This is a genomic window from Bacillus sp. RO1 (assembly GCF_012524115.1).
Taxonomy (GTDB): domain Bacteria; phylum Bacillota; class Bacilli; order Bacillales; family Bacillaceae_I; genus Sutcliffiella_A.
The window spans coordinates 1-57,671 of the sequence record NZ_JAAZWB010000052.1 but is presented as its reverse complement, the minus strand read 5'-3'; the positions used below and the strand labels follow the sequence as shown (position 1 = coordinate 57,671).

At 38.4% G+C, this 57,671-nt stretch carries 57 protein-coding genes, 1 tRNA gene, 1 pseudogene and 1 riboswitch (1 of these 60 running past the window's edge); of the genes and pseudogenes, 10 read left to right on the top strand and 49 right to left on the bottom strand.

From position 1 onward, the window contains the following. The 5 genes in view from hemB to hemA are tightly spaced (at most 31 nt apart) and all read right to left on the bottom strand, a layout consistent with a single transcriptional unit that may run on beyond the window. On the bottom strand, positions 1-376 hold the 5' portion of the coding sequence (gene hemB / locus HC179_RS06185; RefSeq protein WP_168863548.1) for a porphobilinogen synthase. The gene continues 608 nt to the left of window position 1, outside the view; 376 of the gene's 984 nt are visible here — the first part of the coding sequence; the start codon lies at positions 374-376; its stop codon lies off the left edge, out of view. Position 377: 1 nt separating this feature from the next. Then, positions 378-1,124 carry a uroporphyrinogen-III synthase gene (locus tag HC179_RS06180; protein ID WP_168863547.1) on the bottom strand — a complete coding sequence of 249 codons (747 nt, stop codon included), beginning with the start codon at positions 1,122-1,124 and terminating at the stop codon, positions 378-380. Further along, positions 1,124-2,056: a hydroxymethylbilane synthase gene (gene hemC / locus HC179_RS06175; protein WP_168863546.1), complete on the bottom strand. Its 933-nt coding sequence runs from the start codon at positions 2,054-2,056 to the stop codon at positions 1,124-1,126. Before hemC ends, HC179_RS06180 begins: the two co-directional genes overlap by 1 nt. Before the next feature lie 31 nt (positions 2,057-2,087). Next, positions 2,088-2,921 (bottom strand): cytochrome C assembly family protein, encoded by an 834-nt coding sequence (locus HC179_RS06170; protein WP_168863545.1) that lies wholly within the window; start codon positions 2,919-2,921, stop codon positions 2,088-2,090. Positions 2,922-2,936: 15 nt separating this feature from the next. Then, entirely contained in the window at positions 2,937-4,307 is a 1,371-nt protein-coding gene (gene hemA / locus HC179_RS06165; protein WP_168863544.1) for a glutamyl-tRNA reductase, read from the bottom strand. Between the two features lie 251 nt (positions 4,308-4,558). On the opposite strand from hemA, the gene HC179_RS06160 reads away from it, so the two are divergent. Then, on the top strand, positions 4,559-5,041 hold the full coding sequence (locus HC179_RS06160; RefSeq protein WP_168863543.1) for a LiaF transmembrane domain-containing protein: 483 nt from the start codon (positions 4,559-4,561) through the stop codon (positions 5,039-5,041). A 371-nt stretch (positions 5,042-5,412) separates the two neighbouring features. Here the strand turns inward: HC179_RS06160 and HC179_RS06155 are convergent, their stop codons facing one another. From HC179_RS06155 to HC179_RS06060, 20 genes and pseudogenes are all read right to left on the bottom strand, one after another. Then, on the bottom strand, positions 5,413-6,144 hold the full coding sequence (locus HC179_RS06155; RefSeq protein ID WP_168863542.1) for an amino acid ABC transporter ATP-binding protein: 732 nt from the start codon (positions 6,142-6,144) through the stop codon (positions 5,413-5,415). A 10-nt stretch (positions 6,145-6,154) separates the two neighbouring features. Next, positions 6,155-6,817, bottom strand: a complete 663-nt coding sequence (locus HC179_RS06150) for an amino acid ABC transporter permease (RefSeq protein ID WP_168863541.1) — start codon at positions 6,815-6,817, stop codon at positions 6,155-6,157. Positions 6,818-7,084: 267 nt separating this feature from the next. Continuing rightward, positions 7,085-7,870 (bottom strand): transporter substrate-binding domain-containing protein, encoded by a 786-nt coding sequence (locus HC179_RS06145; protein WP_168863540.1) that lies wholly within the window; start codon positions 7,868-7,870, stop codon positions 7,085-7,087. Positions 7,871-8,164: 294 nt separating this feature from the next. After that, a complete protein-coding gene (locus tag HC179_RS06140; RefSeq protein ID WP_168863539.1) occupies positions 8,165-9,364 on the bottom strand; it encodes a DHHA1 domain-containing protein in 1,200 nt (399 codons plus the stop codon). Between the two features lie 71 nt (positions 9,365-9,435). Then, positions 9,436-10,020 (bottom strand): ribosome biogenesis GTP-binding protein YihA/YsxC, encoded by a 585-nt coding sequence (yihA, locus tag HC179_RS06135; protein ID WP_060664863.1) that lies wholly within the window; start codon positions 10,018-10,020, stop codon positions 9,436-9,438. After that, positions 10,017-12,341: an endopeptidase La gene (lon, locus tag HC179_RS06130; RefSeq protein ID WP_168863538.1), complete on the bottom strand. Its 2,325-nt coding sequence runs from the start codon at positions 12,339-12,341 to the stop codon at positions 10,017-10,019. The genes yihA and lon overlap by 4 nt, the downstream gene beginning before the upstream one ends. 241 nt (positions 12,342-12,582) lie before the next feature. Continuing rightward, positions 12,583-14,268: an ATP-dependent protease LonB gene (gene lonB, locus HC179_RS06125; RefSeq protein WP_168863537.1), complete on the bottom strand. Its 1,686-nt coding sequence runs from the start codon at positions 14,266-14,268 to the stop codon at positions 12,583-12,585. Positions 14,269-14,424: 156 nt separating this feature from the next. After that, positions 14,425-15,693, bottom strand: a complete 1,269-nt coding sequence (gene clpX / locus HC179_RS06120) for an ATP-dependent protease ATP-binding subunit ClpX (protein ID WP_148987816.1) — start codon at positions 15,691-15,693, stop codon at positions 14,425-14,427. 498 nt (positions 15,694-16,191) lie between these two features. Further along, positions 16,192-17,478, bottom strand: a complete 1,287-nt coding sequence (gene tig, locus HC179_RS06115) for a trigger factor (RefSeq protein WP_168863536.1) — start codon at positions 17,476-17,478, stop codon at positions 16,192-16,194. Positions 17,479-17,696: 218 nt separating this feature from the next. Then, complete coding sequence (locus HC179_RS06110; RefSeq protein ID WP_168863535.1) at positions 17,697-18,701, bottom strand: tetratricopeptide repeat protein; 1,005 nt, start codon at positions 18,699-18,701, stop codon at positions 17,697-17,699. Between the two features lie 650 nt (positions 18,702-19,351). Continuing rightward, a tRNA-Arg gene (locus HC179_RS06105) sits at positions 19,352-19,428 on the bottom strand. 169 nt (positions 19,429-19,597) lie between these two features. Then, the gene (locus HC179_RS06100; RefSeq protein ID WP_168863534.1) at positions 19,598-20,101 is read right to left on the bottom strand and encodes a metallophosphoesterase; all 504 of its coding nucleotides are present in this window, start codon (positions 20,099-20,101) and stop codon (positions 19,598-19,600) included. Positions 20,102-20,111: 10 nt separating this feature from the next. Next, positions 20,112-20,714 carry an XTP/dITP diphosphatase gene (locus tag HC179_RS06095; protein WP_168863533.1) on the bottom strand — a complete coding sequence of 201 codons (603 nt, stop codon included), beginning with the start codon at positions 20,712-20,714 and terminating at the stop codon, positions 20,112-20,114. Next, complete coding sequence (rph, locus tag HC179_RS06090) at positions 20,707-21,477, bottom strand: ribonuclease PH (protein WP_168863532.1); 771 nt, start codon at positions 21,475-21,477, stop codon at positions 20,707-20,709. Before rph ends, HC179_RS06095 begins: the two co-directional genes overlap by 8 nt. Positions 21,478-21,571: 94 nt before the next feature. Next, the gene (locus HC179_RS06085) at positions 21,572-22,657 is read right to left on the bottom strand and encodes a GerMN domain-containing protein (protein WP_168863531.1); all 1,086 of its coding nucleotides are present in this window, start codon (positions 22,655-22,657) and stop codon (positions 21,572-21,574) included. A gap of 142 nt (positions 22,658-22,799) precedes the next feature. Next, the gene (racE, locus tag HC179_RS06080) at positions 22,800-23,609 is read right to left on the bottom strand and encodes a glutamate racemase (protein ID WP_168863530.1); all 810 of its coding nucleotides are present in this window, start codon (positions 23,607-23,609) and stop codon (positions 22,800-22,802) included. A 9-nt stretch (positions 23,610-23,618) separates the two neighbouring features. Next, positions 23,619-24,074 (bottom strand): MarR family winged helix-turn-helix transcriptional regulator, encoded by a 456-nt coding sequence (locus tag HC179_RS06075; protein WP_063560031.1) that lies wholly within the window; start codon positions 24,072-24,074, stop codon positions 23,619-23,621. Positions 24,075-24,479: 405 nt separating this feature from the next. Beyond that, positions 24,480-24,569 (bottom strand): annotated as a pseudogene (gene gerE / locus HC179_RS06070) (spore germination transcription factor GerE); the annotation flags it as partial. A gap of 14 nt (positions 24,570-24,583) precedes the next feature. Continuing rightward, complete coding sequence (locus HC179_RS06065) at positions 24,584-26,158, bottom strand: recombinase family protein (RefSeq protein ID WP_168863529.1); 1,575 nt, start codon at positions 26,156-26,158, stop codon at positions 24,584-24,586. A gap of 37 nt (positions 26,159-26,195) precedes the next feature. Continuing rightward, positions 26,196-26,378 (bottom strand): hypothetical protein, encoded by a 183-nt coding sequence (locus HC179_RS06060; RefSeq protein ID WP_168863528.1) that lies wholly within the window; start codon positions 26,376-26,378, stop codon positions 26,196-26,198. A gap of 335 nt (positions 26,379-26,713) precedes the next feature. Between HC179_RS06060 and HC179_RS06055 the strand changes: the two genes are divergently transcribed. Further along, positions 26,714-26,875 (top strand): hypothetical protein, encoded by a 162-nt coding sequence (locus HC179_RS06055; protein ID WP_168863527.1) that lies wholly within the window; start codon positions 26,714-26,716, stop codon positions 26,873-26,875. 126 nt (positions 26,876-27,001) lie between these two features. Beyond that, the gene (locus tag HC179_RS06050) at positions 27,002-27,229 is read left to right on the top strand and encodes a hypothetical protein (protein ID WP_168863526.1); all 228 of its coding nucleotides are present in this window, start codon (positions 27,002-27,004) and stop codon (positions 27,227-27,229) included. A gap of 232 nt (positions 27,230-27,461) precedes the next feature. Here HC179_RS06050 and HC179_RS06045 read toward each other — a convergent pair whose 3' ends face one another. Next, complete coding sequence (locus HC179_RS06045) at positions 27,462-28,145, bottom strand: hypothetical protein (protein WP_168863525.1); 684 nt, start codon at positions 28,143-28,145, stop codon at positions 27,462-27,464. Positions 28,146-28,370: 225 nt separating this feature from the next. Here HC179_RS06045 and HC179_RS06040 point away from each other — a divergent pair, with 225 nt between their 5' ends. Then, positions 28,371-28,574: a hypothetical protein gene (locus tag HC179_RS06040; protein WP_168863501.1), complete on the top strand. Its 204-nt coding sequence runs from the start codon at positions 28,371-28,373 to the stop codon at positions 28,572-28,574. Between the two features lie 176 nt (positions 28,575-28,750). On the opposite strand, the gene HC179_RS06035 is transcribed toward HC179_RS06040, so the two are convergent. The 5 genes from HC179_RS06035 to HC179_RS21160 all read right to left on the bottom strand — a co-directional run bounded on the left by HC179_RS06035 (position 28,751) and on the right by HC179_RS21160 (position 32,394). Next, positions 28,751-30,694: an insertion element protein gene (locus tag HC179_RS06035; RefSeq protein ID WP_113967751.1), complete on the bottom strand. Its 1,944-nt coding sequence runs from the start codon at positions 30,692-30,694 to the stop codon at positions 28,751-28,753. Further along, positions 30,687-30,929, bottom strand: coding sequence for a hypothetical protein (locus HC179_RS06030; protein WP_113967752.1), 243 nt, complete (start codon positions 30,927-30,929; stop codon positions 30,687-30,689). Before HC179_RS06030 ends, HC179_RS06035 begins: the two co-directional genes overlap by 8 nt. Before the next feature lie 254 nt (positions 30,930-31,183). Then, a complete protein-coding gene (locus HC179_RS06025; protein ID WP_168863524.1) occupies positions 31,184-31,897 on the bottom strand; it encodes a PIN domain-containing protein in 714 nt (237 codons plus the stop codon). Positions 31,898-31,902: 5 nt separating this feature from the next. Beyond that, entirely contained in the window at positions 31,903-32,136 is a 234-nt protein-coding gene (locus HC179_RS06020; RefSeq protein WP_168863523.1) for a hypothetical protein, read from the bottom strand. Positions 32,137-32,259: 123 nt separating this feature from the next. Then, positions 32,260-32,394, bottom strand: coding sequence for a hypothetical protein (locus HC179_RS21160; RefSeq protein WP_277351305.1), 135 nt, complete (start codon positions 32,392-32,394; stop codon positions 32,260-32,262). A gap of 158 nt (positions 32,395-32,552) precedes the next feature. On the opposite strand from HC179_RS21160, the gene HC179_RS06015 reads away from it, so the two are divergent. Then, positions 32,553-33,437, top strand: a complete 885-nt coding sequence (locus HC179_RS06015; RefSeq protein ID WP_168863522.1) for a nucleotidyltransferase domain-containing protein — start codon at positions 32,553-32,555, stop codon at positions 33,435-33,437. A gap of 10 nt (positions 33,438-33,447) precedes the next feature. Here the strand turns inward: HC179_RS06015 and HC179_RS06010 are convergent, their stop codons facing one another. The 4 genes from HC179_RS06010 to HC179_RS05995 all read right to left on the bottom strand — a co-directional run bounded on the left by HC179_RS06010 (position 33,448) and on the right by HC179_RS05995 (position 36,219). Next, positions 33,448-34,050, bottom strand: a complete 603-nt coding sequence (locus HC179_RS06010; protein WP_168863521.1) for a Cap15 family cyclic dinucleotide receptor domain-containing protein — start codon at positions 34,048-34,050, stop codon at positions 33,448-33,450. 143 nt (positions 34,051-34,193) lie between these two features. Further along, positions 34,194-35,099: an exonuclease domain-containing protein gene (locus tag HC179_RS06005; RefSeq protein WP_168863520.1), complete on the bottom strand. Its 906-nt coding sequence runs from the start codon at positions 35,097-35,099 to the stop codon at positions 34,194-34,196. A gap of 2 nt (positions 35,100-35,101) precedes the next feature. Next, positions 35,102-35,575 (bottom strand): hypothetical protein, encoded by a 474-nt coding sequence (locus tag HC179_RS06000; protein WP_168863519.1) that lies wholly within the window; start codon positions 35,573-35,575, stop codon positions 35,102-35,104. A 275-nt stretch (positions 35,576-35,850) separates the two neighbouring features. Continuing rightward, entirely contained in the window at positions 35,851-36,219 is a 369-nt protein-coding gene (locus HC179_RS05995) for a YxiJ family protein (protein ID WP_168863518.1), read from the bottom strand. 183 nt (positions 36,220-36,402) lie between these two features. Between HC179_RS05995 and xerA the strand changes: the two genes are divergently transcribed. Next, entirely contained in the window at positions 36,403-37,242 is an 840-nt protein-coding gene (gene xerA / locus HC179_RS05990; protein ID WP_168863517.1) for a site-specific tyrosine recombinase/integron integrase, read from the top strand. 111 nt (positions 37,243-37,353) lie between these two features. Then, positions 37,354-37,638: a hypothetical protein gene (locus HC179_RS05985; RefSeq protein WP_168863516.1), complete on the top strand. Its 285-nt coding sequence runs from the start codon at positions 37,354-37,356 to the stop codon at positions 37,636-37,638. A gap of 83 nt (positions 37,639-37,721) precedes the next feature. Here the strand turns inward: HC179_RS05985 and HC179_RS05980 are convergent, their stop codons facing one another. Together HC179_RS05980 and HC179_RS05975 are read right to left on the bottom strand one after the other, a co-directional pair. Continuing rightward, positions 37,722-38,285: a recombinase family protein gene (locus HC179_RS05980; protein WP_168863515.1), complete on the bottom strand. Its 564-nt coding sequence runs from the start codon at positions 38,283-38,285 to the stop codon at positions 37,722-37,724. A gap of 637 nt (positions 38,286-38,922) precedes the next feature. After that, positions 38,923-40,962, bottom strand: a complete 2,040-nt coding sequence (locus HC179_RS05975) for a S8 family peptidase (protein WP_168863514.1) — start codon at positions 40,960-40,962, stop codon at positions 38,923-38,925. Between the two features lie 273 nt (positions 40,963-41,235). Here HC179_RS05975 and HC179_RS05970 point away from each other — a divergent pair, with 273 nt between their 5' ends. Both HC179_RS05970 and HC179_RS05965 read left to right on the top strand, forming a co-directional pair. Beyond that, positions 41,236-42,003, top strand: a complete 768-nt coding sequence (locus HC179_RS05970) for a helix-turn-helix domain-containing protein (protein ID WP_168863513.1) — start codon at positions 41,236-41,238, stop codon at positions 42,001-42,003. Then, positions 42,000-42,449: a toxin-antitoxin system TumE family protein gene (locus HC179_RS05965; protein ID WP_168863512.1), complete on the top strand. Its 450-nt coding sequence runs from the start codon at positions 42,000-42,002 to the stop codon at positions 42,447-42,449. The genes HC179_RS05970 and HC179_RS05965 overlap by 4 nt, the downstream gene beginning before the upstream one ends. Positions 42,450-42,541: 92 nt before the next feature. Here the strand turns inward: HC179_RS05965 and HC179_RS05960 are convergent, their stop codons facing one another. The 10 genes from HC179_RS05960 to HC179_RS05915 all read right to left on the bottom strand — a co-directional run bounded on the left by HC179_RS05960 (position 42,542) and on the right by HC179_RS05915 (position 52,596). Continuing rightward, a complete protein-coding gene (locus tag HC179_RS05960; RefSeq protein WP_168863511.1) occupies positions 42,542-42,832 on the bottom strand; it encodes a helix-turn-helix domain-containing protein in 291 nt (96 codons plus the stop codon). A 23-nt stretch (positions 42,833-42,855) separates the two neighbouring features. Then, positions 42,856-45,672, bottom strand: a complete 2,817-nt coding sequence (locus HC179_RS05955; protein WP_168863510.1) for a MerR family transcriptional regulator — start codon at positions 45,670-45,672, stop codon at positions 42,856-42,858. A 333-nt stretch (positions 45,673-46,005) separates the two neighbouring features. After that, positions 46,006-46,377 (bottom strand): hypothetical protein, encoded by a 372-nt coding sequence (locus tag HC179_RS05950; RefSeq protein ID WP_168863509.1) that lies wholly within the window; start codon positions 46,375-46,377, stop codon positions 46,006-46,008. Further along, positions 46,374-46,637: a helix-turn-helix domain-containing protein gene (locus tag HC179_RS05945; protein WP_168863508.1), complete on the bottom strand. Its 264-nt coding sequence runs from the start codon at positions 46,635-46,637 to the stop codon at positions 46,374-46,376. The genes HC179_RS05950 and HC179_RS05945 overlap by 4 nt, the downstream gene beginning before the upstream one ends. 69 nt (positions 46,638-46,706) lie before the next feature. Continuing rightward, positions 46,707-47,618: a V-type ATP synthase subunit I domain-containing protein gene (locus HC179_RS05940; protein WP_168863507.1), complete on the bottom strand. Its 912-nt coding sequence runs from the start codon at positions 47,616-47,618 to the stop codon at positions 46,707-46,709. Positions 47,619-48,225: 607 nt separating this feature from the next. Further along, on the bottom strand, positions 48,226-48,414 hold the full coding sequence (locus HC179_RS05935; protein WP_168863506.1) for a helix-turn-helix domain-containing protein: 189 nt from the start codon (positions 48,412-48,414) through the stop codon (positions 48,226-48,228). Between the two features lie 117 nt (positions 48,415-48,531). After that, entirely contained in the window at positions 48,532-48,996 is a 465-nt protein-coding gene (locus HC179_RS05930) for an acyl-CoA thioesterase (protein ID WP_168863505.1), read from the bottom strand. A 438-nt stretch (positions 48,997-49,434) separates the two neighbouring features. Beyond that, positions 49,435-50,199: a succinate dehydrogenase iron-sulfur subunit gene (gene sdhB / locus HC179_RS05925; protein WP_168863587.1), complete on the bottom strand. Its 765-nt coding sequence runs from the start codon at positions 50,197-50,199 to the stop codon at positions 49,435-49,437. After that, positions 50,199-51,959, bottom strand: a complete 1,761-nt coding sequence (sdhA, locus tag HC179_RS05920; RefSeq protein WP_148987826.1) for a succinate dehydrogenase flavoprotein subunit — start codon at positions 51,957-51,959, stop codon at positions 50,199-50,201. The genes sdhB and sdhA overlap by 1 nt, the downstream gene beginning before the upstream one ends. A gap of 28 nt (positions 51,960-51,987) precedes the next feature. Then, a complete protein-coding gene (locus tag HC179_RS05915; RefSeq protein ID WP_060664849.1) occupies positions 51,988-52,596 on the bottom strand; it encodes a succinate dehydrogenase cytochrome b558 subunit in 609 nt (202 codons plus the stop codon). A 353-nt stretch (positions 52,597-52,949) separates the two neighbouring features. Between HC179_RS05915 and HC179_RS05910 the strand changes: the two genes are divergently transcribed. Next, positions 52,950-53,381 carry a YslB family protein gene (locus tag HC179_RS05910; RefSeq protein WP_168863504.1) on the top strand — a complete coding sequence of 144 codons (432 nt, stop codon included), beginning with the start codon at positions 52,950-52,952 and terminating at the stop codon, positions 53,379-53,381. Between the two features lie 261 nt (positions 53,382-53,642). Here HC179_RS05910 and HC179_RS05905 read toward each other — a convergent pair whose 3' ends face one another. Then, positions 53,643-54,884: an aspartate kinase gene (locus HC179_RS05905; protein ID WP_168863503.1), complete on the bottom strand. Its 1,242-nt coding sequence runs from the start codon at positions 54,882-54,884 to the stop codon at positions 53,643-53,645. Positions 54,885-55,210: 326 nt separating this feature from the next. Then, a riboswitch (Lysine riboswitch) is annotated at positions 55,211-55,397 on the bottom strand. Positions 55,398-55,467: 70 nt separating this feature from the next. Continuing rightward, positions 55,468-57,240 carry an excinuclease ABC subunit UvrC gene (uvrC, locus tag HC179_RS05900; RefSeq protein ID WP_168863502.1) on the bottom strand — a complete coding sequence of 591 codons (1,773 nt, stop codon included), beginning with the start codon at positions 57,238-57,240 and terminating at the stop codon, positions 55,468-55,470. Positions 57,241-57,671 lie beyond the last annotated feature (431 nt).

The following is a 57,671-nucleotide window of genomic DNA, read 5'->3' as shown; positions in this document are numbered from 1 at the left end:
TATATTGACACAGGCATGTATCTGCAATGACCACAAGCTCAGGGAAGCTTTCTTTAATTTGTGAGATAGCCTGCTGCACAATGCCATGGTCATGGTAAGCTTGCGTTCCCACTTCATCTTTTTCTTTCGGCACACCGAACACAATAACTGATTTGATGCCGAGGTCCGTAACTTCCGCCATTTCTGCATTCAACAGGTCCAAGGACAGGTGGTATACGCCTGGCATAGAAGGAACTTCATTGCGGATATTTTCCCCTTCCACCACAAAGATTGGGTAGATGAAGTCTTCCTTATGTAGGTATGTTTCACGCACCAATGAGCGCATGTTATCTGAATTTCGTAATCTGCGATGACGAGTAAATTGCAAGTCTTTCATATTATGTATCCTCCCTTTTAAAATATTGCACGATCTCTTCTAAGAGACCGTCCATTGTATACTCAGATGGACTGATTGCCACATTAATTCCCGCTTTTTCTGCAGCATTTCTGGTTATTGGGCCAATGGTTGCCACCGGACCTTTTGGCAGCCCGAAAAGTTCCATATAATTATGTACGGTTGAAGGGCTGGTAAATGTGTATAGGTCAACTTTTCCCTCTTTCAGCCATTTCCATTCCTTCTCCTCTGGTACACGAATCTTGTTTTCATATACGACTATCTGCTTAACATTGTACCCTATTCTATTAAGTTCTTCACGTAAAAGGGGCCGAGCGAGATTGCCTTGAATGAGCAAAATAGAACTGATTGTCTCTTTTGCAAAACTTTCTATCAAATCTTCTGCAGAAAACCTATTTGGGACAAGGTCCACTTTATATCCAAGCGCTTCCAATGCTTGTTTTGTTTTAGCTCCGACCACTGCAATCTTGTTTGGCAAATGACCTTGATAGAGTTCAAAGAAATACTTCACACCGTTTACACTCGTATAAACAATCCACTCATAGTCTGGTATGTTTGACTTAATATCGGCAGCGACCTTTTCTTTATCCGAAACATGCTGAAATTGAATAAGAGGGACTTCAAGCGAGGTCCCTCCGAGTGACTGAATCTGCTTGGAAAAGTACCTTGCCTGCTCATTGCTTCTTGTAATAAGAATGCGTTTATCGGCTAAAGGCAAAGTACGATCCATTATTGATCCAGCTCCTTTTTCACATCATCAATTAATTTCTTTCCACCCTGTTCAGTCAGACTTTCAGCAGCTTCCAATCCGACCTTCACAGCATCTGTTCCTGTAATTCTTTCTTTATAAAGTACAGATCCGTCTGGTGCACCTACTAGTACCGTCAGCGTGATGTTGTCATCCTGGCCAACAGAGGCATATCCTGCGATAGGCACCTGGCATCCGCCTTCCATTTTGTGAAGGAAAGCACGTTCCGCCGTGACTGCTTTTTGAGTCACAGAATCCGTGAACAAACCTAAAGCTTCAAGCAATTCAGTATCATCTTCCCGGCATTCTATGGAAAGAGCCCCTTGTCCAACAGCTGGCAAGCATAGATCCTCATCAAGGAATTCTGTCACAACATCTTTTGACCATCCCATTCTTGCAAGCCCTGCTGCGGCTAAAATAATGGCATCATAGTCTTCGTTTTGAAGCTTTGCGAGACGCGTATCAATATTCCCTCGAATCCATTTGATCTCAAGATCAGGACGTTTGGCAAGCAGCTGTGCTCCACGGCGCAGACTGCTAGTTCCCACAATGGATCCACTTGGAAGATCAGCAAATTTCACATGGTCCTTAGAGATGAATGCATCGCGATGATCTTCACGAAAAGGAATGCAACCAATCATCAAGCCCTCCGGTAAAACAGCCGGCATATCTTTCATGCTGTGAACAGCCATGTCTATTTCTTTATCAAGCATCGCCTGCTCAATTTCTTTTACAAAAAGACCTTTCCCACCAACTTTAGATAAAGTGACATCAAGGATTTGATCTCCTTTTGTAACAATTTCCTTCACTTCAAAATCAAAAGGCGCACCTAATGCCTTCAGTTGATCGATGACCCAGTTCGTTTGGGTTAAAGCAAGCTTACTTCTTCTAGAACCTACAATTATTTTTCTCATATTTCCTCCTTACCCAAAGCCGATGGGATTCCTATAAGATCCAAAAATGAAAATTTGATAATCTGCCAAACAAGAAAAAGTTGATAAGGACGACTAAAAACGCAGCAATATTCCAGTTTGCTATAGCCTTTCCACTAATTCCTTTGGCAAGTCTTTGATAAAAATAATAACTGTATGCAGTAATGACAATGAAAGAGCCAACCACTTTCATGTCATACCATTGAAATTCAGACAATTTAACAGACGCCCAAATGCTACCTAATATTAACGAAAGCAATAGCATCGGCACTCCGATTACATTCAATACATAGGACATATGATCAAGTTTCGCCAAATCCTGAATCCGCAATAACCGTTTGCCCCACTTTTTCTCCTTTAACAGCCGATATTGAATGACATATAACAAGGAAAATACGAAAGACAGGGAAAAGGCACCATAAGAAAGGATTGCCATTGTGATATGAATGATGAGTAACTCAGATACTAAGGCTTGCGCAACCACTTGGGATTCATGCTGTACTGGTGTGAATGTATGCAATGCCAATACCAGAAATCCTATTACATTTGTAAAAAACACAATGAAGTCAACTCTTAAGATTCTGTTAATAACGAGAGAAAAGGTAATCAATACCCACGTATAGAAATACATACCCTCATAAAGCGTCAATATTGGGAAGCGACCGGTATCAAGCATTCGTAAAAATAAGAAAACCGTTTGCAATACCCATACAATTGCAAGTAACCAGAAGGCTGTTTTATTTGCCTTCTGGTTATGTTGAAGAAAATCAATAAAATATAAGAGCACGCTTAAGGCATAAAGAAGAATCGTTAATTCGTATAGCCTTGCGATTGTCATCTCTAGCATAGTTAACAGCCTCTCTTACGACCTGTATGTCGCAGCTTGAGGAAGCGGGATTCCTACAGGAGCTGAAGAACTCTTCTCCTTTTTCACAGTATAGTACTGTGATTGAACTTCTTGTTGAACCGCCTCTTCGATATTAAAGATTTTAGTGAACAGTTCTAGAGATTCTTTTGCGTCAGATTGGGCTGAAAGCTCTTTCGCTCGTAAAATTGGGTCGCGCAACATCTGGTTAATGATGCTTTTCGTATGTTTATTTAAGACCTTAATCTCACGCTCCGAAAGATGAGGAAGTTTTCGTTGGATACTTTGCATCGTTTCGGATTGAATATCCAACGCCTTTTGACGTAATGCGGAAATGACCGGAACCACACCAAGTGTGTTCAACCAATGTTTAAACTCCACAATCTCCTCTTCTATGAACAGTTCAATCTCTTCTGCCGCTTTCTTGCGCTCTGCCAAATTGGCATTGACGATTCCCTCAAGATCATCAATATCGTATAAGAAGACGCTCTCTAGCTTATCCAATTCAGGGTCCAAATCCCGAGGAACGGCAATATCCACCATGAAAAGTGGACGGCCTTTTCTCATACGCTCGACATAGGTCATATCGTCTTTAGTTAAAACATAGTCTTTGGCACCGGTAGAAGAGATAAGAATATCCGCTTCTACCAACGCACAGGAAAGCTCCTGCATGGACTTTGCCTGGCCTGCGAAACGATTCGCCAGGTTTGTTGCTTTTTCCATAGTACGGTTAATAACCGTAACTTTTTCTACCCCGTTGCTGTGAAGATTCTGGACGGCGAGTTCTCCCATTTTCCCTGCGCCTAAAATTAATACATGCTTGTTTTTTAAATCCCCGAAAATCTTTTTGGCAAGCTCCACCGCTGCATAACTTACTGAAACGGCATTGGATCCGATATCTGTTTCGGAATGCGCACGTTTCGCTAAAGTGATGGCTTGTTTAAATAATTGATTAAAGATGGTTCCGACCGTTTTATGTTCTTGTGCGGCAAGAAAACTTGTACGGATCTGACCAAGAATTTGTGTTTCCCCAAGTACCATGGAATCTAATCCACAGGACACCCGGTACAAATGCTCGATCGCCCCGTCATGTTCATATATGTTCAAGTAAGGAGAAAACTCTTCCTTGTCTAAACCGAACCAGTCTGCAAGGAAAGCTTTAATATAATAACGTCCAGTATGCAACTGATCGACTACTGCATAAACTTCCGTACGGTTGCAGGTAGAAACAATGATGTTTTCCAAGATGGACTTCTGGTCCTTCAGAGCTACCATTGCCTTATTCAGATCAGCTGGATTAAATGTCAATTTTTCACGTATTTCAACAGGGGCCGTTTTATAATTAACACCGACTACTATGATATGCACTTGTTCGTACACCCCCACAAAAAAATAATATCATCTACTAAAATTATAACATGACTAATGCTAGATACTTTTGTTAAAATGTGAACAAATAGTTTCCAATTAAATAATTAGGATACCTGAAAATACACCGTTTTCATGATTTCTCATAATTATATATTACAAACATTACAATTCTTTTATTCACCAACTTGTACATTAACAGAATTTCATTGTAGAATCAAGGTTTCAGCCTCGATCTTAAGGAGGAAAATATGAAGAAAAATAGCTTTCTGCCTGGTTTGCTTTTATTATTTTTTGGTGCATATTTCCTATTACAACAATTAAACATGGTGTTGTGGGAAGGAATGCTGCACTGGTCCACCATCCTCGTTATTACAGGAATTGCACTTTTATTACAAGCGTATAAACAGAGTGATTATCCTAACATCCTTCCTGGCTTTGTTTTACTAGGAATTGGGCTGCACTTTCAGCTAAAGGATAAGGTAGATGTTTGGCCCGATCACTTTGCTGTTATCATTTTAATTATTGGCATTGGCTTTATTCTTCGTTCACAGAAGACGAAGGGCGGCATGTTTGAGGGAGTCCTGTTGTGCATTCTTGCTAGTTTCTTTCTTTTCTACGATACGTTTATGGAGATGCTAGGTGTGGTAGAGACTGGTGTTGCTAGTTTACATACTTTTTGGCCGGTTTTGTTGATTTTGATTGGTGCGTTTTTTGTTTTTAAGAAGAAATAAGGGAAGACCTACAAGCAATGGAGTGTTATTCCGTTGTTGTAGGTCTTTTTGTTTGTATTGTCTAGACACCGCTGATGATTTCCGCAAACGGCTTCGCTTTCCGTGGGGCGGCCTTTAGCCTCCTCACTTCGTTGCGGGGTCTCAACATTGCCGCTACTCCCCCGCAGGAGTCTACGCCTTTTGCTCCAATCAACAGCTAGAAATCGTTTAACTCCCTGTTTCCTTGCGTTCCAGGTGTTCGCTTTCCGCGGGACGGTGCTTGAGCCTCCTCACTTCGTTGCGGGGTCTCAAGCTACCGTTATCCCCCGCAGGAGTCTCACACCTTACACTCCAGGATACAGGGGAAATCTGTATCACCAAATGATTACTGTTTAGAGTACAGCTTCCAGGAAATCTTTTGTTCGTTGGTTTTTCGGGTTGTTAAAGAGGTCCTGTGGGGGGCCTTCTTCGACGATTTTGCCGTCGTGCATGTAGATGACGCGGTCAGCGACTTCTTGGGCGAAACCCATTTCGTGGGTGACGACGACCATCGTCATGCCTTCTTCAGCGAGCTCTTTCATGGTTTTAAGTACTTCCCCAACCAGTTCAGGGTCAAGGGCAGATGTTGGTTCATCAAAGAGCATGACATCCGGTCTCATGGCAAGGGAACGGGCAATGGCCACACGCTGTTTTTGCCCTCCTGAGAGTTTTTCGGGATATACATCTTCCTTATCAGAGAGTCCGACCTTTGCTAAAAGCTCAGAAGCTCTTTTTTTCGCTTCGGGCTTTTTCAAGCCTTCTACTTGGATAGGGGCTTCCATGACATTTTGCAGTACTGTCTTATGAGGGAAAAGGTGAAAATGCTGAAATACCATCCCGACTTTTTGCCGAACTTTGTTCAGATTATCTTTTTTCACATCAACTTCATTTCCATCAATTACAATAGAACCGCTATCTTTCAATTCAAGAAAGTTTAAACAACGCAGGATAGTACTTTTTCCTGAACCACTAGCTCCAATGAGGCACACAACTTCTTTGTTTTTCACAGTCAAAGATATGTCTTTGAGGACATGTAGGTCCCCAAAAGATTTATTCAGGTCTATTACTTCAATTTTATTACTCATGTCCTACCTCCTATCTTTCACTTGCTGAGAATTTACGTTCTAATAGATTTACAACAATTCCAATCAATCCGACAAGGATCAAGTAGTACACAGAAACGACTAATAAATATGTCATAACGTCATATGAGTTGGCACCTTGCGTTTGTGCAACATTAAACAGCTCATAGTAGCCGATAAATGCAGCAAGGGAGGAATCTTTTAGACAGATAATGAACTGGTTGCCAAGCGGCGGTAATGCTCTTCTAAACGCTTGGGGTAAAATAATTCTTCTCATCGTGAGATTTCCTGTCATCCCAAGTGATCTTCCTGCTTCCATCTGTCCTTTGTCTATGGACTGGATGCTTCCACGGAATATTTCCGCGATATATGCACCGTTATGGAAGGCGAGAGCGAGTGTGACAGACCAGAATTGAGATATCCCAAAAGAGACTAGTCCAAAGTAAAAAACAAAGATCTGAACGATTAGCGGGGTTCCTCGAATTAAAAAAATATAAGTATTGGCAATCCATTCTAACGCTTTTATCTTGGAGATTTTTAAAAAAGCGAAAAACAACCCTATTATTAGTGCTATCGCAATGGAAACCGCTGTGATTTGTAAGGTTCTAATCATCCCTTTAAAAAACATATCGTATGTATTTATAAATGTTTCAAAAAAGTGCAAAAAACTGGGCATGCTGGTTTCACTCTCCTTATATTTAAAATTTGTTGATCGCCGCTGTTGATTTCCGCAAACGGCTTCGCTTTCCGCGGGGCGACCTTGAGCCTCCTCAGGCTGCGCCCTGCGGGGTCTCAACATTGCCGCTACTCCCCCGCAGGAGCCTTCGCCTTTTGCTCCAATCAACAGCTACAAAATCCCTTAAACCGCTGATAAAAAATGTGTGGTGAATGAACACCACACATTTTTCGAACTGGATTTTATAATCAGCTGACGGTCAGCTCGTTATTCTTGCGCATCCGGGTCTGTAGTGATGTCTTCTCCAAAGTACTTTTCACTTATTTCCTTGAGCTTTCCGTTTTCACGTAATGTTTCTAATGCATCATTGATGGCTTCAAGAAGTGCTTCGTTCCCCTTTGCAACTCCGACTGCCTGTTCACTGCGGTCCAGAAGTTCACGGCCTTCTAACTCCATGCCGGATCCAATTGCTTCACGGCCAGTTACAAAGTCCGTTACCACCGCATCATGACGGCCATTGTTCAATGCCTCTAACGCAACTACATCGCTATCATAGTTTTGGATGTTGTCAGAGATATCGCTTACAAGGTCTGCATATGTAGACCCTCTGGAAACCGCAATTTCTTTACCTTCTAGGTCAGCTAATGTTTGGATGTCGCTGTCAGGTCTTACAAAGATCTGAGCCCCAGAATAGTAGTAGGGTGTGGAGAAATCTACTTCCTTCAATCTTTCCTCTGTAATGGTATGACTTGCTACTGCCGCATCAAACCTACCACTTTTTACTCCTTCAACAATACTCGCAAATGTGTACTTCTCCTGATCTGGTTCTAGACCCAGTTCAGCAGCGATGGCTTCCCCGACTTCAATATCGAAACCGGTCATTTCTCCGTTACCATCCGTTACACTAAATGGTGCAAATTCTCCTGAAGAAGCAAACTTGAATTTCCCTTCCTCTACTAACTCATACCCTTCACTTGTTGTCACTTTTCCGCCGCAAGCAGCTAGAATCGTAGACAGCACAAATAATGTGACTAACAATACCCTTTTTTTCAATTTCCAAAATCCCCCTTAGTGTCCATTTTTTCGTCTCCCTTTTATGTTAACAATTACGGAAAACTACCACAAATAAGCTTTAAATGCATATTTGTTAATAATTCAGTAAATTCCAACTTCAGAAGACCTCACTACCCATGTATCGTATGTATGCTCGGAATTGCTCCTTGTACATCCTATTCCCTAATTTTCCAATCTAATAAACATATTTTTCGAAATTTTTCTTATTTTTTGCCAATAAAAAAAGATTTCATAGCCACTATTTCATTTAAGCTATGAAATCTATTCTACTTTTTAATCGTTTGATAAAAGATGTGTTATTTTTTCTAACACTTCTTCCCCTGTCAGCGTGGTTTCTCCCCCACCTTGGACGAAGTTTTCTTTACCTCCTCCTCTTCCATTTATGAAGACAAAGACTTTTTTGGCAACAGACCTCATATCGAGATTAGAGTTGCTTCCTCTAGCCCCGACAAATTGCAGCTTCCCTCCATTTTCAGCGAAAAGAAACACGTTGATGTCGTCATTAGCTGAAACTAATTTCCGTGCCATACTTTGAAGTTCTGCCATCTCCTTATTTTGAAGCACAGACTTTATTAATGTACGACCTGAAACCACTTCCTTTTGGGAAGAAAGAGCAGCTGCTTCGTATTCTAGAAGCTTTTCTTTCATTTCTTTTAGTTCTTTTGCCTGTTCTTTACTTTGCCCTAATATTCTGGTGACCGCTTCTTCCATTCCGTTTTGTGGAGCATTTAATAAAGCGGATAATTTCGAAACGACCTGCTGTTTAGCATGTAGTTGTTTTAAAACGCGACTTCCTGCAACAAAGGACACTCGAATCATGTTCTTTTGTTTTTCTAGAGCAAGTATTTTAAGAGAAGCTACCCCGCCCGTTGAATGAGGGTGTGTTCCTCCACAGCCGTTATAGTCAAAATCAGGGATGATGACTAGACGGATATTTTCAGATACTGACAGCTCTTTTCTTAGTGGATAATTTGTGAGCTCTTCCTTTGTTACCCATTTTGTCTCAATCATGCGATTTTCAAGGATAATCTTATTAACTAGTGCTTCAGCCTCTAGAACTTCCTTTTCTGTCAATTCGTTCGTATCAAGGTCAATGGTAGATACTTCTTTGCCCAGGTGAAAACTTTTTGTTTTGTAAGAAAACAATTCTTCAAACGCAGCAGATAAAAGGTGCTGTCCTGCGTGTTGCTGCATATGATCATATCTTCTATCCCAATCAATGATTCCCTTGACTTCAGATGTTCCTGGAAGTGGGTGCTCCAGGTAATGTCTGATTTCCCCATTGATTTCTTGTACCTCTATGACATTTTGGTCATTTAGGCTACCTGTGTCATACGGTTGCCCGCCGCCTTCTGGATAAAAGGCGGTTTGTTCTAGTACGGCATACCATTTTCCCGATTCATCTTGTGAATGTCTCACCAGCGTTGTCGTAAATCTCTGTATGTATGGGTCTTTGTAAAATAATTTCTGCACCTAAGTCACTCCTCACTTTAAACCAAAAAACTGCGTTCAGAGTATTCTTGCTCTGATTCGCAGTTTCGGTTTTACTTCATTCTTTTTTGCAACATGCCCCAGACTTCATCTTTGCCTTGTCCTGTTTCGGAAGAGAAAAGGATTAGTTCGTCTTCTTTATCCATTCCGAGGGTTTCCCTTATCACTTTTAAGTGTTTTTGCCATTTCCCTTTAGGAATTTTGTCTGCCTTCGTTGCGATGACGACTACTGGAAGCTCGTAATGCTTCAGGTACTCATACATCGTGACATCATCCTTGGACGGCGGATGGCGAAGGTCTACTATTTGCAGGACGGCACGAAGCTGCTCTCTGCTTGTCAAATAGGTTTCCATCATTCTGCCCCATGCATCACGTTCGGATTTCGGGACTTTTGCGAAACCATAACCAGGTACATCGACGAAATGCAACATTTCATTGATCAGATAAAAGTTCAATGTTTGTGTTTTTCCCGGTTTGGAGGAAGTTCTCGCAAGGTTCTTGCGGTTGATCATCTTATTGATAAAAGATGACTTTCCAACATTGGAACGGCCCGCCAAGGCGAATTCCGGCAAAAGCTCACTTGGGTATTGTTCTGGTTTTACGGCACTTATTACTATTTCTGCTTGTGTTACTTTCATTTTTTCTCTCCTGCTAATGCGTGTTCTAACACTTGATCTAAATGTGATACTAAAACAAACGTTAAATCTTTTCGCACACTTTCTGGAATATCATCCAAATCTTTTTCATTCTCTTTAGGTAGTATAACCTTTTTTAAGCCGGCGCGGTGTGCACTCAGGGATTTTTCTTTTAGTCCGCCGATTGGTAGCACACGTCCTCTTAAAGTAATTTCACCTGTCATTCCAACATCTCTTCTGACCGGTCTGCCGGTTAATGCTGAGATGAGGGCAGTGGCCATTGTAATCCCGGCGGATGGACCGTCTTTCGGAACAGCACCTTCTGGGACGTGAATATGGATATCATTTTTCTCATTGAAATCAGGGTCAATATTCAATTCGTCCGCTCGTGAGCGGATAAAACTAAATGCTGCATGGGCAGACTCTTTCATCACATCCCCAAGCTTACCGGTCAACATGAGCTTTCCTTTACCTGGTGATAGGGATACTTCAATGGATAACGTATCGCCACCGACGGTTGTATAGGCAAGACCTGTTGCCACGCCAACCTGGTCTTCTTCTTCTGCCTGTCCGTAACGGAATTTCGGCTTACCAAGGAATTCGGCAAGGTTTTTATCCGTAATAACTACCCTTTTCTTTTCACCAGAAACGATGAGTTTGGCAGCTTTCCTGCAGATAGAAGCAAGTTGTCTTTCCAAACTACGCACGCCTGCTTCACGGGTATGGTGTCGGATAATGGACATTAGCGCTTCGTCTCTGACTTGCAGGAGATTCTTTTGTAAACCATGCTCCTTTGCCTGACGAGGCAGCAGATGGTCTTTCCCTATGTTTAACTTTTCTATTTCTGTGTAACCTGCGATCGTAATGATTTCCATTCTGTCGCGTAAAGGTCCAGGAATGGTAGCCAAATTGTTTGCTGTAGCGATGAACATGACATTAGATAGGTCATAAGGTTCTTCGATATAGTGGTCACTGAAATTAAAATTTTGTTCAGGATCTAATACTTCCAGCAATGCAGAGGAAGGATCTCCCCTGAAGTCATTGGACATTTTGTCTATTTCATCTAAAAGGAAAACCGGATTGATGGTTCCCGCTTTTTTCATGCCCTGGATGATTCGGCCAGGCATGGCACCAACATAGGTTCTACGGTGACCGCGTATTTCAGATTCGTCCCGAACTCCGCCAAGGGAGACGCGGACAAATTTGCGGTCCAAGGACTTGGCAATGGATCGTGCCAAGGAAGTTTTACCGACACCCGGAGGTCCTGCCAAACAAAGAATTGGTCCTTTCAGTGATTTTGTCAGCTGTTGGACGGCTAAGTATTCCAAAACACGTTCTTTTACTTTTTCCAGCCCGAAGTGGTCTTCATTAAGAATTTCTTCCGCTCTGATAATATTTAATTGATCTTCTGTTGCTTCTTGCCAAGGCAGGTTTAACAACCAGTCAATATAGTTGCGGATAACAGAGCTTTCAGCGGAACTGGATGGAATTTTTTCATAGCGGTCAATTTCCTTCAATGCAGTCTTTTTCACATTTTCCGGCATGCCGATCTTTTCGAGTTTCTCTTTAAGGTCCTCAATTTCTCCGCCTTTACCTTCCTTATCGCCAAGCTCTTTTTGGATTGCTTTCATCTGCTCACGAAGGTAATATTCCTTTTGTGTACGTTCCATAGAACGCTTCACTCGCAAACCGATTTTTTTCTCTAATTGCAGTACTTCTTTTTCATTATTTACGTGTTTGATCACTTTGTTCAGACGCTCTTTTACATCACGCGTTTCAAGAATATCCTGTTTTTCTTTCATGTTAATAGGTAAGTGGGATGTAATGATATCCGCCATTCTCCCAGGCTCTGTTATATCAGAAACGGTATGATATGTTTCGACAGTTGTCTTTTTAGAGAGCTTTGTGTATGTATGGAAATAGTCCAGCAAAGTTCTCATTAAGGCTTCGTCTTCAGGATCTTTCTCTTCTGTATCGGGATAGGTCAAAAGTTTGGCTTCCCAATGTGTATCTTTTTCAATAAACTCTTCTATTTTTGCACGTTCTAGTCCTTCCACAAGGACACGGACCGTACCATTAGGAAGCTTTAACATTTGTTTCACTTTTGTCAAAGTACCCCAAGTGTATAGGTCCTCTTTTGTAGGATTGTCCGTTCCCACTTCTTTTTGTGTAGAGAGAACGACAATGTCGTCTCCTAGCATCGCTTGTTCTAATGCTTCTATTGACTTTTCTCTTCCGACATCCAAATGTAACACCATTGTCGGAAAGACCATCAGTCCTCTTAAAGGCAATAATGGAACATGAAATTCCTTATTTGTTGCCATGGTAACACCCCCGTACGCTCTTCCTTTATGTATCTTTGTTCAATTCTATCCTAATTAAATAACTCTGTCTAATTAAAGGGACAGTTTAACTTATAAAAGAGTTTGTTTTATTATCTTTTACAACTTTGCCTAACTTAATATAGAAATGGTAGTAAAAATTTTACCTTTTTAAACGCATTAGTGCAATCAGTAAGGCTTCGTGATGTAAAACAGGCAGACCATCGCAAGGCCTGCCCACCATTTACATGGATTCTGTTTTCGGAATGCTCATTGGTGCATGCAAAATGCTTTCTACGCTCGTTTCGGTAATCTTTTCTCTTAATAAGGTAAGATCAAGGACTTCTTGGAACTCTTTTACCGGAATGACTTCAATGCCGTCAATTTCTTTAATAATCGATTGCATGTTATCAGCTGGAATGATGACTTTCTTTGCACCAGCCTGTTTTGCCGCTTTTATTTTCGGGATGACTCCCCCAATTGGTTTAACAGTTCCGTGGATGCTGATTTCTCCTGTCATTGCGACAAGATTGCTAACTGGAATTTTGAAGATGGCTGAATAAATTCCAGTCGCCATTGCAATTCCTGCTGAAGGTCCGTCAATCGGGATTCCACCTGGAAAATTGACATGGATATCGTAATCAGCAGCAGGAACTCCAAGCTTTCTAAGTACTGTAATAACGTTCTCGATAGATCCTTTTGCCATACTCTTTCTGCGTATGGATTTGCCACCTTGATTACCCATGCTTTCTTCTTCCACAATTCCTGTTATGTTCACCGTTCCTTTTTTCTCTTCGGTAGGAATTGCGGTCACTTCAATTTCAAGAAGCGCTCCTGAGTTAGGTCCGAAAACCGCCAGACCGTTGACAAGTCCAGGCTGTGCCGCTTCTTTTATTTTGTTTTCGTATTTAGGTGCCAATTGACTAGAGTGAACTACCCACTCAATGTCTTCAACCTTTACTGTGTCGCGGTCTTCCGTAATTGCGAGTCCACATGCAATTTGCATCATATTTACGACTTCGCGCCCGTTCCTTGTATAGGAAGCAAGCAGGCTGATACCTTCTTCTTCTACCATCATATTGATTTTAGAAGCCGCATTTCTAGCGACAGCTTCCAGTTCCTCTTGATCTAACTCACGGAAGAAAACTTCCATACATCTAGACCTGATGGCAGGAGGTATTTCATTCGGCGTTCTGGTGGTTGCCCCTACAAGACGGAAATCCGCAGGCAGACCATTTTGAAAAATATCATGAATATGCGTTGGTATTTGGTTATTTTCTTCACTGTAATACGCGCTGTCTAAGTACACTTTCCTGTCTTCCAACACTTTAAGTAATTTGTTCATTTGAATAGAATGAAGTTCACCAATTTCATCGATGAAAAGCATTCCTCCATGCGCATGCGTTACAGCTCCTTGTTTTGGTTGCGGTATACCTGCTTGCCCCATTGCGCCAGCACCTTGATAAATCGGATCATGTACAGACCCAATTAACGGATCTGCAATCCCTCTTTCATCAAAACGAGCAGTTGTTGCATCCAATTCAATAAAAACGGCAGACCCTCTAAAAGGAGACTTTGGATTCCTTTTTGCTTCTTCAAGAACAAGCCTTGCAGCAGCAGTTTTCCCAACTCCTGGAGGTCCATAAATAATGACATGCTGAGGGTTCGGCCCACAAATGGCCGCTTTTAATGCCTTTATTCCATCCTCTTGCCCGACGATTTCTTTGAAGCTTGTTGGTCTTACTTTCTCAGCGAGTGGCTCTGAGAGTGAAATACTTCTCATTTTTCTTAGTTGTTCCATTTCCTTTTTTGATTCTTTATCAATCGTTACTTTTTGCGTCCGTTGGTTTTTGAGCAGGTTCCAGAAATAAAGGCCAATGATGACCCCAAAGAAAAGCTGTATGAACAGTGCTATACCCGTAAAAGACATAGAAACCCTCCTGCATTCTTGATGTGATTATATGGTAGTATCTCCGTGGGATTGGGTAATAATCCAATAAAAAATATTTGGTTAAAATAGGCTTTTGGCGAAAAGATTGGAGGGTATAAAAAAAGCACTCTCCCGTAGGAAAGTGCTCTTTAGTGGTTATGCAGAAGTCTTTTCGTCTTGTTTCAACTCAGACCCATCATCTAAAATCAACTTTGGCGCAACATTGTCAGCAACCGTTTCAGCTGTAATCACACATTTCTTGATATCCTCGCGAGAAGGAAGCTCATACATCACATCAAGCATAAGTCCTTCAATGATAGATCGCAATCCACGTGCCCCAGTTTTTCTTTCGATCGCTTTCTTCGCAATCTCAGACAATGCACCATCTTCAAACTCAAGCTCAACATTATCAAGATCAAGCATCTTTTGATATTGCTTTACAAGAGCATTTTTAGGTTTAGTAAGGATTTCAATTAGAGCATCCTCATCAAGCGGCATTAAGCTCGCTGTAACAGGAAGACGTCCAATGAATTCAGGAATCAAACCGAAACGAAGTAAATCTTCCGGCAATACTTTTCCAAGCAATTCTTTTTGCTCTAAATCATCCGCTTTAGTTTCCGCAGTACCGAAACCGATAACCTTTTTACCTAGACGGCGTTTGATGATTTGCTCGATTCCGTCAAATGCACCACCGCAAATAAATAGGATGTTCGTCGTATCAATTTGGATGAATTCTTGATGTGGGTGCTTACGTCCACCTTGAGGAGGAACGCTTGCTACAGTACCTTCAAGAATTTTCAATAGCGCTTGCTGTACACCTTCACCAGACACATCACGAGTGATGGACGGATTTTCAGATTTACGCGCAACTTTATCAATTTCATCGATGTAAATGATACCTTTTTCAGCTTTCTCCACATCATAATCAGCAGCTTGGATCAGTTTTAGTAGAATGTTTTCTACATCTTCCCCAACATAACCAGCTTCTGTTAAGGAAGTCGCATCTGCAATGGCAAATGGTACATTCAGAATTCTTGCAAGTGTTTGAGCAAGTAGAGTTTTACCGCTACCAGTCGGTCCGATCATGGCAATATTACTCTTTGCAAGCTCAACATCATCAATCTTACTGTTGGAGTTAATACGCTTATAGTGGTTATACACCGCTACAGATAAAGATTTCTTCGCAGACTCCTGACCAATAACATATTCGTCTAAAATATCGCGAATTTCTTTTGGCTTTGGAACGTCCTTGAATTCTACTTCTTCCTCTGTACCCAACTCTTCTTCTACGATTTCCGTACAAAGTTCAATACATTCATCACATATGTATACGCCTGGACCTGCTACAAGTTTACGAACTTGATCTTGTGTTTTTCCACAGAAAGAACACTTCAATTGTCCTTTTTCGTCATTAAATTTAAACAAATTGTTTCACCCCTTATCATTTCTCTCTTTTCCCATCATCGGCTGGTCTCCTAAAAAATGAGAAACTCATCATTCTTAAAAAATAGTTATGTACTGCATTTTACCACATTTTAGCCTAACATTTCTAATAATAATACTTTGGTTATGTATGGATATTTTAGAAGATGGGTCCGTACTATTGTATCCATGAATTCATTTTACTAACACAGTGATGAATGGAAAAAGCGGAAAACTTTACTTTTAAAAAAGTTCTGTTAAACACCGCTGGTGATTTCCGCAACGGGCTTCGCTTTCCTCGGGGCGCTTGCGGAGCATCCTCGGCTTTGCCTACGGGGTCTCCTATAACCGCTACCTCCCGAAGGAGTCTACGCCCTATGCTCCAATCAGCAGCTATAAAACTCTTTGAAATAAACAATATCCATTAACAGAGCTTTTAAAAAAGGTCTAGATGGTACAAAACAAGGCACGATCAAGTCGCGCCTTGTCTCTTATTCTCTATTATGCAACATCTTTGCTGTTTTCTACAAGGAAATCAATTGCTTTTCTGATTTTCAAATCTTCTTTAAGACCTTCCAAGCTACCTAATGCTTGCTTGATTTGGTCAACAGACATGTTGTACATTCCAGCCATTTTTTCGATCTCTTCGTTAGCTTCTTCATCAGTAACTTCGATGTTTTCAGCTTTAGAGATTGCTTCAAGCGTAAGGTTCATTTTCACACGCTTTTCTGCATCCTCTTTCATTTGAGTGCGAAGAGCTTCTTCATCTTGACCGGAGAACTGGAAGTAAAGCTCCATGTTCATACCTTGCATTTGAAGGCGTTGTTCGAATTCACGAACCATGCGGTCTGTTTCAGTTTTCACCATTGCTTCTGGAATTTCCACTTCTGCATTTGCAGCAGCTTTGTCCACTAGCGTGTCGCGTAGGTGGTTGTCAGCTTCTGTTTTCTTAGATTCTTCAAGACGTGCTTTAGTTTTAGCTTTAAGCTCTTCAAGCGTTTCAACTTCTTCGTCTACATCTTTCGCGAACTCATCGTCAAGTGCAGGAAGTTCTTTTGTTTTGATTTCGTGTACAGTTACTTTGAAAACTGCAGGCTTACCAGCAAGCTCTTCAGCGTGGTACTCTTCAGGGAAAGAAACTTCTACTTCTTTCTCCGCTCCAGCTGCAAGACCTACTAGTTGCTCTTCGAAACCTGGGATGAACGTGTTAGAACCGATTTCTAAAGAATAGTTCTCCGCTTTTCCACCTTCGAAAGCTTCACCGTTAACGAATCCTTCAAAGTCCATTACAACTGTATCGCCGTTCTCAACAGTTCCTTCTTCTTTTACAACAAGCTCAGCTTGACGCTCTTGAAGGCCTTTCAAGTCAGCTTCTACATCTTCGTCCGTAACGTTAGCGTCTAAACGCTCAACTTCTAATCCTTTGTACTCGCCAAGTTTAACCTCAGGCTTTACGATCACTTTAGCAGTGAAAACAAGCTTCTCGTTTTTAGCAATTGTTTCGATGTCGATTTCTGGTTGATCAACAGGCTCGATTCCAGTTTCAACAACTGCGTTAGAGTATGCAGTTGGAAGAATGATATCAAGAGCATCTTGGTATAAAGATTCTACACCAAAACGTTGTTCGAACATTCCACGAGGAATTTTCCCTTTACGGAAACCTGGTACGTTTACTTTAGTTACTACTTTTTTGAATGCAGCGTCAAGACCTTTATTAACTGTTTCCGCATCAACTTCAACTGTTAATACACCTTGATTACCTTCTAACTTTTCCCATTTAGCAGACATAATTTTCCCTCCAACATCTATTTTCAAAAAAGATAATGATTACACACTATCTAATCTGATGAACCACACATGGTGGTTGTTGTTTTCTACATTTTTGCTGCAAGTACACAGTCTTAAACACCCCTTGTTACAAGAGGTTAATCTAAGAACCTATATCGTATATACAGTTTACAACCCTTACATTATAACATAATCCCAGATGAGTTCAACACATAGCCTCATAATCGTAAATATGAAAAATCTTCAAGCTTATTGATCTCGCGTGTGACCGACTTCACTTCTAAAGCAGAAACCTGGTATTGCGCTGCCAACTCGTCATCGCTTACTTCCAAACCAAACAGTTCCACCCCAGCTCTATGTAAGCCAGCGGCCCATACTTCCGGTTTGTCTGGTGTGAATGGCATTGGAAATTGAACAGTATGTATTCGGACGAGCATTTCTTTTAAACCTTCGTATAATGAGGGGTTGTCACTTTCCACTTTATCTTCCAATATAGAAATAATTTCGTTTAAGAAAGGATCTTCTTCACCACTTTTTAAATTGGATGGAACAATGGTGGTTCGTTGACCCATTTTGCTTACTTCTGTTTCCTTGTCCCAGCCTTGTTCTATAAGAATGTGAAGCAAGAAGGTTTTGAGGACAGGGTGCTTTAGTTCATCCTCTAGGTATTGATGAATGTCAGCAATTAGAGGGCGAATGTTGCGGTGCTTCAACGATTGGATGAATTCATATTGTTTTTGGACATTCCCTTCATGAAGCAAAAACAATTCATCCTCTTGATCGTTATAATCTGGTTCCATTGATTCATTTTCTTCTGAAGGCAGCATCTTTCTAGCAAACTCCAGGAGCTGATAGAAATTTTGCGCATATTGTGCAGGCAGCTTGTCTTCTTCAAGAATTGCTTCAATCGTGGATTTGACCTCGGCATACTCTTTTAATTGAATGAGAATCGTTATGTATATCTGAAGCACATGAAAATAATCTCCAACATCTTCCCGGAGCATTTTCTTGCAACGGTTTTTTGCTTCTGTTAACTGACCGAGTTCCATATAGCAAACTACCATACCAAGCTCCACTTCCGCATAGGCATAGTCATTTTCACGGGCCTGTTCAAAGAGTTCCAACGCCTCGGAAAACTTTTTTTCTTTCATCGTTTGCATCGCTTTTTCCAGCAGTCGCTGTTTTAGATTAGGGAACTCCACTATCTTTTTTGGTTTTTTCATATGTAAGTAGCCGTCCTATTTTTATTGTTGTGAAATATTTGAAATAAGTTTATCAATGATTGGAGGGGAGCACAAGCGATAGGGGGTGGCACCTAAGTGTTGAGGAGGGAGGGGTGTCGGTAACCTTTTGGGTTTTGGGGAGGGCGTTCGGGCATCGAGACGGCTTCTCTCTTACCTTTTGGACTCTGGCGAAGGGCATTCGGGCATTGAGACGGCTTCTCTCTTACCTTTTGCGCTCTGGCTGTGGGCGTTCGGGCATTGAGACGGCTTCTCTCTTACCTTTTGGACTCTGGCGAAGGGCGTTCGGGCTTTGAGACGGCTTCTCTCTTACCTTTTGCGCTCTGGCTGTGGGCGTTCGGGCTTTGAGACGGCTTCTCTCTTACCTTTTGCGCTCTGGCTGTGGGCGTTCGGGCTTTGAGACGGCTTCTCTCTTACCTTTTGGACTCTGGCGAAGGGCGTTCGGGCATTGAGACGGCTCCAATACCTATTTTACCTTTCAGGAGTTTCTAACCGAGCTTCGGGCATATAGCCAACTCTGCCGCTCCATTACAATTACTTATAATAAAAACAAAAAACACCATGCCTGCATTTTCATCAACACTCTTCGAAAAAAGTGTCCATAAAAATGTGCATAGTGTTTTTAAATAAAGTGGCGTCCCAGGAGGGATTCGAACCCCCGACACACGGCTTAGAAGGCCGTTGCTCTATCCAACTGAGCTACTGGGACATAATTAAATTATGTACTCACCGATAAGAAATATTTACTAATTATCAGCAGCGACAAGATTTATTATATGAGATACATACATTAAAGTCAACAGTTTTTAAAAAACTTTTCTCAAATAATTTTCAACGACTATTTTTCTATAATAGAGAGAGGAATCCCCTCTCTCTTATCACTTTTCAAATGTATGGGAAGAAAGTTTTTCTCCCTTTTCATTATAGTAATGTACAAAATAACATGATTCTTTTACATCTAGTATAGCATAGGTTTTATTCCGTGTCATACGCGGTAGTTCAATGCTACCTGGGTTAATAAAGAGGATCCCATCAAAATATTCTGCCCCTGCAATATGAGAATGGCCGAAACATACAATATTTGCACTTTCCTCTTCAGCAGCATACTTTAATGGCAATAAAGAAGATTTAACCTGATACAAATGGCCGTGTGTAGCAAAAAGTCGTTGGTTGCCGATTTCCTTTGTTAATTGTTGAGGATAATCATCGTCAAAATCGCAGTTTCCCCTTACACCATAAAAGCCTTCCATTTCTTCGCTTGTAGAAGGAAGTTCAGAATCCCCACAATGGATGAATAAATCCACTTCCCCCTGATGACGGGATTTTATTTGCCGTAGCACCTCTGCTTGTCCATGATTGTCACTAACAATTAAAACTTTCATGCTTCCACTCCTAATTTTTGCGGGAAAGCAACTCCCACTGATTGGTTAACTCTTTAATAGCATTTCCCCTGTGACTAATTTCACTTTTTTCTACCTTAGAGAGTTGGGCCATCGTCCTCTGTTTCTCTTTCACATAAAAAATAGGATCATATCCGAATCCATTCTCTCCAATCGGTTCCCTGGCAATGGTTCCTTCACACGTTCCACGAACAGTAAATTTTTCACCATTAGGATTTACTACTGCAAGGACGCAAACAAACCTGGCCGTCCGTTTTTCATCCGAAACCCCTTCCATCCCATCGAGTACCTTTTGAATATTTTTCTTATCATCCTTTTCCATACCCGCATAACGTGCTGAGTACACACCTGGTTCACCATTTAATGCATCTACCTCGAGGCCGGAATCATCTGCAAGCACGATCTTTCCAAGGTGCTCTGACACTGCCTCCGCCTTTAACAAAGCATTTTCTTCAAAAGTTGTACCTGTTTCTTCCACGTCAGGTATTTCTGGAAAATCAGCAAGAGATTTTACCTTGAATCCTTTTGGTTCCAAAATCACTTGAAAATCCTTTACCTTCCCCGGGTTATTGGTTGCGATAATTATTTCAGTCATTTTTATTTTCTCCTTTTCCATTACCAATGATACTTTGTGTCAAATTTCCCAACGCTTTCTTTTGCTCTTCAACAAGATGTAATACACCTTCTTCAGCCAAGTCCAACAGTTCATTTAGCTGTTTTCTTGTAAAAGTTGCTTCTTCTCCCGTTCCTTGCAATTCAACCAGATCCAAAGAGCCGGTCATAATGACGTTCATGTCCACCTGGGCAGTGGAATCTTCTATGTAGTTTAAATCAAGTAAAGCTTGGCCATCTTCCATGACGCCAACGGATGTTGCTGCTAAAAAATCCGTAATAGGGAGACTTGTTATCTTCTTTGCTTCGACTAGCTTTTGAAAAGCAAGGACCATCGCCACAAAGGCCCCTGTGATAGACGCCGTTCTTGTGCCTCCATCCGCCTGAATGACATCACAGTCGATCCAGATGGTTTTTTCGCCTATTTTGTCCAGCTCTACAACAGAACGTAGAGCTCTGCCGATCAGTCGCTGGATTTCCATCGTTCTGCCGGTTACCTTGCCCTTAGTCGACTCCCGCATCGTTCTTTTTTCGGTTGCCCGCGGAAGCATGGAATACTCCGCTGTTATCCACCCTTTTCCCCCGCCGCGCATAAAAGGGGGTACTCTGTCTTCTATCGTGGCCGAACAAATTACTTTTGTGTTCCCTACACAAATTAATACCGATCCTTCAGGATGTGTGATGTAGTCCGTAATTATTTCAACCGCTCTTAATTGATTTTGCTCTCTACCATCTGATCTCGACATTCTTACAAGCTCCTTTTGTCTCCAATAAAATAAAGAAGAGGCAGCATAGCACCTCTTCTAATCATTCTTTCCTTAGTATAGCAAATTTCACACGTTAAAACCTGCCTGTGTTCACTTTTTCAGGGCGTGCGACAGGCTCTGAAATGTTTGTTCCATCTGTCGCCATCAAGTCGCCTTCTCCATCCACCGTAATGGCGATGCTTTCAACACCTGTTTGTTCTGTTAATGTCAGAACCAGCGAATCAACAATGGATTTCGATACAATTCTTCCTTCAAGGCCAAGGATAGCCTCATTAAAGTTCAATACCAGATTGCCATCAACCAGAACTGGCTCATCCAGAAGTGCCACTTCGTTCGACAGATCATTTGTTAAACCTGAAGTATGGGAAGGACCATTAATCAGCGCGTCTACAATCGCAGAAAATTTGTCTTTACCTTCCAAGCTTAGACGTGATGTCACAGGTACATAATACGGCTCTCCGTTACTGCTTTCCGCCATAAAGTACAATGTTACAGCACGAGAATTCATTAGATCTACCGCTTCAGCAGTGTTAAAATTGATTCCATTCGCTCTGCTCACGCCATCACCAATTGGCGTTTGATTTACCGGCATTACTGTTTGCTCATGTCCGTTCACCATGATTTGGACTTTTTCCACATTTTCAAACTGCGTCAGCGTCCAAGTGATGGCTTGCAGAATTCTTTCTTCGTCTGCCCCATCATAATTAGTGAATTCCTTTGAGAAGTCGGCAACGATGGTTCCGTCTTCTTTAAGATTTACGTCCACTTCCGTCCCAGCAGGTAATACGGCTCTAAAGCCATTTGGAAGCAATTCATCCACCGGACCTCCGGCAACTAAGTATTCTAATGCCTGCTTCGCGACTTCATTGGTTTTTGGGAGCTCCAATGTTTGCGAAACAACATATCCATTACTATCAATTAAGTATAGTTCTCTTTGCACATTTTCCGAAACAGTTGCCTCTTCCCCATCCGTTTCTTCACCAGTTGTTTCATTCTCTGCACCAGTTTCACTTGCAGCATCATCTACATATGAAACATCTTGCGGAATATCCTCTTCTTTTCCTGCCTGCTCGTCACCTCCAAATAATCCGCATCCAGATAACAATACAGAAGAAGCAAGCACGGCAGCAGCAGTCAATTTCACTTTTTTATGAGACATAGGTTTCCCTCCTAAGACGGTTTGTACTACTATGTATACGAGCTATTCCAAAAAATAGACCGAGCTTTAGAAAAAGTTTTGTCCCACAAAAATAAACGCAAAAAAACAGGACGAAAAGTTTCCGTCCTGTTTTCAACATTCTTTATATCTCAATCGGATCCAACACAATCGTCTTTACATTCTCGATTGGCTGTTCGAAAAGCTTACTTGCTATCTTTTCAAAAAGCTCTTTCGATCCGGTTGTGTAAAATTGATGATTTTCAGTTAACTGTGTTTTATTCAAAAGTTTTTTGAAGTTGAGAATGGTACTTACTTCACGGGCTGTTTCATCACCCGAACTGATCAGTTGAATACCATCTCCCATTACAGCTTGAATAGTAGGCGTTAGAAGCGGATAATGTGTACAGCCAAGGATCAGTGTATCAATCTCCGAACCTTTGAAGAGATGTAGAGTATCTTCTACAATTTCCTTTGCACGTTCTCCTTCAAATTCGCCACTCTCTACTAGCGGTACAAAGTTTGGACACGCCAAGCTTTCTACCTTTACTTCATTGTTAATGGATTTCAAGGCATTGGCATAGGCACCACTATTGATCGTCCCCACAGTCCCAATCACACCAACCTGATAATTGGCTGTAACCTTCAAGGCTGTTCTTGCACCCGGGTCCACCACTCCAATGACCGGAATATCTAATTGCTCTCGTATCTCATCTAACACGACAGCAGTAGCTGTGTTACAGGCAATAACAAGCATTTTTATATCATGGGTCAATAAATACCTTGTCATCTCCCATGTATAGAGACGAACTTCATCGACAGGCCTTGGTCCATAAGGGCAACGCGCTGTGTCGCCTAAGTAAATAATGCGCTCTTTCGGCAACTGACGCATAATTTCCTTCGCAACTGTCAGCCCACCAACACCAGAATCAATAACTCCAATTGGTCTTTGCAACTAAATCCCTCATTCTTTCATTTCTAGATGTAATCGTGCTAAACATTTTTCTAACATGAAAATTTCATCTTTGGAATAGTTCTTTAGTATGTTTTGCAAATAATCCTGACGCTTTTTCACTACCTCCGCGATAATGCGCTCTCCTTCTTCTAAAAGATGAATTCGTACCACGCGGCGGTCGTTAGGATCTTTCACACGTTGAACAAGTTCATTCTTTTCCATACGGTCCACAAGGTCAGTGGTCGTACTGCAAGCTAAATACATCTTTGTAGACAATTCACCGATTGTCATATCTCCACCCTCTAAAAGCCATTGCAACGCAACGAACTGTGGAGGGGTTATAGTGTAATTGCTTAATATTTCGCGACCTTTTTGTTTTACTAAAGTCGCTATGTATCTCAACGATTTCTCAATATCTGCAACTAATTGCGGATCCTGCAATACTGCTTCATTCTGATTTGTCATTCTCGACCCTCTTTCTTCCCTTTTTCTTTTATCTAAGCTCTTTTCTCAAGAATTGTTGCTAATCCTCTTAAAAAGTCGGCAATTGGACTTTTTACCATATATCTACTTTAATTTACGCATGCAGCTATTCTCGTTAATAACAAGAAAAGAGCACGACAGTAAGGAGTAGAACGAGTTACTTATTAATACGTCAAGCAACAAAGTTACGAAAACAGCCTTATCTGAACATAGATGTCATGTAGTCACAGTGTCAGTTAAGTATATTTTCTTATGTTTTCATATAAAATGCAAGATGTAAAGGCTTTTAAACATATTTGCCCACATAGAAATACTTGGGTTTATTGATAGATAAATAACCGACTACCACTCATAACTGTATGGTTAGATGATAGTCGGCGGTTTAAGTTAAAGCTCTAATTCTCCCATGCGAAGAAGCTCGACAACTGCTTGGGAACGCCCCTTCACTCCCAGCTTTTGCATAGCATTCGAAATGTGTTTTGGTGGCATAACTAAAATTCCCCAAGTGGGGTATATACTTTTGTATGTCCTTCATTATTAACTTCAATCCTATGGATCAGTTTTTTTAGGGTAGTATTTAATTCTTTAATATCTTTGTGATCGAGTTCCTTTAACTCATCAATTGCTTCAAGGATTGCCCTCTTTATCTCTTCGTTACTTTCAATTATATCTCCTACCGGTTGCAGTTGTTTCATCTGCTTTTGGAGTTTGGTAATTTCCTTTTCCATTTCCTCTTTTTCAAAATTATATTGTTCTTTGTCTATCTCCTCATTTTTCAAGTCCTTTCTAAGTTCAAAAAGATATCTTCTATTTTTTGTTATTTCTTTTTCTAATTTTTCAATCGTTATGTGAGAGGAAGGGGTAGGCTTTTTTTGCTTTTTCAGTTCCCTTTCAATCTTTTCTTCTATATTAATAGTAGATATATGTTTACTAAACTGTTCTTTTACATTTTGTATGAGCTGTGTTTTATAATCTTCTAGCGGCAACCACAAACCGTTCTCACACGCCACTTCGCCTTGGCGACGCCGTTTTGAGCAAATAAGATAGCGATATACTTGTCCGTTTTTACCGGTCTTTCCCGCCTTCATGCTAACTAAATTGCTTCCACAATGCGCACATTTGATAATATCTGCTAAGGGGTTAACCTGAACAATTCTTACGCCACCTCGACTGCCTTTGTATCGCGATTGTCGGATTTTTTGAGCTTTATGAAAGACTTCGTCCTCAAGGATAGCTTCCCAGTTTTTCTCTTCGTTTCGGAGCCACTCTTCTTTTGCTTTTTGTACTAATCGCTTTTTCCGATCTTGCATGTTGTTTAAATCATCATACCGTTTTTCCACGGTATATTTGTTGTAAACATTGCATCCTATGTAAGCTTCATTTTGCAAAATCCGTTGAAGGGTAGTAATACCCCAAAGTTTATTTGTCGGAGAAGGGATGCCGCGTGCGTTTAAATAATTCGTAATCTGCTTTTCCCCCATGTCTTCGTTCACGTAAAGATCATAGATCATCCGGACAATTTCGGCGTCCTTTTCGACGATTTCCAATGTTTTGGTCTGATTGACCACAACCTTTTTATAGCCAAATGGAGCACGACTGCCGGTAAAGTTCCCTTTTTTTGCGCTCATACGAATACCAGATCTACTCCGAAGCGAAACATCTTGCGCGTACTTTTCATTCATCATGGAAAATAGCGTGAATTTCATATTGTCTTTATCGACAGAGCTGTCGTAATTTTCGTCTATCGCAATTAAACGTATGCCAAGCGCGTCCACTAGGAGCTCTTTTACGTTTAGCGCGTCTGCTGTATTTCGGGCAAAACGGGAAAGAGAGGCAAAAATAATGGTTTTGAAGTAGCCCTTTTTGGCATCTTCAATTAAGTTTTGCATATCTTCTCGTCCCATAATGCTTGTTCCGGATGAGCGATCTTCATAAAAGAAGGCAAGGTCCAGATTTTCAGCAAATGCTTTTTCAGAACATAGCATTCGCTGATTTTCTGGACTGTCTTTTTGTGCATCATGCAGCGTACTTACCCTCACATAAGCTGCTGCAGTGTTCGATTTCATATCCTATCACCTCTTAAAATGATTCCTTATCTATCCATTATAAGCCTAAGCCTTTTCGTTTAGATATCGCTTTTTTAATGGTATGATCTACCAACTCTTCTGCCAGTTCTGCTGCTGTTTGTTCATCTAATGAAGGATGAAAGGAAAACGTATACTTTTTCGATGGCTTTTGAAGGTTCTGTTCGTTCTCTTCTTTATGATTCTTCTCTTTTTCCTCCATGCGTAATCCCCTCCCCTAACTAACATATGCAGATTTGGGCTCGTATGATTAATTAGGAGAAAAATAAAAAGCTTCCTATGCTTTGGAGACTTTTTGTATGGCTTTATCAACAAGGAAGGCGACAACCTTCTGTTGCAGCTCTTTCGCTTTCTTTTCATCGGTGATAGACGGATTCTAGCTGCTTTGTCAGTCTAAATCACCTTATGACACTATGTGAGGTGATGAAGTTGTCCCAAGTCGTACATTATTACTAACTTACCTTTTTCTGTTAAAATTCTCTTGCTAATTGTAACAATTCCAATATACTAAAAAAACAAACTAAGGGAGGTGCAAATATGTGCGAAAAAATTGTAAAGATAAATGTTTTAGAAATTGAGCGATTTGAAAACGACCCTGAAATGCAAAAAATGTTTGAGGAATCAGAAAACGATATTGAAGAAGGAAAGGTTATTACAACGAAAGAAATGATTGAAAATATAAGATGTGGTGAGATATAAAATTCACTTTCTTAAAATCTAACCTTTACACTTTTATAAATGATTTTGTAACATATAATTTAATTACTTAAGAAGGAGTTCGGCTTAATCATAAAAAGTGAATAGTTATAAAGAGGTGATAAAAAAATGCCATCATTTATTGAAAATGTTGAAACCATGAGTTCCCTTTTGTATCCCCATGAAAAAGAAGCTTTATTAAAATGGAATGCAAAATTAAAAGACAGGTCATGCACTGTTTCTGAGGCATTGATCTACCAAGAAGCCTGTCAAACGCTAATAAAAACATTAAAGGAAAGAATAAAAAAAAGCGAACTAGAAAAGAAATTAACTGAAAAAAATAAACAATACGCTTAAAAAACTACCTCTAATTCAATTAACGGGTTTACTTGTGAGGTGCAAACAGACAAATATCATATAAAATCTCATAGCTAATCACTGACAAAACACTTGGTAATACACAAGGTAAATCACACAAAAAAGGACCAACTTTTGATAAGTCGGTCCTTTTTACCACCAATTATTTTCTTATTTAACTAAAGCTCCCGTTAGTTAAATAAGAAAGTAGCTAGCAGATTGGATTTTTCCTCTAAAGTTTATATTTTTTAAAAGTTTTATTTGGAGGAAGATCTACCGATTCATCAGGCACATAACATTCTCTATCATGATAAGGCATTTCTAACTCTTCCCATTCAAAATCATCTTCAACACATTTAATGAATAAATCATATCCCTCGCCATCAGAAGGCATTAGACCTAATCTGGTTTCTTCATTCTTTAAGGCAACATCAATCGCCTCTTTTAATTCCAATAAAGATGTTCGATTTGCAATAAGGTAAGCGTTACTATGCCACATTTGTTGACCAAAAATGTGGCACATAGGCATAGGTTCATTCTCATCATAAAATCTATTTTTAACTACATGGTTTAAATGTTCGATTACCTCTTCAGGACTATCTACATCTAAATACACGTCCATGCCACTTTCCCAATACCTTTGTCCTCCACCCCAAAACTGCGAAACAAAGTCATCATATAAATCATTATTTTCCACAAACAAATATCTTTCCAAGTCGTCTTCTAAATCCTCGAAATAATAACTGTGAATGTTTTTTTCATCCCTTTTATAAATAAAATGATAAAGATTACTCACCATTTTTTTACTTACCAACAATTCAAAGTTATATTTCTTTGCCTTTTTAGGCTTTAATACTCCATTGACAAAAGGTGTCTCTGGAATATAAATAGCTGTAAATAACTTTTCATTAGCCATTGTTTAATCACCTCTTAACATCTTATTATACCTTCATATCCTGAAGTAATATGCACCTTTAGTTTTATAACTTCTACAAAAAAGGATGCTACTCCTTATTCTTTAAGGAAAGCACCCGATTGTTTAAGTACATTTGTTCACAAAATTAAGTTTTTTATTTTTTGGAGTATAAGTTTAAATGCCGTTACAAATAATACCCCTATAACAAATTAGGGGGTTAATAAAATGGAAGAAGCACCCACAAGTAATAATGGAATGAGCACAAGTAATAATGAAATGAGTACATCTACTAAGATAAACCTTTCAGGTCTTGGTATTGGAGCAATTGTACTAACCACTGTTTATACGGCGGTTTTGGCTTCACAGTTAATGGCTACCAAGCATAAAGTCGATTACCTTTATTACAAAGAATTAACACAAAATAAATAGCTAATTATAGACGGTGCTTTTTTCACCGTCTTTTATTTAAATAAAACAGAATTTGAACTAACCTGCTTCGTTAGTTGAAGAACTGATTTTTCTTAATCTTATATTTAGTTTAACATAAAATCCCAAATAACCTTCAAAAAAAATCATCCTATTTCAAAAGGATGACCTCCATTAGCTTATTTAAAGTATAGGATATCGTTTAAAGTAAATTGCTTATCCGTTAATCCTAATTTTTGTGCTGGTGTTAGCCTTTTCTTCTTAGACACTTTATTTGCTAAACAAAAGTTGTAGTACGTTCTAAGAATGGTCAACGCCATTTGAGCATATTTAGGATTGAAATTTGCATAGATATAACTTTTTCCCTTTCCTCTCGCCGTCACTAGGGGTCTTTCAAGAATGGATAGCCGCCTTCTGATTTGTTGCATAAAGTTGTTTGTTGGACGATCACTGATTTTTAAAAGCATATTTGCAATGTGTTCGGTGTCAAAGTCACTTAAATCCGTTGTGCAATCAACGGAGAAGTATCCTTTGTCAGTTGGAGGTAGTGGATGTTCAATCGGATTTTTTGCCCACACTTTGAAATTTAAGGAACCGTCGGACATTACCTTATGAAAAGAATGTTTTTTCAAGTCCATAGCTAATTTGATAGATGCGATTTTCCTTACCGACCCCTCGTTGACCCCATTCATTTCCGCCCAATCTTTAAGGTGCTTTATTGCTTGAATATGCTCTTGATAAGCATCTGGAAGGTTTTTATTACGGTCAATTTTGGCAAGGAAGTGGTGGGCTTTAGATGAGATGAATTCATCATTAAATACCCGATAAAAGGCGTTCATAATTGTTTCGTCCTCATCTGAAACGAAACGCCACTTTTGACTTTGTAACATTTGTTTGAGCAACCAAAGGTGGGCAGTCACTGTGTAACCTGATTTAACGTGAAGTCCATTAATATAGTTCTTTCTTCGCATAAATTCATCACGATATGCGTGATATTCAGCCATTGTTTGAGTATCGTTTTCTGTTGGAGGCTGCGGCGAATGCGAAAACCTTAAACGAGCATTCTTCTTTGAGAATTCGTGTAGATGGTCTTCTCGGTAGTACCTTGTATCATCATCCACACCCTTTAGGCTGACATCCCAATCATAAGCAATATCAGAACGAAAAATATAACCCGTATCAATATCTCCTGTTACGATGATATGCGTTTGAAGCTGCTTGTCTTCAAGGTTATCGTATCGAAATCCTCCGTGTCCTTTTTGCCTTACATTGTTCAAATAATATAAGAGCTTATCTGTGTTAAGCCAAAGCGAGTCAAATTGCATAGACTTTAGTGGCTTTTGTTCGTGACGTTCAAGAAATTCAAGACACCTTCGATAGAGCCATTCTAACTTGCGGTAATAAGTTAAAGGAGAAATATTAAGAGCTTCGCAAGTACGAGTAACAGGCGTGCGATTGATAAGCATTTTGGCGAATCGGGGCATTATTTCGTTTCTCTTTTGGTTGAAACTAAATGATTCCCTTCGAGCGGGCAATACGTTAGTCATCTTTTTACAGGATTTGCATTGCCATTTTTTAGAGCCACCGCTACTTTTCCCTCGTTGATAGAATTCTTTTGGATTATCAAAAGGATTTGCTTCACCGTTGGAACAATCGTCTTTATGAAAGATATATTCAGGCTCAATATCTTTGACCTTATCTAATGTTGCTAGGCGTTTAATCTCTTCGGCAACAGACCAATTAGATATAGGCGTAACAGTACATTTGTGAGATCTCGTTAGTTCGGTAGGATCTGGATTACATACAATTGCATCGTCTTTGTCTTTCCCACGACTACTTAACTTATAGCGACTTGGCTTATTCTTAATCTCATCAAACTTCTTTTGTGGCAAGCCGAACCAAGAACAATAAGGATTTGTGCAATAATTAAACTGTAAAATATGATTTTCACCTTTATAAGTGAATTCAATCGGGTCAAACAGCTTGTTATATCTTCTCGCAAAGCGTCTGGGATTAAGAAGGGGGTAATCCAACTGTCGGTCCAATAATTCTTGAGAAGATAGAGGGTCCTTTACAACAACAATATCATCAGTTGGTTGAGCTAATCGTTTTAATTTAGCCAACGTTTTCTTCCTTTACATTTCGAATTTGACTGAGAATACGTTTGTTAAAACGTTTGGACTTAACCCATTCAATGAAATCCTTATCGTCAATGATGTTTTTAAGGAATTCATCAACCACTTCATCTTCCGTAAACTCCAAGTATTCCGCATAATATTTCACAATATAGCGGGTTTGTTCTGAAATCTTCCAATCGACGGACTCGCTGTTCTTATTTTTGGGCTTTAAAAACTTCATTTGCTTTTTCCTCCATATATTTCACAGTATAAATCACATTCAAATTCACATACCTTACAATAATTATTTCCATATATGTGATTTATTATGCTTTTTTATATGTGGAAAATCAAATAAAGTGCTATAAACCTTGATTTAATAATAAAAAACGCACGGTGATTTCGTATGTGAAATACCGTGCGTTTTACTTTGATATTTAATTGTTTGCACCTCTGAAGTAAACCCGTTATTCTATAATGATCGAGGTTTTATCTTTATGCAATCTTATCAATAATGATAGTAGTTAAGTTTGAAACAAGACTTGGATGATTAAAATCACCATCAAGTGTAATAAATTTAGCACAGTTGTTATTAACTGCAATGGCAAGGTGAAGTGCATCTGTTGAATCCAGTTGATAATTTAGTTGATAATTAATGGCTACATTAAAATCGCTCGATGTTGAGCTCAGATGGAGTACATTTACTCCTTGCATTTGCAATATGAGAATTAAACCATCGTATATGTCTTTTGCTTTTTGATAAAAACAGTCCAATAAATGGCTTCTTAAAGGCTTTTCTTTTGCCACTTTCATTAAATCAGGTACAAAGATATTTTCAGGATTGTTATTGTAATATGAGAGGTTTTGCCTCGCTTCTCTATTAATGAATTGAACCGCTTCTAGATCAATTAAATGATCCATTTCATTTGTTGGTATGAAGCGAGTTTTACCATTAGCTTTATGAATTCTTTGTTGATACTTCAAATATGTAGATAAAGCGCGCTTTACAATAAATTTGAAAATATTATTATATACTTCTGTATAAACATGGTTACTGATCGCAAATGTTACATTGTTTTCGCCTGAATCTTTAATAAACTCTTTTACGGATAGGTGTCGGTTGTCCTTTGGCTGAGATAGGGTTAAAAGAAAACAAGCATCTATATAATATACAGATGCTTGTTTAGTAGTAGCACTTAACATATTCACCTTGTCTACCTATTCTTGTTATAAACATCCATCAATGAATCTCCGAATGCATCGCCGTCAAGCCCTAATGCTTTTATCATTTCATCAATGTCGTTTGGTTTTAAAGATTTTATTTTTTCTACAACCGTTGTGTCCGTAGTTTCAGGTGATTTTACTGGTGCGTTCATTGCCAAGTCAATCACTCCTATATCTTTCATTTTATTACTTTTATTATACGGCTGGCTTGAATGGTTGTCCATACACTCACACCTCTTATTTCTTTTTTTTCCATATTTTATGATAGCTAAACATAGATATATGCTTTATATCTAGATAAAACCTGTAATTTCCTACTCAGTTTTATAACAAACACAAAAAAGCCACTAACTCGCATTAGTGGCTTTTTGTATTGCTTTCTCGATAAGGAAGGCAACAGTCTTCTGTTGTACCTCTTTCACTTTCTCCTCATCGATTTCGTCATTGCTTGGGTGATAGACGAATTCTAGCTGTTTTGCCAATCTAAATCACCTCATGACACTATATGAGGTGATATGGTTGTCCTATGTGAAATGATTTACTGCAACAAATTCTTCCGATGACTTTTTGTAAAATATTGTAACAATTTAGAAAATTAATTTATAATTAAATTATAACTATATTTAGGGAGGAAAAAATAATGCTGGGCATAGGAACAAGTTTAGAATCCACCTTACAACAATGGTCGAAACCCGCCAGTGATACAGAAGAAGCGAAGTGTGAAAATGCATTAAGAATGATAAAGAAAGCAATCGGTAATTCAGAAGCTCTATCTAAATTCAATATCAAATTTATACCGCAAGGATCTTATCACAACAATACAAACGTACGATTAAACAGCGATGTAGATATTGCGGTAAAGCTAACTGATACTTTTTACGCAAATTATCCCGAAGGTACAACTAGAAATGATTTTGGTAACTCAGAATCCAGTTACACCTTCAATGAATACCGGAATTCGATTGAAGAAGCTTTGATAAATACGTTTGGAGCTGAAAGCATTACCTTCGGTGATAAATCAATAAAAATCCGTTCAAATACTTATCGTGTAGACGCCGATGTTGTTCCGTGTTTTGAACATAGGAGATACGACAAAAGTGGTTCGTATATTGCAGGCACTGAGTTTAGAACTAGATTTGCAAATAACCAAGTTATAAACTTTCCTGAGCAGCATTATGAAAATGGCGTCGGAAAGAACATAATAACAGCAAGAAAATACAAGCGAATAGTTCGTATACTTAAGCGTTTGAGAAATCGAATGAAAGAAGAAGGTTATGATGTGGAAAATATCCCGTCTTTCCTTATCGAGTGCCTTGTTTGGAACGTTCCAAATCAATATTTTAATACAGGCACATATACTGATGATTTAAAAGGCAGCCTCGTTTACTTAATTCAAAATACTTCCACTTTTGAATTATGTAAGGAATGGGGAGAGGTTTCTGAACTTTTATATTTGTTTAGAAGTAAATACGACCATTCGGAAGTAAATAAATTTTTGAGAGAAGCGTATGAATTTGTATTTTAAAAAGAACTCCCTACACATGGGAGTTCTTTTTACTTGTTCTTCTAAATTCCATTTTCCCCGTTGTTTCTCTACCGGTAAAATAGTGACCCTCTAAAAGTAAGTCACCATCATGCTTTATTCTTAATTTAACCGCTCCATCATGTTTTGGATTAATGTCTCTATCTTTGTCTGCATCATTAGTGTAAAGATAACACAAGAATTTTTGTTTACCTTCATTTTCAATAATTCCACTAATGTAACTGTTACTGTAGGATTTATTTGTTTCCATCCTAATTGAAATTCCATCGAAATCATGTACTATTTCAATTTTTGCTTCTATTGGTTCACCCTTTTCCCCTGTATCTGGAAAGACATAGTTCGAAAGCAAAGTACCTTCCCATTGTCCTCCAAGGTAAGGACAGTTTGTTAGCCATTTATAGAACATATCAGGTCGTAATTTCCATATTATTAGTTTAAAAATTATTTGATCAATAAAAAGAGTGATACCGATTGCTGTAAATATATTTCCTACAATACTTGGATTAAACTGTCCTCCCCTTATCAACCAAACAATTAAAAACACTCCAATCGCTATAAACAAAAGAATTCGATTATATAACTGTTTATTGTACATGTTCCATTCTCCTTAAATTATTATTTATATACCATAATTATACAGTGAATTCTAAAAATCTCAGCAAAATTATATTTTCTGGAGATAAGGAAACAAGGGAGGTTTGTTTGGATTAATGTAAAAAACCGCTATAAAAAGCGGTTTTACAACATCTTCAAGAAATCTTGTTCGCTTACAATTTCAATATTTTTTCCTTCATTTATCATTTTTTCGGCTTTTATTAACTTAGATGATTTATTTCCTTTGATCATGACATCCTCAAAATCGCCTAAAACGATATAATCTGTTTGCTTGTTAATTCCGTTTTGAGGCGTTCCGCCTTTTTTGCCTACCAATTCCGCTGCTTCTCTTCGTGAAAAAACAGACAACTTTCCTGTGAAAACAACATTCTTGCCAAAGAAAGGGTGTTCCGGATCTGCTTCATCGCTAACTTCAATTGTACGTAAATCCAACTTTTCTCCGTTTCGGCTAAGTCCCGGTGAAAAATAGTTTTCATTTGATACTTTTCCTGGTTTTATATATGTTTTTGCATAAATAGCATCTAAATCATGTAATTCGTATTTTTCAATTAGGCTCACCATTAGTTCAGCACATGCCTTTGCATCATCCAAGGCATGGTGATGTTGATTCAAATCAAGCTGGAAGTGCTGGCACAATGGCTTTATCCCGTAACTTGGGAGGTTCGGGATAAGCCTTTTTGAGAGCTGGTATGTACATAAAAGATCATTAGGAACCGATAGAATTCCATATCGTTTTAAATTGTCACGCAGCGCATACCCATCAAAAGCCATATAATGAGCGATTAACAGCTTATTTTCAATCTTATTTTTTACTTTTTCATAAAACACTGGAAAAGTAAGAGCATCAGCGACATCACTTTCAGTAATACCATGGATTAATGTATTGAAAGAATCAAATTCTTCTTCCGGATTGATGAGTTCATAAAGTGAATCAACAATCACACCGTTTTCAATAAATACCATCCCAACAGAGCAGATACTATGGCGGTTACGATTGGCAGTTTCAAAATCAAATGCAACGAAATCCATCCTTACATCTCCTTTTTAGCGCGAAAATGACGTGTATAGTATGGATAAGTGTTGTAACCACGATTATCCGTATCGTTTTGATATTCTTCTATTTGTTTTTTCACCAGTTCAACTATTTCTTCTTTAGTTGGCGCAAAACAGCTTCTTCCAAATCCGATGAAACGCCAGACAAAGGCTTTGCGTTTTTTTACGGTATCGTTTTCGTCAACATAAGGCTGAAAATCATAAATTAAATACCCCACTCTGTTTTCAATCTGCAAAAGTTCGTAGGTCAGTATTTTAGCATTCTTTTTGTAGTTTTCTTCTTTTTTCGTTAAAAACTGATAGGCAGTAACACCTTTATCAAATAAATATAAAAGCGCATCTTCTTTCTTTTCATGGTAATTATTTATCCCATCAATACTTGTGATGTATTTACATTCGATCGGACGATTTGGATCCGGATAATCAAAAAAATAAAGTTTTGCTTCTTTCATTTGTCATCAACCTCCTATACATCGATAATAGTTCGATATTCCTATTGGTAATACCTGCTAATTCAACAAAAAAGTCGCCCTAATTTACTAACCCGTTCGGTTGAGATGAAGAAGACGTAATTTAACAAAAGTAATAAACTAACCTATAAATAAGCACTGGTATTAGTGAGGAGCAATAACAATACAAAAAGGATCAGATTGCTAATCTGATCCTTTTGACCTGATATTACAGTCTTATTCAACTAGAGCATCCGTTAATGTAATAGGCTAAACTCTTATTTCACTACAAGTAATAATAACTTTCTTGTTTCTTCAAATTTTTTATATTCATCATAAAAATCCTTATAGTTACCGATTTTATCCTCAAAAAACTTATATTGCGTAAATAAATCAAAGAAGGATTTTTGTAAAAATTCAATTTGACTTTTAGATATTTTATTTGTGCTGCCTGCTAAAACATAACTTAGTGTTCCAGCTATATTCATACAGTAAGTGTTAAAATCTCCAGTCAGACTATCTTCTTCATCTGATAAATTTAAAAAATGTGTTTGAAAATCTTCTTGTATCTTATCTGTATCATTGTATGGAAATGGATTAGCTAATTCATTTTTAATTTCCGTTAGTTTTCTTAGGATATTATCCATATTGTTCACCTGTTTTTGTATGTCTTTTAGTTATTTTAACACCGTTTTCTTCTTCAACTCTACTGCTCCGTTAGTTGAATAAAATTTCCTTTTAACTATATCCCTATATTAACATAAATTACCTTTTAAACAATGTCTTCTTTCTTTAAATTCTGAAAATAATAGTATTATGGAGGGATATATTTGTTATTAACGGAATTATGGAAACTTTATGAGTCAGACAAACGAATTGAAGGGTTTTCTTCACAAACATTAAAGGCATATAAATTACAAGCAAATTTGTTAATTAGATATTTTGATAATGTCGAAGTTGATACAATCACACTTCATCATTTAAAGAAATATTTAGCTGAAGCAAGCGTAAATTTAAAACCATCAAGTTTAGCCCATCGTGTGCGTTTTTTAAGGTCTTTTTTTCGTTGGGCACACGAAGAAGGTAATATTCCAACTAACCCTTCTACAAAAATAAAAGAGCCTAAAACGGGAAAAAGAATTCCAAAGTTTTTAAACGAAAGAGAAATCGAACAATTACGTGATGCTTGCCTCTCAACTTTTGAAAAAGCGTTATTTGAATTTATGTTCTCTACCGGCTGCCGAATTGGAGAAATTGTTAAACTTGATCGTCAAAATATTGATTGGACGAAACGTTCTACAGTTGTTTTTGGTAAAGGGGATAAGGAACGTGAAGTTTATTTTAATGTTCGTTGTGAAATTTGGTTAAAGAGATATTTGAATGAACGAAAAGATAATGATAATGGACTTTTTGTAACTGAACGTAATCCACACCGCATAAGTATAGCCCAAATGAGGTATATCATTAAAAGGATTTCAAGCCGTGCTGGAATTAATAAAATTATCCATCCCCACCAACTTCGCCACAGTTACGCCACGCATCTTTTAAATAATGGTGCTTCTATTGAAACTATACAAAGTTTACTAGGACACGAAAAAAGCGAAACCACACGTATTTATGCTCAATTGACCGGTAAACTTAGAAAAGAACTTTACAGGAAATATTTTTAATATGCCACAAAAAATCGTCCTAGCTTACAGGACGATGTTTTTATATACACATCATCTCACATCGGAAAGGAAAATAGTTATTTTTGTTGAAAGAAATTGTGAGGTGATTGTGTGAAGAAAGCCGTGATAACTACGAAAAAACCTGAAGAATGGGAATTATTAAAACGTGAGGTTCAACCAATGCTTACCATCGATATAACAAATTTCGTTCCTGTTTACTTAATGTTGAAGGATTTCGAATTAGATCATGATCCAGATTTTAAACCATGGGGTATTATTAGCTCCTGGTGGCAATATAAAAAACTCCCCGTCATTTTGATAACCGACAGAAACGAGCTACAAAATGTCGATAAGACATCTCGGTTGATATTAGAGTCATCTTGTATATTTATATAATAAAACTAGCAAAAATTTGCTGGTTTTTATTTTTCTATTCGAGTATCGTTATCCACTACATTTACAATTGTCAAAAAATCGCCCTAACTTACAGGACGATTTCTTAAATAATCATAAAATGTGGTTCGGCTTACACCAGTTTTCTCTGTTATTTCCTTAACCGAATAACGTTTCGATTCATACAAGGCAAATGCCATTTCTAATTTGTCATTATCAACAGTTGGTCTACCAAGCTTCACACCGTTTTTCTTTTTAGCTGCTAGTTGTTCCTTCGTGCGCTCGGAAATGATATCTCGCTCAAACTCAGCGATTGCTCCCATCATCCGAAAGAACAATTTCCCAGAAGCGTTATTTGTATCGATTTTCTCGTGAAGAGAGATGAATTCAATTCCTCTGTTTTGAAATGTCTCGACCAGCTCCTCTAGGTGCTTCAAACTACGACTAATTCGATCAAGCTTAAATACAATAATTTCATCGCCTTCACGTGCGTAATCAAGTAATCGTTTCAATTCCGGTCGATCCTTTTTCATCCCAGATACATGTTCTTTATAAATGTTTTCTTCTTTTACTCCAGCTGATTTAAGTGCTTCTATTTGCATATGCATGTCCTGATCATCCGTTGACACACGTGCGTAACCTAGCTTCATTATTTTCCTCCTATTGATTGTACGAAAAAAGGTCGTTTTAATCTTTTCCGAACAAAAGACTTTTCGCACCCTTTTCCGAACAGTTTTTACTCAGTATAACAAGAAAAAACAACCGTTATACATTGTCGGAAAATTTGTTTGTTAAACGGTCGTTTTCCGGACACTAACATTATGTTTTTAAATTGATTTTAGACCTTTTTTACATTTTCTACTTTTAAAATAATACTTTTTCTTGCTTTATTTTATATTTTAGTTATGTTTCTAAAAAAGGTAGGTGTCATAAAATATGAAAAAAAATATTAGAAAAAAAAAGGTATTACTCTCAATCCTAATTTTGATTATTACTTGCCATCTTTTTTTGTCCGAATACTACGTGTTTTTACAAAAATACAGATTAGAACTTGACTATAATGAAGCGAAAAAAATTGTAGAAGATTACGGTGGAACATATATAAAAGAAACCAACGGTTATTCAAAATACTCGGAAGGTTCCTATTTCCAAATGACTATATTTGAATATATTCAATTGAAGTATAATGAAAGGGATTTAAGAACTAACACATCTATAAATTCTAAATTGCCGATACGATAATCTAAAAAAACGATCGAAGAAAATTCTCCGATCGTTTTTTTAGATTTATTCCGTATACCAACCTTGAATCCAGGCTGGACCAGCATGACTTTGTATTTTATACCATTTGTAATAACCGTCTGTCCAATATTGATCTACTTGAACAGTTTGCGGCGTAATTTCTCCAATACGCGTTGTCCCATGATCCGGGTACTGGTACAATTTATGGGTTTCCATTAGCTCTATTTCTAATCCAGGAGTATCTTTTGGTGTAAATAATCCGTGTTCGTCTCCTTGTATCCATCCTGCTCCTGTTTCGCTACTTGGAAGATCAATTTTATACCAATAAATATTAAATCGGTCCTTAATTCTTCCTGTTGCGTGAACAAGCTGAGGAGGAATTCTGTCCAGATAAGTTGTTGTTACATCAGGTAATTGATAAACGTCTTCATAGGTGTAAGTCTGAATGTATTCATCAATTATTTCCGTTTCACCTAACACGCCATTTTTAGCATCTATCCATCGTTGACCATCTGGAGTATCAATCAAATACTTGCCTGATATAGAGTTACCTTTTAATTCATAAGCTGTTGAAACAGTAGGTCCTGTTATTTCTCCTACCTTTTCCATCCACCCATAGTCATCAGGCAAATAAAGAGAGCTTGTTTTTAAAACAATGAAAGATGCGCCTTTTTCGCCAAACTCAGGTTTGAACCATTTGTTACTTCCATTTTGTACCCATTCGTTCCAGATATTTGTTGATTTTACGATTGCGTTTTGTGTCGCAATTTCATCTTTCTTCTCTCCTGTTTCTGATGGATACATAACATAATTACGATCTAATAAGATTGTATAGATATAACTGTGATAATACATTGGTTCGGGATATTGTTGTTTTAATGACAGGGTTCCATAACCATATTCATGATTAAAAACATTTGAAGCCGTTCCGTCTGAAAGGTAACCATATTTAGGGTTTGCTGATTCAATGATTAGTTGTCTTATTTCCTGACCTTTTTTCTCTGGATATTGTTCCATCAAAAGTGCCGCAACTCCAGTCACAAAAGGTGTTGCTTGAGATGTGCCAGTCTCTTTAGCATATCCATCCACAAATCCATCGTTAATATCTAACTCAATAGGAAACGTGCTAAATACATCATGACCTAGAGCTGATATTTCCAATTCCGGTCCAGTTTGCGAATAAGGGCTTTTGTTGTAACTTGTATAATATAAATTTCCGTCATTTGGATTAACATAGCTTTCTATAAACTTTGAACGATAAAAATGCATATTATGTGCCGCTACAGCCATAACATTTGGATTTATCGCAGGGTAATTAATTTGATTGTTAGAACTTTTTAAAGTCGGCAACCATTCTTCATATATATACATATGACCATATTTATACGAAAATTTTGCTGCTGGATGATAATTTTCACCTACAACATGAGAACCTTGGTTTCCAGCTGCCGCTATTATTAACACGCCTTCATTTTTCAACGATTCTAACAAATCATTCATAATAGGTAACCATGCCGGATCGTTATCTGGATGTTCTACTTCTGGTGTGAAAGCTATACTTAAATTAACTATTCTAATTTTATCCTCCCAATCTTTCATAAAGTTAAATGTTTGAATTTCACGTAAAGCGCTTATAAAAGACGGAATTCCTTTTATTGAACTATTAGTTTTCACTTTATAAGAATAAATTTCAACCTCTGGTGCAACACCGTAAACTCCTATGTCATTATGTTGTGCAGCAATAATTCCGGCAACATGCGTTCCATGACCATCTTCATCAGTATCCGCGCCATTCATATCCACGCAACGCTCTTCAATTGTACCAGCAGTACAATCAAACGTATGAATATTTTCTGTTTTTAAATCATTGTGACTGGCTTGAATACCGGTATCAATAATAGCTACTTTAACACCTGCTCCTTTAAAACCATAATCACCATCAAAATTCCATGCATCGAGAACACCAATATCTCTTAAATACGCACCATTAGGAGTATCTTCCGTGATGGTTGTTGCATATCCAGAAAAACTAGTTGTAAAGATTAGTAAAAAGCTTGATAAAATAACTAACAATGCTTGCTTCATCCTTATTCCCCCAATATAAATTGTTTAGTGTTACTTTAAAATTTTAATTCAAATTGTAAAAATTTGTTAAAAATAACAAAAAAAAACATTCGCAAATATGTGGCTTCTTTTATAAGTAAAAATGAAGCTACTGATGATATATAAATAAAAGGACGTTTCAATTTTCACCCTAATTATTTAACACAGTTGTTTGCATAAAAGAGGACTTTTGAAAATATAATTTAACGAATTTGATAAATCGTAAAATTTTGGGTAAAATAGGAGGTGAGGAGGTTGAAAATACCTATGGAAATTGCAGAACGTATTGATCAGACATTTCAGCAAGCATATAACGCGACACATGAACCTCAGTTCATTTGTGCTAAAGCATACATTGTCATGCAAAGTATTGTTGTTAACCTAATGTCTTCTTTTCCGGATAAGCTAGTTTCTGTTCGTTTAAGCCGTTCAACGGTTTTAATTGCTGACCCTAATCTTTTGTTATCGGAAGAATATCTTGATCGATTGAAGTATTGGGTTGATTTGATGAGTGAGGATTTGAATAAAAAGAATTTTGGTAAACTGAAGCTTGAATTTGAAGACTGGTACTATTACATCACTTCAGATGGAACGATTGATTTTGAATATCAAAAAAGCTATCTTCTGCGGACAAAAGAAGCGATGGAAATGTTAAACGTATCCAAGCCAACCCTTTTGACATATGTAGAACAAGGACTAGAAAGCGCAAATACAACGGATCATAAAAAAATTCCAAAGCATGCCGTAGAACTTTGGAACGAGAGTGAAGCATTTATTATGCAATGGGTGCACCAAGTTCGTCGAATGAGAGTAGAAACAGATGAAGATAAATTAGTGAGAATAAGCGCTGAAATTAAAAAGTTTGAGGAAGTATACGAAGGTCCCTTTGGAGAGGTATTCGGAAAGTTATCATCAAAAGAAGCTGACGAAAGAAATGATGCGTCAAACTACTATGACTGGAAGGATCTTGAGGAGATGAAGGCTGAGCTCCAAGAAAGAATGAATAAGAAAAAACCTCAATGATGCCGTCACGATATTCACTTCAAAAGTTAATTGATAAGTATCCGCATTTATACCAAAAAGGATCCCGGCACAATCCAAACGTTGAAAATAAACCAGACGCTTATATCGTTAAAATCACGCTTCACTTAAAACATCATCCTATCTACGGAAAGAACCGGCTTAAAATTACGGAAACTCATTATAAAGATGGAAGTCCAAAAAAGTACAGATATCAGTGGGAATTAAATCCACCTTCGTTAGATAAAAGTGATTCTCATATTACGGCTTGGGAAAATGAAAGTCATGAGGATGATCCTGCTAACCAGACAAAATCAGAGCCTCACCACCACCATCATGTACCGTTTGATAGAACTAAAAGAGCAGAAAATTGGCATGTTCGCGACATTGAAGCTGCTATAAAAGAAATAGAACCTTTTGTACTGAAAGGAATCGCATATACGAAATAAAAAACACAAAAGTCGGACATTTAATTCCGGAATTTGTGTTTTTTTATTTTTAGTTATCTAAAAAAGCTAAGGGCACTTTATTGTTCAACCTTTTATTCTTCAATTATTTCTTTTAACGTTTTAGGAAATCTATTTTTTGATTTATTAAATAAATACCTTTTTAAAACAAGACCATTAATTCGATAATGAGTGATCCCTTCAGAAATCAACTCACCATTTCTACACCATCGCCGTACCGTCTCTTCACTAACAGAAAGGTGTTCAGCTACTTCAGAAACAGGGTATTCGGTTTCATCATCAAATTTCTTAAAATATGTAGGGAGAAGGTCTATAAGACCTGTTCCCAGTGTTTTTGACTTCTCAACAAACTGATCGTAATCCATATAACTTCTCCCCGTTTTTGTAATTAACCAAGTTGTGTTTGTAATTGGATACTTTTCTTTTTATATTCTTCAATTAATCGAACTCGCTCATCCGCAGTTATACCTAATTTTTTTGCAGACGTTTTTCTTAGCTTTTTTAATTCCAGTTGAACTTGATCGTATTGTTCACTGATAGTTTCGCTCATTTTTTCTCTTTCTTTGAGCAGGTTTTCTGTTTCATTAATCACCTGGGTAGCATGACTTTGAATTGAAGTGTTAAACACATCATCAGGATCTAAATTTTCAATTTCCAATTCTGTTACTGCGGTTTCTTCTTCATCAAAATTGAAGAGAGATTCAGGCGTATCTTCATTTGTATATGATACATTAAACCCTTTGTTTATTTCCCACTTTTCAAGATTTTCTAAATCCCATGGGAAATTTAAAACCCAGTCAATTACTTCGAAATAGTCTTTTGCTGATATTTCATCAGTATAGTTTGTTTCCGCTGTGCTTCCGGATTTCATAAAAACATTGTGTCTCATTTGAATTTCCGCAGCTCTCTTTTTCTTTGTTAATAGACTTTCGGGAACCGCTGTTTTGTCTATCGTATTGTTAAGCGAATGCCTTGTGTTTTTGAATTGAAGGTTTTCAATTTGTTTCTCATTTAACACGTCGTCAAAATATTTTTTATGATTAAATAACCAGTCAAAATTGTAAGACTCAACCTTTTCTTCTGGTCTATTTATTCTGGATCGAAATAAGAGTCCTTTGCCTCGTATAGTTTGGTGTTGGTATAACATCTTTAAATACCTATTTAATAAATTTACTAAGTTCGGAGGTATTAACGTACCATATTTTGGGTGTGATGGCGAGTAAGTTCCTTTTACAATTTCAGCTGGAAACCTCGCTAAACCATATCCCTTATTATTGATTTTCTTAACCAAACCATTTTCATCAAGGGTTAGATGTTCGATCCGTATTTCATAAACTTCCTCTGGTCTTGAAGTGAGAAAATATCCAACCATCCACATGGTAGCGTACTTTAAGCCTTTTTGAACGGTTCCAAACGGAAGTTTTTCAAGATTAAGCAAAATCTGATAAATTTGGATAATTTGCTTTCTTGTCATGTAGACTTTTAATCTTGGTTCGCTTCTTCTTTTTTCTGGTGGTTGAGACGGGAAAGCATTTATTGCATTTAACAACTTTGCCCTACGATTATAATATGCTTTACCCTGATTTTCACTGTCTACCCGCCATAAAGGGTATCTCTTTTCTGTTTCCATTAGAAGCCAATAAAGAAATGGTTTTATGACATGTGAATTACTCCAAATCGTCTGTGGAGAGTAACCTTTCATATAATTTCTGACATCTCTGTCATCAATTAATATGTTACTCACATTATTTGTATATAAAAACTCATCATTAGAAAAGTCTATTAATAATTTTTCAGCATCTATCATCGCTTTTTCTTTCTGTGAATAGTGGGTGATATTTCTTGTAACCAACTCATTTTCAGACCGTGAATCAATTTTATACGTTTTGATTCCGGAGCGTTCACTGATGATTTTTTCTAGAAACCTCGCAATTACTTGTTGATGATTTTCAGAAGTCTTTTCAGGCTTTGCGAATACATCTTTATAATATTCACGGTCTTCCCAAACAATTTTTCCATTGGATGATTTGAATTGTGTAAATTCATCAATTAAGTCTCTTTGATCATCATTTAAAAAATCCAAAGCCTTTTGACCTTTCCAATCCTTTCTTTTGTTGTAAAGATTATCTTGAATAGTTGGCAAGACCTTTTTTATCATGTCTACATCCCAAAATCTTGTTCCTTCAAGCTCTTTTGGGCGTGTAATCAAACCGCGCTTACTATACTGAATAAGTGCTGTAGAACTTACACCCAGCAGTTCACTAGCTTGATTAATTGTATGGTATTTCATAGAACTAAGTGTTTTTTTTCGGTCAAAAAGGTAAACCATTCTATTTCCTTTTGCGCTATTCAAATTCGGTCTTTTATCAACGATTGCATCATCCCAGCGACCGAGCTCTATCTCTTTTTGTAATTCTTCGATTGAAATACCACGTGATTGCGCGAAGAAATAGTCCAATAGAATATTCGGATTTTTTTCCAGCTTAAAAATTTCCTTTAGTTGTTCTTTTGCATTCTCTAAACGTTTTAGTGGAAACAAGTATTTTTTTGGACCACCATACTTTCCAGAAGGTAAAACGTCACCATCAACCCCAACTGTTAAATACAAATCTTTAAAGTAACCATTTCGAACCATTGTGAATAAATGAGATTCGGATAGCCCGAAATGACTAGCTGCTTCAGATAATGTTAATACTTCTCCTTCTTTTTTTTCAACTCGTTCAAAGGTTGGTAGATTTTTAATCCAGGTTAAAGGGAATGCGTACTTTGGTTTTCCCCTTCCTTCCGGTGGTTGGATAACATCTTCTCCAACTCTTAAATACTTATCTTTAAATGCCCCATCATTAATATACCGATTAAGCATATATTCGCTTAAACCAAAATAAGATGCAGCATCTTTTGTAATAAGTAGCTTACATCCAAGTTCTTTTTCTTTCATTTCCCATGTGGGTATTTCACCTGGGTATTTTTTCATTATTTCTTTTTTGATGAACACATATTTTGCGTTTCTCGCTTTTGTCAGATCCCTTTCAATATCCTCACCGATAACAAGAAACATCCCTTTAAATCTTCCTGCTGAGACACCAGTTGATAATGATTTAGGAGCAAGCCCCATTAATTCTGCAGCTTTATTTATGGGTAACAATTCTCCAACTTCTTGTTCTTTTTCCTCCCAAGAAGGAAGCTTATTTTTAACCGCATTCAATATTATCACCTCTTTATTTATGTATGCTTGAGCCATTTTTTTATACGGACACAAATGCTATATTTACTACAAACGCACATAGCACACAAAACATATGCTATTGCCTTTGTAGTACAGGACTATTACCAATGTAATTCTATATGAAATGTGTGCAGTGTGTGTTTGTATTAAATGTAGTATTTGTGTGTTTGTTGTAATTATAGTATTTGTAGTGAATGTTGTTTTATTCACTTCTATTTATACATCACCTTAATAACTTTCTTCAATGGAAGTTAATGGTGAATCCTTATTGTTTTTTTGTCATAAGAAAAAGCACCGTTATTATCAGGTGCTTTACGATGATTTTTCGCTATAGTAATTTAGTAATTGTTCTATTTTATTTCTTAGCCTTGACGTTTCTTTTGATTGATACCTTTCATCAATCTGCTTAATAAGGTTTCTAACCTCTCTATTTTCTTTTGTAGGGTTATAAATCTTAACTTCCTTTATTTCTATGGTGTTTTTTTCCTTTAGCTCCTTTATTAGAGTAACTAAATTCCCCTTGGTTTTGCATTTATTGCATTGCCACATTGTCGTAATCGTTGACATTTCAGCTTGATTTTTGCAGGTAAAACAAGGAAACAGTATCTCGTTTTTTTCTTCATCATAATAATAACTAATCTTGTTTTGCTTAAGGAAACTTAAGCAAGGCAACGCTTTGTTCAATGAAGAATTTCCTTTTCAGCTTTTGTTTTTGTTCTAGATCTTTTCATAAATTCTTTAAAACTCGAACCCATAATTATATAATTACCTCCGCAATTGTAGTTATCGAGTTTTCCCGTTCTGCACCATCTTCGTACTGTTTCAACATGCACCCCTAGCATTTCTGATACTTCTTCTGGTTTTAATATCATATCATCGTCTACATTAAAAGCAGAGTGAAGCGGATGCTCTATTCCAATATTATTTCTGACACTATTTTGCAAATTATCTTCCTCCTAGTCTAGGTTTTTATTATCATTAACTACATATGAAAAACTCAAGTTTTTATTACATTAACTAACATCCGTTTTTGTCTTGTTCTTTCTAGTCCTTGTTGCTTTCTTCTGCTTATCTCCTGTGTCAAGCAGCGCTTTCAACTCGTTTTCTTTTGCTTTGAATTCCTCATGGTAAAAACTACGCACTTCATCTTTTGTTTCTTGACGAACATTTTCTCTTATTTGCTTTTCTTTCTCCCTGAACTTTTCGTGTAATTCATTCTCCTTTCGGATTAATGCTTTTTCCGATTCGAACGTTAGACGCTCTTTCAAGTTAACTATTTCTTCATCATGTTTACTTTTTGCAATAGAGATACTAAGGGTTAACTTGTTAACTTGTTCTTTTAATTGTTTGTTTTCATCTGCTAACGATATAGTCTGTTTGAATTCCTGAGCTTGGTCAGCTATCGTCTGATTCAACTCATTAATCTTTTCTTTTTGGCTTTTAATTAACTCGTCTTGATCATTTAACCGTTTTTCGCACATTTGTGCTGATTTTTTGCTCGTATCTAGTTCTTTCACTGCTTCTGTATGAGTTTCCTGAAGCGCTTCATAAAGTGCTTTTAACTTATCGTGCTGCATTTTTTGTTGATGAATGATTGATTGCCTACCTTCAATCTCCTCAGTCAACCGTTTTTCCCATGTGTTTTTCTCAACCGTCATGTTCTCCATTTGACTCGTAAACGTTTGAATAATAGAATTCGTTGCATTTTTTAATTTTGCAATATCCGATTCAAAGTTTTTCCTTAAACCAGGAGAAATTCTGACTTCGTTTTCTGTTAAATCTTTTACCTTCAATTCATTTATTAAGTCAACCATAAATTCATTGTCTTGCTTCCCTGACTTTTTGATAATTTCATTTAGCTCTGCTACTTGTTCTTCCGTTAGGGTAAAGCCTTTTTGTTTTTTAATACTACTATTATTCTTCAACAAATCATCCTCCTATTAACTATTATGAATAGTAGTTAATAAATTTATACCTTTATTAATAAGGTGTTAACTATGTTAATATTGAACACTTATATTATGCTTCAAAGAAATTTACACATTTAATTGTGTTAACCAATAAAGTTTTTTACTAACAAGTTTTAATCTTTATTAATATGTAGTTAATTAGTTAATATTAATATCTGAAAATAGTGATGCTAACTTAACATTTTAATGAACTTTCCTAAAACTCTTTGATTTCTTTTGCTACTTCATTATTCTAGGTAATTAACATTCAATACATTTAACAGATAGGGCGGCGTCAAACAATAACGTCTGCTCTCCTTCCTAAAGGGATGATAACGGAACATTAAACAAATTACTTATCGTGTGTAAGCGCTAAGTAGGATGTTGTATTCATTTTTATTGAACGGGAATACCCAAAACAGCCAATAGGCAAATAACCTTGTATACAAGCTCTCTGGCGCCCCTCAGTGCGAGGTGCACAAAACAGTAAAAAAGCTGAGCAATTATTCTGCTCAGCCTTTTATAATTCAAATTATGTGTTCAAATTATAAAATTATAAATTAAAATTATTTGTGAAACCTTATTATATCAATACTTTAAAGAGTTCGCCTTTAGTACCTATTTCGTTTGAAATGTGGTTCCGAACTGTCTTTTCACTGATAAACAACTCCCCAGCAATCTCTTTGGTTGTCTTATCCTGAACTAACAGCTCAAATACTTCTCTTTCTCTTTTGGTAAGCAATGGCTTTGGTTGAAACTCTTTCTCCTTCAATAATTGTAACCCTCCTTGCCTTAGCCAGAGCTGAACTAGCGGATGGGTGTATATTTAGTCATGGTATAATATGTTAGAAGGAGGGCGGTAGTTACATGTATTTAGTCGTATTTCTTATTATTTTTTCAATGTTTCTCGAGAAAGGAAGAGATTTCGTTGTTCTTCACTCCAAGCTTCCCCTTTTCCAGTGCGCTTATTGAGTTGTACCATACGTCCTCTTCCGACAAAACAAGGCTCACCGTTCCCCTTTTTACCTAGATAATGCAGGTCAACAGAAGAGGTTCCTACTTGCTGTGCTTTCACGCAAACCTCCAGTTCTTCTCCAAAGTAAACTTGTTGAAGGAAATCGCATTGCAGGTCCGCTACGACTGGGATGGTATTACTTCCAGCCTGGGTCCAGTCTTGCATAAAGCCAAGGCTTTTGAAAAATTCTATTCTCGCTTCCTCAAAATAAACGAATGGTACTGTGTTGTTCAGATGGCCGAACATATCTGTCTCGGAGAATCTCACTTTCACACCATGACTGAATGAGAACTCATTCATCCATTGTTGTAAATCTTCTATATAAGCGGTTTTTTTCATAATTATTCCTCCTCGGGATTAAAGATATATATGTTGGTTGTAACTCCCTGTTTCCTTTCGTTCCAGGTGTTCGCTTTCCGCGGGACGGTGCTTGAGCCTCCTCACTTCGTTGCGGGGTCTCAAGCTACCGTTATCCCCCCCGCTGGAGTCTCACACCTTGCACTTCAGTCAACAGGGGAAATTACTTTAGCTATAAAATTATTCTTATGAAAATTGAATGAAACAACCTAGTTGATTGTAGTGGAAGGCGCGCAGACTTCCGCGGGAGGAAGGGACAGGGGAGACCCCGCAGGCTTGCCGAGGAGGCTCCCGGACCGCCCGCAGAAAAGCGAAGCGCCTGGAACGGAGATCAACCGTCTTTTAGATCATTCTGAATTTTCTAACATGTATTTTTGTAAAAAAACGCCCCTTATAGGTAAGAGGCGTTCTGTTTGTTTTTTAGCCTTGGTCGGAACCAAAGAAGTTTCTGAACATCTGAACCGTCGTGTCGCGGTTAAGCGCGGCGATAGATGTAGTAAGAGGAATACCTTTCGGGCAAGACTGCACACAGTTCTGTGAGTTACCGCAGTTTGCAAGGCCTCCGTCTCCCATGATTGCTTCAAGACGCTCGGATTTGTTCATTTCCCCGGTTGGATGCGCGTTGAATAGACGAACTTGGGAAAGTGGTGCAGGACCGATGAACTCTGACTTGCTGTTGACGTTCGGGCATGCTTCCAAGCAAACACCACATGTCATACATTTGGAAAGCTCATAAGCCCATTGACGTTTTTTCTCTGGCATACGAGGACCAGGTCCAAGATCGTATGTGCCATCGATTGGGATCCATGCTTTTACCTTTTTCAAGGAATCGAACATGCGGCTTCTATCCACTTGAAGGTCACGAACAACAGGGAACGTGCTCATCGGCTCAAGAACGATAGGTTGTTCTAATTGGTCAACAAGCGCAGTACAGGATTGACGAGGCTTGCCGTTGATGACCATGGAACAAGCACCACATACTTCCTCCAAACAGTTCATATCCCAGTTTACAGGAGTTGTCTCTTTTCCATCTTTATTGACAGGATTACGACGAACTTCCATCAGTGCAGAGATTACGTTCATGTTCGGACGGTAAGGTAATTCAAAAGTTTCATAATAAGGGGTTCCCTCGGGACCATCTTGACGCTTCACTTTAAACGTTACAGTTTTAGTTTGTTCAGCCATCATTCTTTACCCCCTTTTTTCTTAGAGTAGTCACGCTTACGAGGCGGAATCAAGCTTACATCTACATCTTCATAGAAGAATTCAGGTGCAGATTTAGGACCTGTGAATTTCGCCATTGTCGTTTTTAGGAATTCCTCGTCATTACGTTCTGGGAAGTCCGGTTTGTAGTGCGCTCCACGACTCTCGTTACGGTTGTATGCACCGATTGTGATAACACGAGCTAACTGAAGCATATGTTGAAGCTGGCGTGTGAACGCCGCACCTTGGTTGCTCCATTTTGCTGTATCGTGGATGTTGATATTATCATAACGCTCAAGAAGCTCTTGGATTTTCTCATCCGTTTGCTTCAGCTTGTCGTTGTAACGTACAACTGTTACGTTGTCTGTCATCCACTCTCCAAGCTCTTTATGAAGCACATAAGCGTTCTCTGTACCGTTCATTGTCATAATCTTGTTCCACTTTGCTTCTTCTTCTTTTACATAGCGATCGAAAAGAGAGGAAGAAAGGGAATCTGTGGATTTTTCCAATCCATTCATATATTCTACTGCTTTTGGACCAGCTACCATACCACCATAGATTGCAGATAGTAAGGAGTTCGCTCCAAGACGGTTTGCACCATGCTGAGAGTAATCACACTCACCTGCAGCAAATAGTCCAGGAATGTTGGTCATTTGGTCATAATCAACCCAGATTCCGCCCATGGAATAGTGAACAGCAGGGAAAATTTTCATTGGTACTTTACGTGGATCGTCTCCCATGAATTTTTCATAGATTTCAATGATTCCACCAAGTTTGATATCCAATTCTTTTGGATCTTTATGAGAAAGATCCAAGTACACCATGTTTTCACCATTAACACCAAGCTTTTGGTTAACACACACGTCAAAGATTTCACGTGTTGCGATGTCACGTGGAACAAGGTTACCATATGCCGGATATTTTTCCTCAAGGAAGTACCACGGCTTACCGTCTTTATATGTCCAAACACGTCCGCCTTCTCCACGAGCAGACTCACTCATCAAACGAAGCTTGTCATCTCCCGGAATGGCTGTCGGGTGAATCTGAATGAACTCACCATTCGCGTAGTAAGCACCTTGCTGATACACAATGGATGCTGCAGAACCTGTGTTGATAACAGAGTTTGTTGATTTACCGAAGATGATACCAGGTCCACCAGTTGCCATGATAACAGCATCTGCAGGGAATGATACAATCTCCATGCTTGTAAGGTTTTGTGCGACAACTCCGCGGCAAACGCCATCGTCATCGATAACAGAACCCAAGAACTCCCAGCCTTCATATTTCGTTACAAGACCAGATACTTCGTGGCGACGAACTTGCTCATCTAATGCGTATAACAGTTGCTGACCTGTTGTTGCTCCTGCAAAAGCTGTACGGTGATGCTGCGTTCCACCAAAGCGTCGGAAATCTAGTAATCCTTCAGGAGTTCGGTTGAACATTACTCCCATGCGGTCCAAAAGATGGATGATTCCAGGTGCCGCTTCACACATAGCTTTTACTGGAGGCTGATTTGCTAAGAAATCTCCTCCGTATACGGAATCGTCAAAGTGTTCCCAAGGAGAATCCCCTTCTCCTTTTGTGTTTACTGCCCCGTTAATTCCACCCTGGGCACAAACTGAGTGAGAACGTTTAACTGGTACTAATGAAAATAGATCAACTGGTACACCGGCTTCAGCGACTTTGATGGTTGCCATCAAGCCCGCAAGTCCACCGCCGACCACGATAACTTTTTTACTCATATGTAACTCACTCCTTAATAGTTGCTGATTAAACGAATGCTAGAATTGCACGTACCCCTACGAAAGATAATGCAAAGAAAATCCCAATTGTTACGTAGGTTGCAATAAGTTGAGAACGAGGAGTTACTGTAATTCCCCAGCTTACACAGAAAGACCAAAGTCCATTTGCAAAGTGGAAGATTGTTGCAATTACCCCAACAAGGTAGAACCAGAACATGAACGGACTAGATAAGATGTCTGCCATCATGTTGTAGTTAACGTCCGCACCAAGTGCAGCTGCGATTCTCGTTTCCCATACATGCCATACGATAAAAATTAATGTAACGATTCCTGTAAAGCGTTGAAGCATAAACATCCAGTTACGAACAAATCCATACTTGCTTACATTGTTTTTTGCTGTAAAAGCAATATATAAGCCGTAGATAGCGTGGAATAGGATTGGAAGAAAGATTACAAAAATTTCTAGTGCATAACGGAACGGCAAGCTTTCCATAAAATGTGCCGCTTTGTTGAATGATTCTGGCCCTTTTGTCGCAAAGTGGTTGATAACCAAATGCTGAACCAAGAAAAGACCAACAGGAATGACTCCTAGTAACGAGTGGAGCCTACGAAGTAAAAATTCACGTTCAGTTGCCATCACTTAACCCCCTTTTTTCAAGTAAGAAAATAGATTAGATGTTTTGTAAGTTCTGTTTTTCACTATCTATTATAGTAAAAAATCATTGAACTCTCCATCTTGTTTTTTAAACTTTCAATAAAATGAAAGCCTTTGCAGATTTATCGACAAATATGTGACATATTTATTTTACTCCCCTATATGTGAAGCGTCAAGAAAACGCGACCAAAAATTGCACTTTTAAAAATACTTCTACACACCTTTAATTGTCAGAAAAATGTAAAAATATATTAATAGAATAAAATACTCCATACGTTTCATTTATTAACCCGGTTGGATGGTATATAATGAACATAGAGAAAGAGGGGAACTAAATGACTGAATCGAACAACCAACAACAAGTGATGGACACACAAATTCAAGTCCCTATCTTCGGGTACGAACTGATCCGCGATATGCTCCTACCTGACCTTTTGGGGAAAGATCATACCCAGGTCATCTATTGGGCAGGAAAACAGCTCGCACGCAAGTTTACCATTGATACTCAGGAGGGAATCAGCCAGTTTTTTAAAGAAGCAGGCTGGGGAGAGCTTGAATTATTGGAGCAAAACAAGCACGAAGTTAAGTACGTGATCCGCGGGGAAATGGTGACACGCCGCCTTGCTTTGAATAAAGACGCCACTTTCCAACTTGAAGCGGGATTTCTTGCCGAGCAAGTGCAACGACTAAAAGGCAAAACTGCGGAAGCGATTGAAGAACAAAAAAAGAAAAAAGAAATACTGATTACCGTTCAATGGGATAAGTGATTGTGTTGCTGCCTCCAGGGTGGTTCACCTGAACTAGGTTGCTAGGGTTGGGGTTTATACTGCCTTACGGGTGGCAATTTGATAGAACATGTCGTTCTTTGTCGAACGGCATGTATTTTTTATTTTTGGAAAATATTTAGGTGAGTTTGGCTCGTATTTTTTATTTACGGAAAGTAAACACCACATCGCACCCCCTAACCCACAAAAAAGCACCCTCTCCACTTGGAAAAGGGCACTCCACATACAAAAACTACTATACTCTTAGTTTAGTACTCTCTCAACAGACTCTTCTCCAAGCTTAAATGCCACATGAAGTGCCTCAACCGCACGAACCATCTCTGCAACATCCACCACCGTAGAAACTTTGATTTCTGATGTGCTTACCATTTTTACATGGATGCCTTCCGTAGCAAGGACTTGGAACATTTCTGCTGCGACCCCGGGATTGGAGACCATACCGGATCCAACGATAGAAACTTTCGCCAAACCGCTCTCCTGCTCGATACCCGTGAACCCGAGACGCCCTTGATGCTGCTCTAACACTTCGATTGTTTCTTTTACGTCCACTGTCTTAACAGAGAAAGAAATATTTGTTGTATCTTTATCCATGCTAGTTTGAATAATAATATCTACATTCAAACTGTGCTGAGCTAACGTTGTGAAAATGGTGGATAATGTATGTAGTTCATTTGGCAAGCCACATACGGTAATGCGGGTGATTTGGTCTTCGAATGCTATTCCTCTGACAACTAGATTTTTTTCCATGGATACTTCCTCCTCAATGATCGTTCCTTCTTCCTCTTCCATACTGGACCGTACAACAAGCTGTACGCCATAATTTTTTGCAAATTCAACCGCACGCGGGTGAAGTACACCTGCACCTAAGTTTGCCAGTTCGAGCATTTCATCATATGCGATTGCCGCAAGCTTTCTTGCACCTTTCACAAAACGAGGGTCTGTCGTGAATACTCCCGTCACATCTGTATAAATATCACACTTCTCAGCCTTCAAAGCAGCAGCTAATGCAACCGCAGTTGTATCCGAACCGCCACGGCCTAGTGTCGTAATCTCGTTATTAGCAGTGATTCCTTGGAAGCCTGCTACAATGACAATTTTTCCTGAATCCAGGTAGCTTTTTAACAAGTCTGTTTCAATATGAGTAATTCTAGCGTTTCCGTGTACAGGCTCTGTACGGATTCCCGCCTGCCAGCCTGTTAGGGATACTGCTTCATGACCTCTAACTTGCAATGCCATAGCCAATAGGGAGATGGTAATTTGTTCTCCTGTTGTCAAAAGCATATCCATGTCGCGCTTACTTGGGTGGGGGTTAATCGCATTTGCTAGAGTTAACAGTTCGTCTGTTGTTTTGCCCATCGCTGATACAACAACAACCACTTTGTGTCCTTTTTCCACTTCATTGATGACTCGACTTGCTACGTGCTGAATTCGTTCAACCGAGCCCACTGATGTTCCTCCGAATTTCTGTACAACAATCGTTGACATGTGCACCATTCCCTTTTCATTAGTTAGTTCTGTTAAACGCCGCTGTTGATTTCCGCACCTGACTTCGCTTTCCTAAGGGCTGACGAGAGCCTCCTCGGCAAGCCTGCGGGATCTCCACCTAACGCTTTCTCCCTCAGGAGTCTCCGCCCTGTGCTCCAATCAACAGCTAAGTTACTGATTTAATTTACAGAATCTGTAGTCTCATCATAATGTTAGATAGTTCTCAGTACGCATTTAGCCATAGCAGCTTTTTTTCAGGATATAAAAAAACAGCAATGAGCTAAGGTCTCATTGCTGTGATTGGTAAAATAAAGAATCCGTTCACGCGGTGAGATAGCTCTCCAGGCAGCACAAAGACAACCTGACAGTCCTACATTTCTTAAACGCAGAACCAGTAAAAAAAAGAAAAAGAGACTTTTTTTTACTTCGGCGATCCTCCCCTTTCCGTAATCATCTCGGAAGCTCTTTCTTCTCCGATTACATACTTTTGAAGTTCGCACCTCTATCATCACTTCATCGATTTGAAGTGGCACATTATGAAATTAATAGTGATTATATCAGACAATAAGAATCCTTACAACACCTATTCGCGAAGTTTTTTAAAAATTTCTTCAGCTACCGCTTTCGGAATTTTAGCAGCTTGAATCTCCTCCACCGTTGCCTCTTTCATTTTTGCAACTGATCCAAAGTGCTTCATCAACGCTTTCTTTCTCGTGGCGCCAACTCCACTGATTTCATCTAAAATTGATTGAAAAACACTCTTACTTCTAATTTGACGGTGGAAAGTAATCGCAAATCTGTGAACTTCATCTTGTATTCGTTGCAAAAGATAAAACTCCTGACTGGTCCTCTCGAGCGGAACCACCATTGCATCTTCGCCTGCGAGAAGGTTGCTCGTTCTATGTTTGTCATCTTTGGCCAAGCCGACAATCGGAACAAATAAATCCAGTTCATTTTCAAGGACGTCCCTTACAGCACTCATATGCCCTTTGGCCCCATCAATCACAATCAAATCCGGGAGCGGTAAAGATTCTTTTAGCACACGGGTGTACCTTCTTCTGACCACTTCCCTCATGGATTCATAATCATCAGGTCCTTGTACGCTTTTGGTTTTATATTTCCGGTATTCTCGTTTCTCTGGTTTTCCATCAATAAATACCACCATCGCAGAAACAGGATCCGTTCCTTGGATATTCGAGTTATCAAATGCTTCTATGCGGTGCGGGGTCATGATGCCCAGGATTTCTCCGAGATTCTCGACAGCTTTAATCGTTCGGCTTTCATCCCGTTCAATCAATGAGAACTTTTCTCCGAGAGCAACTTTCGCATTCTTGTTTGCGAGATCCACCAGCTGCTTCTTTTTACCCCGTTGCGGCTGCAGCACATTAGTTTGCAATAGTTCTTGTGCAACCGGCAAATCAATTTGACTAGGAAGCATGACTTCTTTTGGGACAAAATGATTTTGCTTAGAATAGAACTGCCCGAGGAATGTTAAGAAATCCTCTTCCGGTTCGTTGTAAATTGGGAACAACGATACATCTCGTTCAATCAGTTTACCCTGACGGATGAAAAAGACCTGCACACACATCCATCCCTTGTCAAAAGCAAATCCGAAAACATCCCTGTCGACAAAGTCATTCATCTCCATTTTTTGCTTTTCCATTGTTGCTTCAATATTAATAATTTGATCTCGGAATTCTTGCGCCCGTTCAAATTCCAGGTTCTCAGAGGCTTTTATCATTTTATCCGTAAGCTCGTTTTTAACTTCCTTATAGCCGCCGTTAAGAAACCGAACAATTCCATCCACCATTTGCTTGTTCGTTTCTTCAGATACATGTTCCACACATGGCGCAAGGCATTGACCCATGTGATAGTAGAGGCATACCCTGTCTGGAAGTGTCATGCATTTTCTAAGCGGGTAGATTCGGTCTAGCAGCTTTTTCGTTTCATTTGCTGCTTGAACATTAGGGTAAGGTCCAAAATATTTCCCTTTATCCTTTTGCACTTTGCGGGTGATTAAAAGACGTGGATGTTTTTCCGATGTAATTTTTATAAAAGGATATCGTTTGTCATCTTTCAGCATGACATTGTATTTTGGGTTATGTTTTTTGATAAGATTCAGTTCCAGTATTAACGCTTCAATATTGGAGGAAGTCACAATATATTCAAAATCCACAATTTCATTTACAAGCCGGAGCGTTTTTCCATCATGGCTACCTGTAAAATAAGAACGGACACGATTTTTGAGCACCTTCGCCTTTCCGACATAGATGATGGTTCCTTGACGATCCTTCATCAGGTAACATCCCGGTTGGTCAGGCAGTATGGCAAGTTTTTCTTTTAATGATTCATTCAATGTATTTTTCCTCCCAACCAAAGATTTTTTTGTATGTATTCTATTATACCTTGTTTCGTACGTATGTTCCATTTGGAAGTATTAGGTTTGTTTGTGGGGTCGATGTGACGGGTTCAGATACGCTTGGCGCTGGAAAATTTATTAATATATTATATTTTTTTCTAAAAGGTGCCGCTTTGGCTACCTTCTTTGGATTCCTTATGCACGCAAAAAGCCCTGTTATAGGACCGGGGTTTTTCCAAAACGAAATTAAGCGTGTTTGTTTAATAGTTCAGCCTAAGCTTCTTTCGGTTGAGATGAGGTGACGGTTGCGATTTTATTGATATATCCTGAGTTTTCTTGATATATCCTTGAATTTCTTGATATCCCCCTGAGTTTTCTTGATATATCTCAATTTTTCTTGATATCCCCCTGAGTTTTCTTGATATATC

Coding starts and splice junctions, on each gene's coding strand:
- HC179_RS06030 (WP_113967752.1), bottom strand. CDS start 30,929: ATGAAGTTTTTAAAGCCCAAAAATAAGAACAGCGAGTCCGTCGATTGG.
- HC179_RS05995 (WP_168863518.1), bottom strand. CDS start 36,219: ATGGATAATATCCTAAGAAAACTAACGGAAATTAAAAATGAATTAGCT.
- HC179_RS06055 (WP_168863527.1), top strand. CDS start 26,714: ATGTGCGAAAAAATTGTAAAGATAAATGTTTTAGAAATTGAGCGATTT.
- HC179_RS06060 (WP_168863528.1), bottom strand. CDS start 26,378: ATGGAGGAAAAAGAGAAGAATCATAAAGAAGAGAACGAACAGAACCTT.
- HC179_RS05930 (WP_168863505.1), bottom strand. CDS start 48,996: ATGAAAAAAACCGCTTATATAGAAGATTTACAACAATGGATGAATGAG.
- HC179_RS06155 (WP_168863542.1), bottom strand. CDS start 6,144: ATGAGTAATAAAATTGAAGTAATAGACCTGAATAAATCTTTTGGGGAC.
- sdhA (WP_148987826.1), bottom strand. CDS start 51,959: ATGAGTAAAAAAGTTATCGTGGTCGGCGGTGGACTTGCGGGCTTGATG.
- HC179_RS06160 (WP_168863543.1), top strand. CDS start 4,559: ATGAAGAAAAATAGCTTTCTGCCTGGTTTGCTTTTATTATTTTTTGGT.
- sdhB (WP_168863587.1), bottom strand. CDS start 50,199: ATGGCTGAACAAACTAAAACTGTAACGTTTAAAGTGAAGCGTCAAGAT.
- HC179_RS06085 (WP_168863531.1), bottom strand. CDS start 22,657: ATGTCTCATAAAAAAGTGAAATTGACTGCTGCTGCCGTGCTTGCTTCT.
- HC179_RS06180 (WP_168863547.1), bottom strand. CDS start 1,124: ATGGATCGTACTTTGCCTTTAGCCGATAAACGCATTCTTATTACAAGA.
- HC179_RS06170 (WP_168863545.1), bottom strand. CDS start 2,921: ATGCTAGAGATGACAATCGCAAGGCTATACGAATTAACGATTCTTCTT.
- HC179_RS06015 (WP_168863522.1), top strand. CDS start 32,553: ATGCTGGGCATAGGAACAAGTTTAGAATCCACCTTACAACAATGGTCG.
- HC179_RS06045 (WP_168863525.1), bottom strand. CDS start 28,145: ATGGCTAATGAAAAGTTATTTACAGCTATTTATATTCCAGAGACACCT.
- HC179_RS05965 (WP_168863512.1), top strand. CDS start 42,000: ATGATGCCGTCACGATATTCACTTCAAAAGTTAATTGATAAGTATCCG.
- HC179_RS06150 (WP_168863541.1), bottom strand. CDS start 6,817: ATGCCCAGTTTTTTGCACTTTTTTGAAACATTTATAAATACATACGAT.
- HC179_RS05910 (WP_168863504.1), top strand. CDS start 52,950: ATGACTGAATCGAACAACCAACAACAAGTGATGGACACACAAATTCAA.
- HC179_RS05915 (WP_060664849.1), bottom strand. CDS start 52,596: ATGGCAACTGAACGTGAATTTTTACTTCGTAGGCTCCACTCGTTACTA.
- HC179_RS05905 (WP_168863503.1), bottom strand. CDS start 54,884: ATGTCAACGATTGTTGTACAGAAATTCGGAGGAACATCAGTGGGCTCG.
- yihA (WP_060664863.1), bottom strand. CDS start 10,020: ATGAAAGTAACACAAGCAGAAATAGTAATAAGTGCCGTAAAACCAGAA.
- hemC (WP_168863546.1), bottom strand. CDS start 2,056: ATGAGAAAAATAATTGTAGGTTCTAGAAGAAGTAAGCTTGCTTTAACC.
- HC179_RS05960 (WP_168863511.1), bottom strand. CDS start 42,832: ATGGATTACGATCAGTTTGTTGAGAAGTCAAAAACACTGGGAACAGGT.
- HC179_RS06005 (WP_168863520.1), bottom strand. CDS start 35,099: ATGGATTTCGTTGCATTTGATTTTGAAACTGCCAATCGTAACCGCCAT.
- lonB (WP_168863537.1), bottom strand. CDS start 14,268: ATGTCTTTTACGGGTATAGCACTGTTCATACAGCTTTTCTTTGGGGTC.
- HC179_RS06000 (WP_168863519.1), bottom strand. CDS start 35,575: ATGAAAGAAGCAAAACTTTATTTTTTTGATTATCCGGATCCAAATCGT.
- HC179_RS06050 (WP_168863526.1), top strand. CDS start 27,002: ATGCCATCATTTATTGAAAATGTTGAAACCATGAGTTCCCTTTTGTAT.
- HC179_RS06020 (WP_168863523.1), bottom strand. CDS start 32,136: ATGGACAACCATTCAAGCCAGCCGTATAATAAAAGTAATAAAATGAAA.
- HC179_RS06040 (WP_168863501.1), top strand. CDS start 28,371: ATGGAAGAAGCACCCACAAGTAATAATGGAATGAGCACAAGTAATAAT.
- HC179_RS06110 (WP_168863535.1), bottom strand. CDS start 18,701: ATGAAAAAACCAAAAAAGATAGTGGAGTTCCCTAATCTAAAACAGCGA.
- HC179_RS06095 (WP_168863533.1), bottom strand. CDS start 20,714: ATGACTGAAATAATTATCGCAACCAATAACCCGGGGAAGGTAAAGGAT.
- HC179_RS06075 (WP_063560031.1), bottom strand. CDS start 24,074: ATGACAAATCAGAATGAAGCAGTATTGCAGGATCCGCAATTAGTTGCA.
- HC179_RS06010 (WP_168863521.1), bottom strand. CDS start 34,050: ATGTACAATAAACAGTTATATAATCGAATTCTTTTGTTTATAGCGATT.
- HC179_RS05980 (WP_168863515.1), bottom strand. CDS start 38,285: ATGAAGCTAGGTTACGCACGTGTGTCAACGGATGATCAGGACATGCAT.
- lon (WP_168863538.1), bottom strand. CDS start 12,341: ATGGCAACAAATAAGGAATTTCATGTTCCATTATTGCCTTTAAGAGGA.
- HC179_RS06100 (WP_168863534.1), bottom strand. CDS start 20,101: ATGAAAGTTTTAATTGTTAGTGACAATCATGGACAAGCAGAGGTGCTA.
- rph (WP_168863532.1), bottom strand. CDS start 21,477: ATGTCGAGATCAGATGGTAGAGAGCAAAATCAATTAAGAGCGGTTGAA.
- HC179_RS06065 (WP_168863529.1), bottom strand. CDS start 26,158: ATGAAATCGAACACTGCAGCAGCTTATGTGAGGGTAAGTACGCTGCAT.
- tig (WP_168863536.1), bottom strand. CDS start 17,478: ATGTCTGCTAAATGGGAAAAGTTAGAAGGTAATCAAGGTGTATTAACA.
- HC179_RS05975 (WP_168863514.1), bottom strand. CDS start 40,962: ATGAAGCAAGCATTGTTAGTTATTTTATCAAGCTTTTTACTAATCTTT.